The 56,185-nt window shown below is 60.7% G+C and carries 50 protein-coding genes (1 of these 50 cut by a window edge); 26 read left to right on the forward strand and 24 right to left on the reverse strand.

What is annotated here, in order from left to right; all coding sequences use genetic code 11:
- The 3 genes from U1A53_RS19650 to U1A53_RS19660 form a co-directional block, all read left to right on the forward strand.
- Positions 1 to 131: the final stretch of a hypothetical protein gene (locus U1A53_RS19650; RefSeq protein WP_322283557.1), read on the forward strand. Its footprint begins 460 nt before the window's first position; 131 of the gene's 591 nt are visible here — the last part of the coding sequence; its start codon lies off the left edge, out of view; it ends in the stop codon at positions 129 to 131.
- A 164-nt stretch (positions 132 to 295) separates the two neighbouring features.
- On the forward strand, positions 296 to 532 hold the full coding sequence (locus U1A53_RS19655; protein ID WP_322283558.1) for a hypothetical protein: 237 nt from the start codon (positions 296 to 298) through the stop codon (positions 530 to 532).
- 219 nt (positions 533 to 751) lie between these two features.
- Entirely contained in the window at positions 752 to 2,317 is a 1,566-nt protein-coding gene (locus tag U1A53_RS19660) for a hypothetical protein (RefSeq protein ID WP_322283559.1), read from the forward strand.
- A 284-nt stretch (positions 2,318 to 2,601) separates the two neighbouring features.
- Here the strand turns inward: U1A53_RS19660 and U1A53_RS19665 are convergent, their stop codons facing one another.
- Positions 2,602 to 3,753, reverse strand: coding sequence for an LLM class flavin-dependent oxidoreductase (locus tag U1A53_RS19665; RefSeq protein WP_322283560.1), 1,152 nt, complete (start codon positions 3,751 to 3,753; stop codon positions 2,602 to 2,604).
- 26 nt (positions 3,754 to 3,779) lie between these two features.
- On the opposite strand from U1A53_RS19665, the gene U1A53_RS19670 reads away from it, so the two are divergent.
- A complete protein-coding gene (locus U1A53_RS19670) occupies positions 3,780 to 4,958 on the forward strand; it encodes an ROK family protein (RefSeq protein ID WP_322283561.1) in 1,179 nt (392 codons plus the stop codon).
- A gap of 71 nt (positions 4,959 to 5,029) precedes the next feature.
- Here U1A53_RS19670 and U1A53_RS19675 read toward each other — a convergent pair whose 3' ends face one another.
- Both U1A53_RS19675 and cls read right to left on the reverse strand, forming a co-directional pair.
- Positions 5,030 to 5,407: a rhodanese-like domain-containing protein gene (locus U1A53_RS19675; RefSeq protein WP_322283562.1), complete on the reverse strand. Its 378-nt coding sequence runs from the start codon at positions 5,405 to 5,407 to the stop codon at positions 5,030 to 5,032.
- A gap of 285 nt (positions 5,408 to 5,692) precedes the next feature.
- On the reverse strand, positions 5,693 to 7,138 hold the full coding sequence (cls, locus tag U1A53_RS19680; RefSeq protein ID WP_322283563.1) for a cardiolipin synthase: 1,446 nt from the start codon (positions 7,136 to 7,138) through the stop codon (positions 5,693 to 5,695).
- Between the two features lie 27 nt (positions 7,139 to 7,165).
- On the opposite strand from cls, the gene U1A53_RS19685 reads away from it, so the two are divergent.
- Positions 7,166 to 7,417, forward strand: a complete 252-nt coding sequence (locus U1A53_RS19685) for a hypothetical protein (RefSeq protein ID WP_322283564.1) — start codon at positions 7,166 to 7,168, stop codon at positions 7,415 to 7,417.
- Between the two features lie 41 nt (positions 7,418 to 7,458).
- On the opposite strand, the gene U1A53_RS19690 is transcribed toward U1A53_RS19685, so the two are convergent.
- From U1A53_RS19690 to U1A53_RS19700, 3 genes are all read right to left on the reverse strand, one after another.
- Positions 7,459 to 7,821, reverse strand: a complete 363-nt coding sequence (locus U1A53_RS19690; protein WP_322283565.1) for a hypothetical protein — start codon at positions 7,819 to 7,821, stop codon at positions 7,459 to 7,461.
- Positions 7,822 to 8,026: 205 nt separating this feature from the next.
- Positions 8,027 to 8,440 carry a GNAT family N-acetyltransferase gene (locus U1A53_RS19695; RefSeq protein WP_322283566.1) on the reverse strand — a complete coding sequence of 138 codons (414 nt, stop codon included), beginning with the start codon at positions 8,438 to 8,440 and terminating at the stop codon, positions 8,027 to 8,029.
- A gap of 232 nt (positions 8,441 to 8,672) precedes the next feature.
- Positions 8,673 to 9,134 carry a hypothetical protein gene (locus U1A53_RS19700; protein WP_322283567.1) on the reverse strand — a complete coding sequence of 154 codons (462 nt, stop codon included), beginning with the start codon at positions 9,132 to 9,134 and terminating at the stop codon, positions 8,673 to 8,675.
- A 459-nt stretch (positions 9,135 to 9,593) separates the two neighbouring features.
- Between U1A53_RS19700 and U1A53_RS19705 the strand changes: the two genes are divergently transcribed.
- Entirely contained in the window at positions 9,594 to 10,988 is a 1,395-nt protein-coding gene (locus U1A53_RS19705; RefSeq protein ID WP_322283568.1) for an IS110 family transposase, read from the forward strand.
- A 12-nt stretch (positions 10,989 to 11,000) separates the two neighbouring features.
- On the opposite strand, the gene U1A53_RS19710 is transcribed toward U1A53_RS19705, so the two are convergent.
- Complete coding sequence (locus tag U1A53_RS19710) at positions 11,001 to 11,558, reverse strand: pyridoxamine 5'-phosphate oxidase family protein (RefSeq protein ID WP_322283569.1); 558 nt, start codon at positions 11,556 to 11,558, stop codon at positions 11,001 to 11,003.
- A 468-nt stretch (positions 11,559 to 12,026) separates the two neighbouring features.
- On the opposite strand from U1A53_RS19710, the gene U1A53_RS19715 reads away from it, so the two are divergent.
- Positions 12,027 to 12,254, forward strand: coding sequence for a hypothetical protein (locus tag U1A53_RS19715; RefSeq protein WP_322283570.1), 228 nt, complete (start codon positions 12,027 to 12,029; stop codon positions 12,252 to 12,254).
- 929 nt (positions 12,255 to 13,183) lie between these two features.
- Here the strand turns inward: U1A53_RS19715 and U1A53_RS19720 are convergent.
- The 3 genes from U1A53_RS19720 to U1A53_RS19730 all read right to left on the reverse strand — a co-directional run bounded on the left by U1A53_RS19720 (position 13,184) and on the right by U1A53_RS19730 (position 15,595).
- Positions 13,184 to 13,714, reverse strand: a complete 531-nt coding sequence (locus U1A53_RS19720; protein WP_322283571.1) for a hypothetical protein — start codon at positions 13,712 to 13,714, stop codon at positions 13,184 to 13,186.
- Positions 13,715 to 13,954: 240 nt separating this feature from the next.
- Positions 13,955 to 15,055 carry a DNA-processing protein DprA gene (gene dprA, locus U1A53_RS19725; RefSeq protein ID WP_322283572.1) on the reverse strand — a complete coding sequence of 367 codons (1,101 nt, stop codon included), beginning with the start codon at positions 15,053 to 15,055 and terminating at the stop codon, positions 13,955 to 13,957.
- A gap of 18 nt (positions 15,056 to 15,073) precedes the next feature.
- Positions 15,074 to 15,595, reverse strand: a complete 522-nt coding sequence (locus U1A53_RS19730; protein ID WP_322283573.1) for a hypothetical protein — start codon at positions 15,593 to 15,595, stop codon at positions 15,074 to 15,076.
- A gap of 97 nt (positions 15,596 to 15,692) precedes the next feature.
- Between U1A53_RS19730 and purQ the strand changes: the two genes are divergently transcribed.
- On the forward strand, positions 15,693 to 16,403 hold the full coding sequence (purQ, locus tag U1A53_RS19735; protein WP_322283574.1) for a phosphoribosylformylglycinamidine synthase I: 711 nt from the start codon (positions 15,693 to 15,695) through the stop codon (positions 16,401 to 16,403).
- Positions 16,404 to 16,407: 4 nt separating this feature from the next.
- Here purQ and U1A53_RS19740 read toward each other — a convergent pair whose 3' ends face one another.
- The gene (locus U1A53_RS19740; RefSeq protein WP_322283575.1) at positions 16,408 to 16,629 is read right to left on the reverse strand and encodes a hypothetical protein; all 222 of its coding nucleotides are present in this window, start codon (positions 16,627 to 16,629) and stop codon (positions 16,408 to 16,410) included.
- A gap of 479 nt (positions 16,630 to 17,108) precedes the next feature.
- Between U1A53_RS19740 and U1A53_RS19745 the strand changes: the two genes are divergently transcribed.
- A complete protein-coding gene (locus U1A53_RS19745; RefSeq protein ID WP_322283576.1) occupies positions 17,109 to 20,402 on the forward strand; it encodes a fused MFS/spermidine synthase in 3,294 nt (1,097 codons plus the stop codon).
- A gap of 418 nt (positions 20,403 to 20,820) precedes the next feature.
- On the opposite strand, the gene U1A53_RS19750 is transcribed toward U1A53_RS19745, so the two are convergent.
- Entirely contained in the window at positions 20,821 to 20,952 is a 132-nt protein-coding gene (locus tag U1A53_RS19750) for a hypothetical protein (protein WP_322283577.1), read from the reverse strand.
- A gap of 184 nt (positions 20,953 to 21,136) precedes the next feature.
- Here U1A53_RS19750 and U1A53_RS19755 point away from each other — a divergent pair, with 184 nt between their 5' ends.
- From U1A53_RS19755 to U1A53_RS19770, 4 genes are all read left to right on the forward strand, one after another.
- Positions 21,137 to 21,997, forward strand: a complete 861-nt coding sequence (locus tag U1A53_RS19755; RefSeq protein ID WP_322283578.1) for a hypothetical protein — start codon at positions 21,137 to 21,139, stop codon at positions 21,995 to 21,997.
- Between the two features lie 37 nt (positions 21,998 to 22,034).
- On the forward strand, positions 22,035 to 27,563 hold the full coding sequence (locus U1A53_RS19760; RefSeq protein ID WP_322283579.1) for a putative Ig domain-containing protein: 5,529 nt from the start codon (positions 22,035 to 22,037) through the stop codon (positions 27,561 to 27,563).
- 9 nt (positions 27,564 to 27,572) lie between these two features.
- Positions 27,573 to 28,346: a hypothetical protein gene (locus U1A53_RS19765; RefSeq protein ID WP_322283580.1), complete on the forward strand. Its 774-nt coding sequence runs from the start codon at positions 27,573 to 27,575 to the stop codon at positions 28,344 to 28,346.
- A 487-nt stretch (positions 28,347 to 28,833) separates the two neighbouring features.
- Positions 28,834 to 30,153 (forward strand): ABC transporter permease, encoded by a 1,320-nt coding sequence (locus tag U1A53_RS19770; protein ID WP_322283581.1) that lies wholly within the window; start codon positions 28,834 to 28,836, stop codon positions 30,151 to 30,153.
- On the opposite strand, the gene U1A53_RS19775 is transcribed toward U1A53_RS19770, so the two are convergent.
- On the reverse strand, positions 30,154 to 31,545 hold the full coding sequence (locus U1A53_RS19775) for a deoxyribodipyrimidine photo-lyase (protein WP_322283582.1): 1,392 nt from the start codon (positions 31,543 to 31,545) through the stop codon (positions 30,154 to 30,156).
- A 156-nt stretch (positions 31,546 to 31,701) separates the two neighbouring features.
- Here U1A53_RS19775 and U1A53_RS19780 point away from each other — a divergent pair, with 156 nt between their 5' ends.
- From U1A53_RS19780 to ccsA, 5 genes are all read left to right on the forward strand, one after another.
- Complete coding sequence (locus U1A53_RS19780; RefSeq protein WP_322283583.1) at positions 31,702 to 32,847, forward strand: c-type cytochrome domain-containing protein; 1,146 nt, start codon at positions 31,702 to 31,704, stop codon at positions 32,845 to 32,847.
- Between the two features lie 52 nt (positions 32,848 to 32,899).
- Positions 32,900 to 34,807 carry a c-type cytochrome domain-containing protein gene (locus tag U1A53_RS19785; RefSeq protein WP_322283584.1) on the forward strand — a complete coding sequence of 636 codons (1,908 nt, stop codon included), beginning with the start codon at positions 32,900 to 32,902 and terminating at the stop codon, positions 34,805 to 34,807.
- 137 nt (positions 34,808 to 34,944) lie between these two features.
- A complete protein-coding gene (locus tag U1A53_RS19790; protein WP_322283585.1) occupies positions 34,945 to 35,622 on the forward strand; it encodes a hypothetical protein in 678 nt (225 codons plus the stop codon).
- Positions 35,623 to 35,662: 40 nt separating this feature from the next.
- Complete coding sequence (locus U1A53_RS19795; protein ID WP_322283586.1) at positions 35,663 to 36,970, forward strand: cytochrome c biogenesis protein ResB; 1,308 nt, start codon at positions 35,663 to 35,665, stop codon at positions 36,968 to 36,970.
- 22 nt (positions 36,971 to 36,992) lie between these two features.
- Positions 36,993 to 39,062 carry a cytochrome c biogenesis protein CcsA gene (gene ccsA, locus U1A53_RS19800; RefSeq protein WP_322283587.1) on the forward strand — a complete coding sequence of 690 codons (2,070 nt, stop codon included), beginning with the start codon at positions 36,993 to 36,995 and terminating at the stop codon, positions 39,060 to 39,062.
- Here the strand turns inward: ccsA and U1A53_RS19805 are convergent, their stop codons facing one another.
- The 5 genes from U1A53_RS19805 to U1A53_RS19825 form a co-directional block, all read right to left on the reverse strand.
- A complete protein-coding gene (locus tag U1A53_RS19805; RefSeq protein ID WP_322283588.1) occupies positions 39,063 to 39,698 on the reverse strand; it encodes an N-acetylmuramoyl-L-alanine amidase in 636 nt (211 codons plus the stop codon).
- Positions 39,699 to 39,876: 178 nt separating this feature from the next.
- Positions 39,877 to 40,725, reverse strand: coding sequence for a type II secretion system protein (locus tag U1A53_RS19810; protein WP_322283589.1), 849 nt, complete (start codon positions 40,723 to 40,725; stop codon positions 39,877 to 39,879).
- A 105-nt stretch (positions 40,726 to 40,830) separates the two neighbouring features.
- Positions 40,831 to 41,649, reverse strand: a complete 819-nt coding sequence (lpxI, locus tag U1A53_RS19815) for a UDP-2,3-diacylglucosamine diphosphatase LpxI (RefSeq protein WP_322283590.1) — start codon at positions 41,647 to 41,649, stop codon at positions 40,831 to 40,833.
- Positions 41,649 to 42,449, reverse strand: coding sequence for a TatD family hydrolase (locus tag U1A53_RS19820; protein ID WP_322283591.1), 801 nt, complete (start codon positions 42,447 to 42,449; stop codon positions 41,649 to 41,651). Before U1A53_RS19820 ends, lpxI begins: the two co-directional genes overlap by 1 nt.
- Positions 42,450 to 42,567: 118 nt before the next feature.
- Positions 42,568 to 42,846 (reverse strand): hypothetical protein, encoded by a 279-nt coding sequence (locus tag U1A53_RS19825; protein WP_322283592.1) that lies wholly within the window; start codon positions 42,844 to 42,846, stop codon positions 42,568 to 42,570.
- A gap of 82 nt (positions 42,847 to 42,928) precedes the next feature.
- Between U1A53_RS19825 and moeB the strand changes: the two genes are divergently transcribed.
- Together moeB and U1A53_RS19835 are read left to right on the forward strand one after the other, a co-directional pair.
- Positions 42,929 to 44,074, forward strand: a complete 1,146-nt coding sequence (gene moeB / locus U1A53_RS19830; RefSeq protein ID WP_322283593.1) for a molybdopterin-synthase adenylyltransferase MoeB — start codon at positions 42,929 to 42,931, stop codon at positions 44,072 to 44,074.
- A complete protein-coding gene (locus tag U1A53_RS19835) occupies positions 44,074 to 44,262 on the forward strand; it encodes a hypothetical protein (RefSeq protein ID WP_322283594.1) in 189 nt (62 codons plus the stop codon). The genes moeB and U1A53_RS19835 overlap by 1 nt, the downstream gene beginning before the upstream one ends.
- Here U1A53_RS19835 and U1A53_RS19840 read toward each other — a convergent pair.
- The 3 genes from U1A53_RS19840 to U1A53_RS19850 all read right to left on the reverse strand — a co-directional run bounded on the left by U1A53_RS19840 (position 44,245) and on the right by U1A53_RS19850 (position 46,786).
- The gene (locus tag U1A53_RS19840; RefSeq protein ID WP_322283595.1) at positions 44,245 to 45,138 is read right to left on the reverse strand and encodes an alpha/beta hydrolase; all 894 of its coding nucleotides are present in this window, start codon (positions 45,136 to 45,138) and stop codon (positions 44,245 to 44,247) included. The two genes, U1A53_RS19835 and U1A53_RS19840, sit on opposite strands and share 18 nt — an antisense overlap.
- Positions 45,139 to 45,159: 21 nt before the next feature.
- Positions 45,160 to 46,014: a TIGR00730 family Rossman fold protein gene (locus U1A53_RS19845; RefSeq protein WP_322283596.1), complete on the reverse strand. Its 855-nt coding sequence runs from the start codon at positions 46,012 to 46,014 to the stop codon at positions 45,160 to 45,162.
- Positions 46,015 to 46,156: 142 nt separating this feature from the next.
- Positions 46,157 to 46,786, reverse strand: coding sequence for a hypothetical protein (locus U1A53_RS19850; RefSeq protein ID WP_322283597.1), 630 nt, complete (start codon positions 46,784 to 46,786; stop codon positions 46,157 to 46,159).
- A 449-nt stretch (positions 46,787 to 47,235) separates the two neighbouring features.
- Between U1A53_RS19850 and U1A53_RS19855 the strand changes: the two genes are divergently transcribed.
- From U1A53_RS19855 to U1A53_RS19865, 3 genes are read left to right on the forward strand one after another with little or no spacing between them, the layout of a single operon-like run.
- A complete protein-coding gene (locus tag U1A53_RS19855; protein WP_322283598.1) occupies positions 47,236 to 47,484 on the forward strand; it encodes a glutaredoxin family protein in 249 nt (82 codons plus the stop codon).
- A 53-nt stretch (positions 47,485 to 47,537) separates the two neighbouring features.
- Positions 47,538 to 48,149 carry a DUF6580 family putative transport protein gene (locus U1A53_RS19860; RefSeq protein WP_322283599.1) on the forward strand — a complete coding sequence of 204 codons (612 nt, stop codon included), beginning with the start codon at positions 47,538 to 47,540 and terminating at the stop codon, positions 48,147 to 48,149.
- Positions 48,146 to 49,156 (forward strand): spermidine/putrescine ABC transporter substrate-binding protein, encoded by a 1,011-nt coding sequence (locus U1A53_RS19865; protein ID WP_322283600.1) that lies wholly within the window; start codon positions 48,146 to 48,148, stop codon positions 49,154 to 49,156. The genes U1A53_RS19860 and U1A53_RS19865 overlap by 4 nt, the downstream gene beginning before the upstream one ends.
- A 3-nt stretch (positions 49,157 to 49,159) precedes the next feature.
- On the opposite strand, the gene U1A53_RS19870 is transcribed toward U1A53_RS19865, so the two are convergent.
- Positions 49,160 to 50,413, reverse strand: coding sequence for a competence/damage-inducible protein A (locus tag U1A53_RS19870; RefSeq protein WP_322283601.1), 1,254 nt, complete (start codon positions 50,411 to 50,413; stop codon positions 49,160 to 49,162).
- A 33-nt stretch (positions 50,414 to 50,446) separates the two neighbouring features.
- Entirely contained in the window at positions 50,447 to 51,076 is a 630-nt protein-coding gene (locus tag U1A53_RS19875) for an AAA family ATPase (protein ID WP_322283602.1), read from the reverse strand.
- A gap of 101 nt (positions 51,077 to 51,177) precedes the next feature.
- On the opposite strand from U1A53_RS19875, the gene U1A53_RS19880 reads away from it, so the two are divergent.
- The 3 genes from U1A53_RS19880 (at position 51,178) to U1A53_RS19890 (ending at position 55,752) form a co-directional block, all read left to right on the forward strand.
- The gene (locus tag U1A53_RS19880; protein ID WP_322283603.1) at positions 51,178 to 51,597 is read left to right on the forward strand and encodes a c-type cytochrome domain-containing protein; all 420 of its coding nucleotides are present in this window, start codon (positions 51,178 to 51,180) and stop codon (positions 51,595 to 51,597) included.
- Between the two features lie 70 nt (positions 51,598 to 51,667).
- The gene (locus tag U1A53_RS19885) at positions 51,668 to 53,041 is read left to right on the forward strand and encodes an aspartate aminotransferase family protein (RefSeq protein WP_322283604.1); all 1,374 of its coding nucleotides are present in this window, start codon (positions 51,668 to 51,670) and stop codon (positions 53,039 to 53,041) included.
- Positions 53,042 to 53,064: 23 nt separating this feature from the next.
- Entirely contained in the window at positions 53,065 to 55,752 is a 2,688-nt protein-coding gene (locus U1A53_RS19890; RefSeq protein WP_322283605.1) for a PSD1 and planctomycete cytochrome C domain-containing protein, read from the forward strand.
- Positions 55,753 to 55,866: 114 nt separating this feature from the next.
- Here the strand turns inward: U1A53_RS19890 and U1A53_RS19895 are convergent, their stop codons facing one another.
- On the reverse strand, positions 55,867 to 56,184 hold the full coding sequence (locus U1A53_RS19895) for a hypothetical protein (protein WP_322283606.1): 318 nt from the start codon (positions 56,182 to 56,184) through the stop codon (positions 55,867 to 55,869).
- Between the last annotated feature and the right edge of the window lies 1 nt (position 56,185).

The raw sequence follows: 56,185 nt of genomic DNA on the forward strand, positions 1-56,185 counted from the left end.
AGCAAGAGAAGATGCTTAGATCTCAATGGGCTTTGATGAAGACTCGACCGGACTACGAAAATATTAATCACGAATTGGATAGGCTCGCTTCCAAGGCTGGAATGAATCTTCCAGATCTCCTCTATCCCTAGACAGTATGAACGGGGGGCACATCGAAAAGGCCCAAAAAAACGGATGCAGGCAGGGGGCTCGAATGGCATCTGTCGTGTCATCGACGCGTCCCGCTCGCCGTCGCCTGATCCGGGTCGTTAGGCGACTCACACGCGGCATCTTTAATGTTCGGTTTCTTATTCATATGATTACACGAGAGCAATGGGGTTCACTTCACAAGCACGTCACTAAAAGACTGGAGACGGATGCCAAGTTCAGCATCAGCGACCAAACCCTCGAAAGTATGTTCGGCATCACGCATCCGTTCTGGGAGGACATGTGCGTCTTCGCCAATGAGATCGAGCGGAACTATACCGGAGACAAGCATTGGATTACGTCAGACGGGGAGCCGACAGAAATTGTTTACGCCCGCAAAACATGACGTGCTTTTCACCGTGCGTTGCGACACCGGCCGAATCGAAACCTCTACGTCGTCGATTTCCACGAACATGAAAGGGTCAGGGTTGATAGTTGACAGAATAGTCAGTTTGTCACGAATCGACTCCTGACCCTTTCATGCGTCGGGGAGGCTATGTGTAACTCCCGCCGAAACCGGCGAAGATTTGATTGCAATGAGGAACGAAACTTGAAAAAATGAGTCATGGCAGATAAGATCGACCAGATTGCAAAGAGACTGAATACGCTCATTAAGGAGCGTAAGACCGATTTTGCTACCCGTCTTGGAACCCATGATTCCGTTGACGGGCCGAACGCCGAACGCACGCTCAGCAACACTTCGCTTCTCCTTGAATCGCTCGCGACTTTCTACGGCGACCCCAAGTCCGAGTTTTTTCCGTCGGTCATCACCAAGGCCATCCACGACCGCTTGGTCCAAGTAGAGAGCACATTCGCGGGCGTTCCAGCTGAAGACCAGCCTGTCCCGGCAGACTCGGCATCAGGCCTGCTCAAACAGCTTGAGGAACTGTTCGCCTATTGCCTGCAGTATGGCCTGATCACCTATGGATTCACAGGCAAGATTGCGCAGGAACAGATCGAGTTGATTCGACGCACCCGCCAACAGGCCGAAGTGGCTGCCCGTAAAATGTTGGAGTTGGTCAATCGGCACGAATCGGAACTCACCAGCAAACTGGACACGTTTGGAAAGTCGCTGGCTCAGTCAGAAGCTGACTTCAACGCCAAAGTGACTGAGAGACTCAATGCTTTGCAACCAACGATCGATGGACTCGCGGCCCTCCTCGCAGCGGGGCAGACTGATTCAACAGAGATCGGGACGGTCTTGAAGTTGGCGACGGAGAACGCCACCGCAGCTGGAAAGGTGCGTGCTGATCTTGATGCCGCCGCCGCAACTGCCACCGCTGAGTTCACTGCCCGCAAGGCCACGGCGGATGCGGAGGTCGCGACTATCCAAAACCTTGGTCTTCAGGTGCAAAAGTTTGAGTCCGATGCCAAAACCATGCACCAAGCCATCACCGACGCGAGGGCGAAGATGACGGACCAATTGGCCCAGATCACGACGTTTTATGGAGAGATCGAGGCGCACCGTAATCAGATGACCGAAGCAGGAAAGGCGGCCCAATTACATCTGACCGAACTGGGCAAGAGCACGGAGCAGTCCGTTACGGATCTTCGCGAGCGCACCGATAAAGTCGTCAATACGAACGAGTCGCTCATCGACCAGATCAAGGATCACCTGCGAAAGGCAATCGGCGCGTCGTTGTTCACCGCCTTCGATACGCGGCGGCGGCACATCTCTTATGCCAGTTGGGTATGGGCACTTCTGTTGCTCTCGTCGGTCGGCGGGACAATCTGGTTTGCCTTTTGGTTCGTCGAACACATCGCCGTTCTCTCCGAAAAGGACAGGACAAGCATTCAATGGGCCTTGGTCTACGCCCGCCTCGTCATTGTCGCACCCTTGGCATTCCTCATCGCCTTCACCGCGAAACGGTATTCGAGTGAACGGCGAGCAGAAGAAGAGTGGGCGTTCAAGTCTGCCATCAGTATCAGCCTCGATCCGTTTCGCGACCTGATCGCGCGGATGAAAAAAGAGAATCACGAAACAGCCTTCGTGGAGAGCCTGGTCTCCGAGATATTTGACAATCCGACCAAGCGACTCTACGCCGCGCCGCTCGACAAGGAGGAGAAGGACGAGGTGGATATTCTTGGTATCGTGAAGGACGCGCTGGATAAGATCCCCAAGGCGAAATAACACGCGTCCGCGCCTGTTGAGCAGGAAAGGGCCGGGAGGCGATTCGTGACCACACCGACTGCTTCGCAGTCAGGCGGGCAGGCAGCGTTGCCGCAGATCGAGCTGGCGCAGGCGGAGCTGCTGTGCGCGGAGTGGGTGTGGTGATGGAGTGGAGGGGACTAGGGAAGAGGAGACGCGGAGACTTGGAGGCTGGATCGAAGCGAGGACGAGTTCGAGTAGGAGGACGAGTAGGAGTAGGACGGTGAGCGGGCTATGCCGCCTGAAGTTTGAAGAAGGCGGCGCTGTCATCTTCGCTCAGCCGTCGTGAGCGGAGTCACTGGATCGGGCACGCGGCGGCCCTGAAGTTCGTTCAGGCGGCAGGTGGGGAGATTGGGGAGCACATGCTTGGCGAAGAGGTCGCACTCGTCGAGGTGCGGATAGCCGCTGAGGATGAAGGCGCGCATGCCCATGTCCATGTAGCGGTTGAGTTTGGCGAGGACTTGAGCGGGATCGCCGACGATGGCGCTGGCGCAGCCGCTTCTCGCGAGGCCGATGCCGCTCCAGAGGTGGTCTTCGATGTAGAGATCGGTGCTTTGCGCACGGAGTTCGTCCTGGCGCTTCACCCCGGCGCTTTGACTGTCCTGCGAGCGTGCTTTGATCTCCGCACCTTTGGCGGCATCGAGCTTGGAGATGAGGCGGTCGGCGGCGGCGCGTGCCTCGGCTTCGGTTTCGCGGACGATGACATGCGCGCGGAAGCCGAAGTCGATCTGGCGACCATAGGCGGCGGCTTTTTCAGACATGACGCGCATGGTTTCGGCGATGCGGTCTTCGGTTTCGGGCCACATGAGGAAGACATCGCAATGCTTTGCGCACAATTCCTGCGCAGCGGGCGAGATGCCGCCGAAGTACATGAGAGGGCCGCCATTTTGCTGGTAAGGCTTGGCGGGTTCGGTGTTGGGGAGGGAGATGTTGTAGAACTCGCCCTTCCACTCGAAGGGGCCATCGGTGCGCCACAGGCCCTGGAGGATCTGGATGATCTCGCTGGCGCGGGCGTAGCGGACTTCGTTGCTTTCCTTCATGCCGGGCATGTCGGAGGAGATGATGTTGATGCACAGGCGGCCTTGGGCGATGTGATCGACGGTGGCGATGGCGCGTGCGAGCATGGGGGGCCAGACTTCGCCCATGCGGAGGGCGACGAGCTGATTGATCTGCGAGGTCTGCGGTGCCATGGCAGCGGCAAAGGCGAGCGCGTCCTGCCCGGCGATCCAGCCGGAGGGCAGCAGGATGTTTTGATAGCCAAGGGCATCCGCCTTCTTCACGATGTCGCCACAGTGCTCGTAATTCGAGCGGAGGGAGCCGTCCGGTACGCCGAGAAACTCGTAGTCGTCAGAGCAGAGCGCGGAGAACCAGGCGACTTCGCACTTGCGCGCGGGGGTGCGGATGGGTAGAGCACTCATGGGATGGATTTTTTACTGAGAGTGCATTGATCCTGCTGGACAGAACAACGAGCAACAGGCTTTTTATTCGAATGCGTAAAAACCCGGTCTTCCAACATGAAATGCTCGGAGCGGCTGTTTTGCATGTGCGCAGCGGACGTGCCACCTCCCGCACGACATTGGCCAGGGAACTGGGGATTTCGCCCTCCACCGTCGGGTTGTATGTGGACCAGTTGATTGCCGGGGGCTTTTTGAACGAGTCAGGATTGAACCAGGGGCCGATGGGACGCCCGCGGCGTATTTTGACCACCGTGGCGGCGGCGGGCTGGTTTGCCGGAGTGGAGTTCAATGCCCAGCGGATCCAGGCCGTGGGAGTGGACTTCTCAGGGCAGGTGGTGGCCGCCGTTGCGCAATCGCTGCCAGCGGAGGTGACCGCCGATCTGGTGATCCAGACGATTCTCACGCTAGTGAGGAAGCTGGCAGCATCGATGCAAGGGGCGCTGCTCTCGGTCGGATTAGGAGTCCCCGGATTGGTGGATGCCCAGGCCGGCGTGGGATTGTACTACGCCTTCATCCCTGACTGGAATCAGGTGCCGGTGGGCGAAAAAATCAGCGGCATGCTCAAGGTTCCCGTCATCCTGCAAAACAACCTGCGCGCCATTGCGCTGGCGGAGCGCTGGTTTGGCCTGGGGCATGAGCTGAACCACTACGTGATCTTGGGACCGCGCAGCGGTTTCGGCATCGCGATGGTGCAGGACGGCAAACTGATCGAAGGCGCGCATCATGCCGCTGGTGAGGTGGGCCGCTGGCCGTGGCCGCTGGACAGCGGGACGGGGAAACGCCAGGAGTTGCATCATGCGCTCAGCGCGCCGGCGACCTGGCGGCGGCTGGCGGGGGTGGGGCCGCAGGCGAAGCTGCCGGAGGATCTGCGCGCGGCACTGGCAGCACTGGCAGATGAGGAGGGTGCTGTGTGGGATGAGGTGTGCGCGGACTTTGCCAGGGTCATCGGCTGTCTGCATATGATCGCCGACACCGGAGTCTTCATCCTGCACGGTCCCCTGACGGCGCTGGGGGAGCGGTTCTGCGACTCGATTGTTCAGGCGGCGAATTTCATGATGCCCGCGTTGTCCACCGTTCCATTGAAAGTGACACCTTCGACCCTTGGAGACGATGCGGGCGCGCTCGGTGCGGCGAGTCTGGCGATGGAAGCCTGGGCGCCTCCTTGACGGCCGGAGCAGGCACGAAAAACCGGGCGGCGGGATGGTTCCCACACGCCCGGTCAGTAGAGTTTGCTGGATTATTTCTCCAAGGACTCTTTGGCGGCCTTCCAGCCGGAGATGCCAGCGGAGAGGTGCTTCACGTTGGTGTAGCCGAGTTCGCTGGCCTTGTTGGCGGCGGCCTTATAGGCGCTGCAGGCAGGACCACCGCAATAGGCGACGACGAGGGCACCCTTGTCAGAAGGGAGCACACTGGCGAGGCTGTCCTTCTGGGTGGCGAAGTTGACTGCGCTGGGGATGTGGCCGTTGGCATAGGAGGCAGCACCATTCACGTCGATGACGGTGACCTTCTTGTCGGCAATGGCCTGCTTGAGGTCGGCGATGCTGATGTCCGGGAACTCGGCGGCGAACACGGAGGAGGCGACGAGCGCGAAAGCGAGGGCAATGAGTTTCTTCATGATTGGGTATGGATGGGTTGAGTTAATGGGTGCGCTGGTTGACTGCGCGCGGCAGAGGCCCCGTTTTCCGGGGCAAAGGGTTCATGACGGGGAGAAAGACGGGGGTGACATGCGGCGGTTTCGTGTGACGCCAGTGTCCGTGGATTTATTCCCGGCAATCGAGATACCCGGCACGCGGCAGGACGAATCTGCGGCGAAGGGGAGGCTGTGGGGTATGCCCGGGATCATCATGGCTCAATGGAAACGCAGGTAGATACGTTTTGTTTAGCCAAAAGCTGCAACGAATCACAACGCGGGGATGAACAGCCGTGCGAAACCGTTGCGCAGGCGCTGCCGGACCGGGGCGGCTTCCAGCAGCTCACAGGTGATCTCGCGGCTGCTGGCGAGCTTGGCGTCCATCACCGCGGCGAGGCGGTGGCCCAGCTCGGCGTCGTGGCAGCCGATGTTGAATTCAAAATTCAGGCGCAGGCTGCGTGGATCCCAGTTGGTGGAGCCGAGGAAGGACCAGACACCGTCGATGAGGAAGAACTTCGAGTGGTCAAAGGGTGGAGGGGATTCAAAAATGCGGCAGCCGACGGCCAGGAGATCGGGATACAAGGTCTGCGCCGCCCAGGCGACGAAGGGGATGTTGTTCTGCGCCGGGGTGAGGATGGTCACCTTCACCCCGCGGATCGCGCACAGGCGCAACGAGGCCGCGAGCACGGCGGTGGGCAGGAAGTAGGGGGTGATGATCTTCACTTCTTCGCGCGCGGCATTGAGCGCGGCGAAAAAGGCGGCAGGCATGACCTCCATGTCTTCATCCGGACCATCGACGATGCCGATGACACTGGTCTGGCCGGTGCCTGTCAGATCGGGGAACCACAGCGGGCCTTCGAGCGCTTCGCCGGTGCAGAAGGTCCAGTCCTCGGCAAACACACGCTGGATCTGTGCCACGCATGGTCCTGTAACTTCGAAATGCAGATCATGCACCGGATGTGCGGGCTTGCGGGAGATCATGTTCCCCTCGCGGATGTTCATGCCGCCCGTGAAGGCGGTGCGACCGTCCACCACCATGATCTTGCGGTGGTTGCGCAGGTTCATCGTGATCAGGCGCAGGATCATGCGGTTCGGCATGAAGCGCCGCGCGTTCACCCCGGCCTTTTTCAGCGCCTCGATCACCGGCGGCCACGAGTAGCGCGTGCCCGCGTCATCCACCATCACCCGCACCTGCACGCCGCGCTTCACCGCGTCGGACAGCTCCGTCACAAATTCCGCGCCGATGCCGATGGCCTCGAAGATGTAGCTGGCCAGTGAAATGCTGTGCTGCGCGCCGCGGATCGCCGCCAGCATGCGCCGCATGGCCTCGTCGCCGTTGCACAGCGGGACCACGCGGTTGCCCTTGGTGAAGCAGAAGCGCGAGATGCGGTCCAGCGTGCGTGCGAGCTGCTGGTGCTCCTGCGCCGCGCAACTGCTGTCCGCCACGAAGGGCAGGGGATGCTCCGGCACTGGATCACGCCACGGCTCGTGGGTGCTGCGGCGGTAGTGCCTGCCGCGCCGCCGCAGGCTGTTGATGCCCAGAAACAGATACAGCAGCGGCCCGATCAGCGGCGAGAGCACAATGAGCGCCGTCCAGAACGCCGCCGAGCGGTAATCCCGATGCTGCAGCAGCAGGTGAACCAGCGCCAGCACCGCGCCGATGATGGAGACCACGGCCAGCGTCGCGGTCCAGTAGGTGAATTCGAATCCGAGCATGGGTCAGAATGGGCGGCTCATCCCGAAGTGCAAACGCGCCCTGCATCTGGTTGCGCAAGGCGTGGCGCGCAGGCCTGTTCGCAGCACCGTCAGGCTGCCCGCAGGGTGGAGCGAAGCGGCAGCCACCTGGCACGCATCATCGACGGCATGATCAAGAGCGGCAAAGCCTACGACGAAAATGAAGCCTTCAAAGTCACGCCCTCCAGCCAGGCCAGACGTCTGCTCAACCTGCACAAACAAGCCGCCAAACTCGGCCTCCAACTCGTTCCCGCTGTGTAACTCGATGTCTTGTTACTCAGGAGGAGGCGGCCGCATGTTCGTCATGTCTTCAAGCTCCCTCCGAAGGCAATCCTGCCTTGGGCGTCTGGCTCGTAGAGAATGTGGACGTTCCCGGCTGGCCGCCCGCAAACTCGCGCGACGCCCTCCGTCAGTGCGCGCACCTCGGTCTCCAGCGCCGGGCCTGTCGGTCGCTGCGCCTTGCGCACCGTGACGAACACAGAACGCCACCCTTCTGGGGTCGCAGTACCGTTTTCGGCATAGTGTTCCTGTGGCAGTGACCGCACGCGAACCCAAGTGCTGGCGGGTGGGCCGCCGAAGACCTGCGCTGCCATGTCCGCAATCTTTGCCGCAAGACCGCCGTCCAGTGACTCCGAAGTGATGATTTCGATGTCGACGATTGGCATGGTGTGCGTGCGGTGTGGCCTACCGTCCCGGATCAGGCGACGGCGAGCGAACGGAGCGAGATAGACAGCCGAAGGCAACCCGCAGGGCAGCGCCGGCGGGTGCTGGCAAAGGCGTCGATGACACGACAGATGCCAGACGAGCCGTTGCCTGCATCCGTTTTGTTCTTTGGTTGGTCTGTTGTCATTCTCATGTGGAACTCGGTGCTCAAAGATCCACCCCCATCGGCAAAGCGAGAGAAATCTCCTCGAATCCTCTAGAAGACCAAAATGCTCTGGCTGCCGAGTTGGTGAGCTCTACCAAAATGGTGGCGCGTAGAATCCCTGTCCCTCGCAAAGCAGCCAGACAGTGCTGAACCAGCACAGTCCCAATGCCTCTTCGTTGATGGGCGGCGGCAACGGCAAGATGGTAAAGATACCCTCTCCGGCCATCATCACCACAGAGCACCGCGCCGATGATCGCCTCTCCCTTGTCCACCGCAACGAAGCTGTGATGCCGCCTGCTGAGGAAACCCCGCAAAGTCTCGAAATCATCACCCTCGGCAACCTCGACACCAGATGCCTGCTGCCAAAGCTCTGTCGCTTGGAGATAATCTCCGATAGTCATTTGGCGAATGAGCATGAGATAGGTGGCGAGTGACTCCGTGTCTTGGGCGAACGCTTCGGATCAGGCGACGGCGAGCGAACCGAGCGGAGCGAGATAGCTTGCTGAAGGCAACCCGCAGGGCAGCGCTGGGGGGCGCTGGCAAAGGCACCGATGACACGACAGATGCCATGCGAGCCCCCTGCCTGCATCCGTTTTGTTCGCCCTCGTTCTCGCGGTGGTCGTGCTCATGGTGTCTTCGTGGTCTGTTTCATTGGCGCTTGGCAACCAAGTAGCCGAACCCGATGACGGATGTTATTTCGTGGCGTTTGATGACGACCTCGGGCGCGTAAAAGCCAATCTCAACAGTTCCGACATCCTTGCTTTCTTGCAACTTTCTGGCCAATGCCAAGCTGCTCTTCCACACGTTCTCCAACACTCCTCCAGGTTTGGAGTAACGGTCCGGCTTGATCGTGAAAGTCGCATTATTCGACAAGACCTGCACCGTTGTAACTGGCTTTCCATCCCGGGTCTCGCCCTTGTAGGATGGATCTTGATCGTCAGCGAGCAATGTTATACGCGTCGTGGATTTTTCGGCGACAATGACGATGACGCTGTCCTCAACGGTAACCTTCTTGACCTTCAGCAGTGTCACATTCGTATCTGTGGGTATCGCCGCCTGAATGAAACTGGCAAAAACGCAAAAGGCTAGGTGTGTGCAAAAGTTTTTCATAGGTGTTCAGTCTGCATGCTGAGTGCTTTGATGTCTGTAAAGCTTCGGTAAACGCTGCCGCTGAGGAGTGGGCGGCGCTGGAGTTGGGCGAACGACCAAGCTCAGCGACCCGGCCCACGGAACGTCACGATTGCAACAATAACGCGATGGCCGGGTTCGCTGCAGTGCATGGTTAGCGAAGGAACAGGGGCGGAGCCTTTGCCGGGCGGGGAGTAACTTGGGATTGCAACGGAGTGTGTGCGTGTTGAGCGTTGGATGTGGATGCAAGGAGCATAGGCCGACACGGCAATGGTGGCGCGGTGCTGAACCGCGGACCCCGTTGGTTAGCGTGGTCGCAGCCCCCGCAAGCCGGTCATTGGTGGCGATGCCCTTCACGGGGTGCCGACCCCGTTCAGGAGACTGTCCATGTTTGTTCGGCGGCTGCCCTTGCATTCATCCATCCAACCACAAGCCAAAGCCATGACCAAGCGCAAAAGACGACTCAACGCAAAGATCAAGGCCGCCAGCGCTGCTGCGGCCAAGCAGGGACTCAACACCATCACCCATCCCGATGCGGCAGGCATCGACATCGGCGCGGAGGAACTGGTGGCCGCCGTGCCTGCGGGCCGCTGCGCGGGCGACACGGTGCGCACCTTCAGCAGTTTCACCGCTGGTGTTGAAGCGCTGCGTGACTGGCTCATCACCTGCGGCATCAAGACCGCCGCGCTGGAAAGCACCGGCAACTACTGGGTCACCACTTACAGTATGCTCAGCGATGCAGGCATTGAGGTGTGCCTGGTCAATGCACGCCATGTCAAAGGCGTGCCGGGCAAGAAGACCGATGTGTGCGATGCGCAGTGGCTCCAGCAGCTTCACGCCGCCGGGTTGTTGCGGAAGTCCTTCCGTCCCGACAAAGACATCGTGCCGCTGCGCTACCTCATGCGCCACCGCAGCGAGATCATCGCCGAGGCCGGGCGGCAGACGCAGCTCATGCAGAAAGTATTGACCGAGATGAACCTGCACATCCACCATGTGTTCAGCGATGTCGATGGTGTCAGCGCCCAGGCCATCATCACGGCCATCCTCGCCGGGGAGCGCAATGCGGAGCGGCTCGCCGCCCTGCGTGACAAGCGCTGCCGCAGTCCGAAGGAGAAGATCATCAAGGCACTGCGCGGCGACTACCGTTGCGAATACCTCTTTGTCTTGGGCCAGTGCCAGCAGCGCTGGACGCAGTGCCTCGCCGCCATCGCCGCGTGTGATGAGCAGATCGCCGCGCTGGTCAAAGCCGTGTCAGGCGACACCACAGCGCCACCACCCAGCGCCCCGGCCGAGCAGCACCGCCTCCACAAGAACACCCCGGCCACGCTGCCCATCTACGATGAGGCGTTCCGGTTCTACGGCGTGGACCTCAGCGCCGTGCCCGGCGTCAGCGCCGGAGTGCTCGGCGTGCTGATGAGCGAGGTCGGCACCGGCAGCCAGATGAAGAAAGCGTTCCGTAGCGCCGAAGCGTTCAGCTCCTGGATGGGGCTGTGTCCCGACAACCGCATCAGTGGAGGCAAAGTGCTCAAGGCCAAAACCCGCAAGGTGCCCAGCCGCGTCGCCCGTGCCCTGCGCCTCGCCGCGCAATGCGTGGCACGCAGCGACAACAAGATCGGCGAGTTTTGCCGCCGTCTCAAAGCACGCCTCGGCAAGGCCGAAGGCATCGTCGCCACCGCGCACAAGCTCGCACGCATCATCTACGGCATGATCAAGAGCGGCAGCGCCTACGACGAAAACGAGGCATTCAAAGTCACGCCCTCCAGCCAGGCCAAACGTCTGCTCAATCTACAAAAACAAGCCCACAGCCTCGGCCTCCAACTCGTTCCCGCCTTATAACTCGAAGTCTAGTTACTCAGGAGCGTTGCGGTTGAATGCGGGAAGTCCATCAATGCTAGTCTGGTTCTTGGTCGCGCGGTATGCGTTGAGGTTATCCAGGCCTTGATTGGTAGCCCATTGGTCGAGCGTGTCGCGATGGTAGCGAAAGTCGTAAACTGGCACAGCCCAGCCGCAAGAATCCACGACACGAGTGACTGCGACGTGAATGAAGGCACGGGTGCCAGGGTTGGCTGGAAACAATGATTCCATCTCGGTGAATCTGTCATCACCGGGTGTGAGAACCGTGCCGTGCCCGTGCAGTCGGAGAATCTTGGGAGAGCCGGCAAAAGCACAAAACATGACAACGATGCGACCATTCTCGCGGACGTGGGCGGCGGTTTCAACACCGCTGCCGGTGTAGTCCTGATAGACCACTTCCAATGGTCCGAGCACGCGGAATGAATCGCCACCCTTGGGCGACAGGTTGAGGTGGCCGTCACGAGAAAGGGGCGCTGTCGCAACAAAGAACATGCGCTGCTCGGCTAGCCAAGCTGCGAGTTCGGAGCTGATGTTTTCGTATTGTTTACTCATGTCGCGCAGCAACGCCTAACAGTGTGGATGGTTAACAGATCGTGAGGTTTGTCAGCAGCTTTATAGCCGACGGTTTTATTGGAATATCACGGGTTTTTGGCTTCATGGGTGTCGTTTTAGCCGCACATGCCGTACTCAGGCAACAAATCTGTGGGATTGCGCCAACATAGGAGGGTAAATTCCATGGGTGAATATTCCAAGCCCTGAGCCAAGTCGTGAGGAGCGTTTACGCGGCACGATCCGGCTAAAACAATATTGATTCAGTCGCCTTCTCCGGCTCCTTCACCCTTCCGCTGCGCTCACGGGCTGCTCCTGCGTCGCAGTCTGTCTCGCGGCTATCCTCGCCGCTCGGCTCCAGGCAGACGGAGCTGTCTTATGTGCAGTGGTATAAGCAGTATGTGCGCTTCCAGGCCAAGGTGGGTAGTGATCTGGAAAACTCTGTGTGCAACGTGACGCAGGAGGTCATCTATGAGCTGGAGCCGCGCTGGGCATGGCGGGCTCATGCGGCTGGTGCGCCGCCGCTGGCTGGCGGCCCTGGCCAGGGCCGCGGCGATGAAAGGGCTGGTGGAGCCGGTGGCACGGCATGTCCGGGCGCTGTGCCGCGCTTGGCGGCGGCAGGCCCTGGGTGCGTGGCTGGTCGGCTGGCTGCCGGCGCCATGGCCCCTGACCGTCTCGGAACCGGCGCTGCCGGGCTGATGTCAAACGCCGTTCGGTATGACGAACGAGACAACGCGGCAGGCGGTGGGACACTCCGCCCATGAACGCGAGTTCTCCAAGTCTCCTCTTCTCCAAGTTTGACTCCATCGCTCCTCGCGCTGTCGGGGCAGGTGCCCCAGCCTGGCCGGCTGTCTCAAACGCCTCCGAATCCCTCGGCGTTTGTCCCAGTCTGGGTGGCAAGCGGGCAGGTCGCCTTGCAGGCGGTGCCGGGGGCTTGGTGAACGCGGCGGGGCGGTTTCACGCGCGAGTTTGCGTACCTGACGGACTGTCCGTCAAAGCTGACGGCTCATCCGTGCAAGCTGACGGACGGTGCGTCATGCCTGACGGACGATTCCTGCGTACGACAACTTCATCCGTGAAACCGGTTTTCCCTCTAGGCAGGGCCCAGGAGGCCGGATGGCAGGGGCGATTTTCACCGGAACCACCCGCAGCGGCGGGAAGAAGGGCGCTTTAATGGCCCTGTGGCCCAGCGGGGCGGCGTGGTCGTCCGGTCACACGTTGGAATCGACGGGGACAGGATGTGCCCGCTCCTTGGGGGAGGGCGCGTCAAGCGCCGGGAGGTAGGAACAAGGAGAGGCGCTTGCCAAGCGCCGCTCCTTGGTAGGGCGCGTGGTCCCTCACGCGCCGGGATGACGGTGAGCGATCCGCCGACGCAAAGCGAGGTGCAGCAGATCGCGAACAAGGTGGATGAATTGATCGTGATGCTGCGGCGGTAGGGAAGTACGACAGACACTCTTGTCTGTCTCGGGGTGGGGTGGATTGGCGAAAGCGATGGTTGATGGCGGTGACGATGGACCGACGGGCAGGAGTGCCCGTCGTACCACGGAGCTGATCGTGATGCTACGGCGGTAGGAACAAGGAGAGGTGCTTGCCAAGCGCCGGGGGGCGGCGGCTGGGGACCCGCCGCCTTACCAGACGAAAACGGAGTCGTCCTCAGCCGCCGGGGGCTCGTTGTCCCAGCGGTACATGATGGGGAAGACCGTGCGGTTGTCGCTAAACCAGTCGCTGATGAAGGGCTCGCCAAAGACCTTGAAGCCAAACTGCAGGTAGATGGGCAGGAGATGCGGCACGGTCTTGGCGATGAGGTAGTCGGCCCGGCTCCGGACGGCGTAATCATTCACGCCCAGGCAGAGGCGCAGCAGATAGGTGCCGGCGCTGCCATCTTTGGCGCAGACGCGGGAGGATTCCAGGCCCAGACCGTGGGTAGGCAGCGCGAGGCCTTGGGCCTTGGGCTCCAGAAACAGCTCGAAGGGCTGTACCTCATCGCTGCGCAGGATGCGGGCCATCGCCTGGATTTCCTCGTGCTCGTCAAACAGGGCGAAGTGATGGGCTTTCTCATCAAAATCATCCAACACCCGGTTCAACGTGCCTTTGTAGCAGTCCCGGCGGAATTGCTCGATCAGTTTCCTGTCGTCTGTGAAGCTCAATTCTCGAAGCATGCGCGATGTGAAATGTTGAGGCTGCCGATGGGGATGCGAAGGCTGGGGCAGGTCGTTTCAGGGCGCCCCACCGTTCCTGACCGCTGTGAACGATCAGCCACCCCACGTTCTATGCGCAGTGAATCACCCCGGTTCCGGATCCGTCAACTTGTATTGGGCATGGCGTGACTTTTGCAAGCCGGACTCGGATGCGTGTAGTGGTGCCTCATGTTTCACCTTCCTAGGCCAAGGAACTGACGTTCAAACCAGCCGCACATACCGCCGTCCCGGCAGGGCGCGGATGAGGCGTTTCATTTCGAGGCGCATCAGCGTCGCTGACACGGTGGCGGGGGTCAGGCCGGAGGCGGTGGTGATGTCGTTGATGTGGGCCTCGTCGGTGCGGATGGCCTGGTAGAGGATCTCTTCCTCCAGCGTGAGGGTGACGGCGGGGCGGGATTCTTCCGTCTTCGGCGCGTGCGGCGCGGTGGGGAAGAGCGTCATCAGATCATCGAGCACGTCGGCGCCATCCATGATGAGCTTGGCGCCCTGCTGGATGAGGCGGTTGCAGCCGGCGGAGGTCGGTTTGTCGATGGGGCCGGGCACGGCATACACGGTGCGGCCTTGCTCAGTGGCTTGCTGTGCGGTGATGAGCGAGCCGCTGCGCAGCGGAGCCTCGACGACGATCAAGCCGCAACTCCAGCCGGCGACGATGCGATTGCGGTAGGGAAAGGTTTGTTTGTCGGCGATGCGATCGACAGGATACTCGCTCACGACCGCGCCGTTTTGTGCGATGCGTTCGGCTAGGGCCATGTTCTCCGGTGGATACAGTTTACCGATGCCAGAACCGAGGATGGCGATGGTGCGGCCTTTGGCGGCAAGGGCGGCTTCATGCGCGGCGGTGTCGATGCCGCGTGCAAGGCCGCTGATGACGACGTAACCGGCATACGCGATCTGAAAGCTGAGTTTCTTGGTGGCATTGAGGCCGTAATGCGTGGCATGGCGGCTGCCGACGACGCCGAGGGCGTTGTGATCGCGCTTGGTGAGATTGCCCCAAACATAGAGGACGACGGGCGGGTCGTGGATCTCGCGCAGCAGCGGTGGATAGAGTTCGTCCTCCTGCGTGAGGAGCGTGAGCTCGCGGTCGTGGATCTTTTGCAGTTCGCCACTGAGGTCGATCTGCGCTTCCCATCCGGCGATGCTCTCTGCTTGAGCGAGGCCGAAGCCTTCGACTTGGAGAATCTCAGATGACTTGGCAGTGAGGATGCGCTCGGGGCTGCCGAAGTGCTGCAGGAGCTTGCGGACGCGCACAGGTCCGACCTGTGGGAGCAGGTTGAGCGCGAGGTAAGCCTCCGTGCGGGTCATTCGCGCTTGCGCTTGGTATTAGGCGGCGTTGGCGGAGGAGGTCGCGCCATTGTTGTTCTTGGCGGCATTGGCGGCGGATTCAGGCAGCGCCACATTGCTTTGCGTTGAGCCGGAACCGATCAGTTTGCGATAAACTTTCTGCGGGAAGGACTGGCCCTTTTCCTCATGCTCAAGCTGGCCGAGGGCGGTGGATTTGGCCATCTCCCAGGCGGGAGCGAAGCCGGGGGCGCTGATGACCATCTGCTTCTCGGCACGGGCGAGGATTTCGAGCTCACGCTGCATCTTGTTGTCGGCACGCTCGTTGAGGCGGGCGATCTGCATGCGCAGGTTCTCGTTTTCCTGCTTCAGGGCGGCACGCTCCTTGGTGAGGTCCTGGCTTTGCTTCGAGTCGAGGTCCAGTTTGTCGCTGAGCATGCCTTTGTAGCGCTTGAGCTCGCGCTTGGTCTTCCAGTGGGCCCAAAGCGACTGCACGAGGAAAATGCCGCACAGCACGAAGCCGTAGAGGAAGGTGTTTGTGGGGGAGAAGAGGTCTTTGAACATGATGCTGGAAAACTAGTGCATGCCCCGGCGTGTGCAACCGGGCAAAGCGGTTGCATGCGGCGACGGCTTCGCCTAGATGCGGAACGAATCACCGCCCATGCCCCACGCTCTTCTCCTGAAATTCCCCGGAACCAATTGTGACGCCGAAACCGCCCGTGCGCTGGAGGCGGCGGGCTTTACCGCAGAGGTGCTGCCTGTGGCGCTGCTGGAACCGGCGTCGCTCGACAAAGCGCAGATGATCGTGTTCTCCGGCGGCTTCAGCTACGGAGATTACGTGATGTCCGGCCGCATCGCGCAGCTCATCACGAAATCGAAGCTGGGCGACAGGCTGAAGGCGTTTGTGGACAAAGGCGGCTACGCCCTGGGCATCTGCAACGGCTTCCAAATCCTCACGCAGCTCGATCTGCTGCCGAAGGGCAGCCTGATTCACAACACGAGCGGCCGGTTCATCTGCCGCTGGGTCGGTTTGAAGAAAACCGCCGCCAAGGCGAGTCCGTATCTGAGCAAGCTGCCCGAGAACTTTGAACTGCCCATCGCCCACGCGGAAGGCCGACTCGTGACCGAGGGCGAGGACGCAGCCAAATACGTGAAGTCCGGCCACGCGGCGCTGCTTTACGCCACGAACGTGAATGGCTCGACGAACGGCATTGCGGGCTTGCAAGATGACACAGGCCGTGTGTTTGGCCTCATGCCGCATCCCGAGCGCTTCATCTTCAAGAGCCAGCATTATGATCCTGACTGGAGCGGCGATGCCCAGTTCGGCTGGGGGCATTACCTGTTCCAATCGGCCCGTGAGGCGATGAACTGAGAGTTCAAAGCGTGGGCGGTACCGGCGGGATCATCTGCGCGCGTGCCAGCGCCCCACGTCCCACTGAGGGCGGAGCGGCGAGCATGGCCTCGCGGCGCGTGCGGTAGGAATGATAAAGTCGGCTGTAAGTCCTGGTCATGCGCTGGCGCAGCGCCTCGTTCTCCGGTGTGCGGGGCAGACGATGCGCATTGCGGCGGAGCATGAGCAGACCCTGATAGGTGTTCAAGCGGCGGGGGGGAGGAGGCGCTGTTCGTGGCCCCATGGTTGATGACAACCTGCAAGTCGGTTCCCCGTGGACCCAAGACGGGGCTGACCATCGCCTCCGTGCCGAAGTCATCATACGAGAGCTGCAAAACCTCGGCGGTGAAGGCTTTTTGCCAAGATTCACGAGTGCAGCCACTCAAAAGGGCCAGGAGCACGCAGGCGAGGAGGAGTGAAGGTGTCTTCATGATATAACTCGCGTCATCAAGTTTTGGAATTCCCCGGTGTTTGGAGCCGTGGAGTGGTGGAGTTCTGCATTCCAGTATTCCACATCTCCATGACTCCATTGCTTCGCAGTAAAGTTTCACAAATCATGGTGACGCCGGGTATAAAGCCCTGCCAGTGGCAAAAGGCAGGGGAAGCGAGGGTTCGGGGGAAAAGGTGTATAATTCAGTTGTCTTAATATGGTAATTATATATAATCCTTGTTTATTAACCGATATTTATGAACTGCGCTCCTCCCTCCAGCCCCTCCCGTGCCCAACTGACTCAGTTCGCTTTGGCACTCATCCTGTTCCTTTCCGGCTTCTGCTCGCTGATCTACCAGACGGTCTGGCTGCGGGAGTTTCGGCTGGTGTTTGGCGGGGCAGCTCCGGCGGCGGCGGCGGTGGTGGCCGTGTTCATGGCCGGCTTGGGTTTTGGCGGCAAGCTGTTTGGAAGCTGGGTGGAGCGTGTGGGCCGCCCGTTCCGGTTTTATGCGCGTTTGGAGGTCGGCATTGCCATCGCGGCGGTGGCTTCGCCAGCAATGCTCGCTCTGGCGCGGGCGTTCTATTTGAAAACCGGCGGCACCGCAGGCATGGGCCTGGGGGCTGCCACCTGCCTGCAACTGCTGATGACCGCGCTCGTGCTCGGACTGCCCTGTTTCCTCATGGGCGGCACACTTCCGGCGGCGATGAAGTTTGCGCAGCGCGATGATGATCCGCGTCGCTCGATCACCGCCTTCTTCTATGGCATCAACATCGCCGGAGCGGTGACGGGCGCGGTTCTGAGCACCTTCTGGCTGCTGCCGACACTCGGCAACAAAGGCGCGCTGACCGTGGCGGTGCTGGCAAATCTGGGCATCGCCCTGGCGGCGGGAGCGATCTCGATGTTCCAGGAAAAAGAGCCACGCAAGCCAGCGGTTGAAAGCGAACCGACCGCCGAGGACAGTGTGGCTGCGAAGGCACCGGCTGCGTTTGTTCTGGCGGCGGCTTTCATGAGCGGGTTCACGTTCTTTGTGGCGGAACTCGTGTGGTATCGCGTCTCGACGCCGCTGCTCGGCGGCTCGGTTTACGGTTTTGGCCTCGTGTTGTGCGTGGTGCTTGCAGGGATGGGCATCGGTGGACTGTTGTACTCGCTGATTTTGAAAAAAGCGGAGCCCAGCATCGCCGGTTTCACGATTGTCTCTGCCCTGCAAGCTCTGGCGGTGTTGCTGCCGTATGCGCTCGGCGACCGCATCGCGCATCTGGCCCTGATCTTGAATGACAGTCTGCGCGGTGTCGGCCTCACGCAGATGGCGATGGGTTGGGCGGTGGTCATGGGATCGCTGGCGTTTTTCCCGGCGTTGCTCAGTGGCATTCAGTTCCCGCTGCTCGTGTCGCTGCTCGGACGCGGCAATGTGGGCGTGGGTCAGCAGTTGGGCCGTGCGTATCTTTGGAACACATTTGGTTCGATCTCCGGTTCGTTGCTCGGCGGCTTCCTGCTGGTGCCGCTGATCGGTTTGAAGGGCTGCTGGGTGCTCGCAGCGGTTTTGATCGCCAGCATGTCCGCTGCCTCGCTGTGGCTTCAAATGCGCCGCAGGGAAGGGGAGGACAGCGGTGCTTCCTTGGCCTCACGCTTTTCCTGGAACAGCCGTTTCGCGCTCGCCTCACTGATGGTGTGCGGCTTCTTTGCCTTTGGAACCACCGGCCCCACGGCGGTGTGGATGCACACACCGATCGGTTACGGTCGCGTGTCGCAGGACTACCGCACCGCGCTGGGCTTGGAAACGTGGCAACGCAATGCGCAGCGTTCGCTCGTGCAGGAATACGATGGCCGTGAGACCAGCGTCGCCGTCGTCGGTGGCATGCAGTATGCGTTTTTGACCAACGGCAAGAGCGACGGCTCAGCTGTGGGCGATGCGGGCACGCAGGTCATGCTCGGCATCACCGGGGCCATCTTGCATCCGCACCCGCAGAACGCTTGCGTCGTCGGTCTTGGCACGGGCACCACCGCTGGCTGGCTGGCCGATGTGCCGGGCATGCAGCGTGTCGATGTGCTCGAACTCGAGGAGGAAATCCGCAAGGTGGCCGAATATTTCGATCCCGTGAGCCGCAATGCGATGAAGCATCCGCGCGTCAACAACATCACCGGCGATGCGCGTGAGTTCCTGCTCACCAAGGGCGAAGATTACGACCTCATCGTCTCCGAGCCCTCGAATCCTTGCCGCGCCGGTGTGGCCAATCTCTACACTCGCGAGTTCTACACCAACGCCAGCCAGCGCCTCACCAAGAACGGCATTTTCTGCCAGTGGCTGCAAGGTTACGAGGTCGAGCCGGCCACCATCAGCACCGTCATCACCACGCTGCGTCAGGTCTTCCCGAAAGTGGAGGTATGGGCCACGCAGAGTGTCGATATGCTGCTCATCTGCTCGAATGACGAGACGCCCTGGTCGCTCGATTCGCTGCGCAAGCGTGTCAAAATCGAGCCGATGGCCGAGGCGCTGCGTCGCTTCTGGAAAACGGACACGGCCGAAGGTTTCCTCACCGGCTGCGTGGCGAACAGTGACTACTGCACCGCCATCGCCGCCGCGACGAAAACGGTGAACACCGACGACATGAACCGCCTCGAGTTCAGCTTCGCCCGCAGCGTGGCGAAGAAGTCGAACTGCTCGCTCGATCTCGCCCGCGCCGCCACACGGGCCGGTTGTTATCTGCCGAAGGTTGATGCCGCCATCGACACGAATCTTTACCTCGCCGAGCGCCTGCACATGCCGGGCCGCCTGTGGGAATCCGCCTCCGATGAAATCCTGCCTGCCGATGCTCCTGCTGCCGTGCGCGAGCGCGTGGAGCACCTGCGTGCCTTCTGGCGGCAGCGCTATGCCGATCATCTCGCCGCGCCTGCACCCGCCGCGCCCGTGCTGGCGGATCGTGTGCTGCTCGCCCAGGCGAAGGCACGCATGGGAGCGCCGGACGCCTTTGCCGCGATCGCTGCCATCGAGCCGATTTCAGCCGTGGACGCGCATTTCCTGCGTGCGATTGCCTGCCATGTGCAGCAAAAGCCCGCCGAGGTGCTCGTCCACATCGAGCACGGCCTCGACAGCCTCATGCAGGTGCCCTGGTGCCGCCTCCCGCTGGTGAACGAGGCTCTCAATCTCCTCGGCGATGTCTCCAAATCGAAGACAGCGGTGCAGGACCCGCGCTTCACCACCATCTTTGAAAAACTCGGCCGCGAATACCCCGTGCAGGTCGCGCGCAATGTTCGTCTCGGCATGCGCTGCGACATGGCCATGCATTTGAAAGTGCCGCAGCAGCTCGCCGCCCTCGAAAGCCTCGGCAAACCCTTCCCTTGGAACGGTCGCGCGCTGGCCATGCGCGTCAGCGCCTACATGCAGGCCGGTGATCCGCGCCTCGATGCCGCTCTCGAAGACATGAACCGTTTCCTCGACCAGGGCGGCAAGATCGGTGGCGAATCACCTCCGTTTGTCGTGCAGGTGAAGAAACCCGCCGAAAAGACCGCTCCGGTGCAGGAGATGGTCGTCGGAGCGCAGGCGGGCGAGTGATTGAGGCGGGGGGCGCAACGCTGCCGCAGTGTCGTCGAAACGGCAGCCGGAGTGCCAAGGCTGTTGTTTCACACCGCCCGGTGACGGTTGTCGGCCTTGAGCTGAAGTGGGTCTGGAATAATTCTGAGGCAGTTTGCGGCCACGAAAGTGCTCACCATTAAATAACTAAGTATAAATAACGATTTATACGTAAGGGGGATGCCGGATTTTATCTTGTGGTTCGCGACGTGAATTGCTAAAAACAATTTAATTCGCATGAACGTCATTGCTCCAATGCTTCATCGGTTCCTTGCCAGCAGCACTTTGCGTAGCGCTGCGCGGTTCGCGGTTTGCTCTGAGGCACAAACGGCGGGTGATTCAAGGCGCAAGCGGGTGCCGGGAGGGGGGTATGGTAGCCGCCTTTCACCGTACGGCTGGCTCATTCAGCCGCATGCCAGGTTCCTCCAGCCGCATGGCTGGAGCCTTTGACCGCACCGTGGGAGCGTTCAGCCACACCGGTAAAATCATTCAGCCGCACGGCTGGAAAAACCAGCCGCAGCAGGGTTTTCATTTAACCGCACGGCTGGAGCGTCCAGCCGTGCCGGGAAAGCGTCCAGCCATGCGGCTGCCGGGTTCAGCCGTGCGGATCAAGCGTCCAGCCGCACGGTTTCAGCCGCCAGCCTTGGGCCTGTGCCCTCTTCACACATCCCTGGCCGGGCAAATCATGCGTTCTTACTCACCCGCCACACCCAGCCATGAAGCCGCTGTTTTGGGACTCCGTCGATCCAGCCACCGGGCAGCCTTATGCATGGGATTCGCCCAATCTGACGTGGTCAGGAATCCTCGAAGCCGGTGATCCTGGCTACACCCCGACTCCCTCAAGCAATCCCGTCCAACCCACCCTGAAACCCAAACGTAACCGTATGGCCAAATCCGACTACATCGCCCAGAACGACGACCTGTTCGCCGCTCAACTGCAAACCTTCAAAACCGGCATTGGTGCCTACGCCACCGCGCTCGGTGTTACTCCTGCGCAGATCACCGCCCAGGCGGCGGATGCGGATTCCTTCGGCTACGTCGTCGCCTGCCAGGGCATCATGCAGGGCGGCGCGCAGCAATGGACGGCCTGGAAAAACCTCATGCGCGCCGGTGGCACGCCACCCGCGGCGGGCGCGCCGGTGGACCCGGTGTTTCCCACGGCGGTGGCCGCTGTGGCCTTGGGCGTCGAGGTGCGCTTCCGTGCGCTGGTGAAGAGCATCAAGGCGCACCCGAACTACAACGACGCCATCGGCCAGACCCTTGGCATTGAAGGCGCGGTGCAGACCGGTCCTGACCTCAGCATTATTCAGCCGATCATCGACACTCTCCTCAGCGGCAACGCCGTGCAGATCGGCTGGGGTTGGGGCGGCAACAGCGCCTTCCTCGACATGCTGGAGCTTCAGGTGGACCGTGGCAACGGCTGGACCCTGCTGGCCTACGACACCACGCCGAACTACACCGACACCACCCCGCTGCCCGCCACGCCCACGAAATGGAAATACCGCGCCATCTACCGCGTCGGCGACCATCAGGTGGGCCAGTGGAGCAACACCGTGGAGATCATGGTGGGTGGTTGATTGAGAGCGAATGTTCAACTACTAAACTCCGACCCTCATGCAGCGGCCTCTTTCTCCATCCCTCCGCCGCTTGCGCCGCAGCAAGTGGGTCATCTGGGTGCAGTTGTACTGCCTGCTGGGCTGGACGCTGTCGGCTCCGACGCTTAACGCGGTCTATGTTCAGGATGTGAACGCGGCGGGCTATGCGCTGACCAATCCCGGCAGCTACTCGCCTTCCTGGGATGGCGGCGCGGGCGGTGATCCCGAGCCGCCGGAAGGCGCGGACATGAGCGACAATGACACCGACAACCTGCCGGCGTGGTTCGAGGACTGGTATGGCGGCACGCACAACGCCACGGTGAACATGCGGGGGAACCCGGACAGCGATGATGACGGTGCCATCGATGGGAATGAACTGCATGTGATGGGCACCGATCCGCTGAGCGCGACGAGCAATGGCTCGGGTGCGCCGGATGGCCTGTGGTGGCAGCTCACCCACACGGACACCGATGGGGATGGCCTCATGGACTGGACTGAATTGAACGGGAGCGGTTTCGGCGGGCAGCATGGCACGGACATGAATGCTTCAGACACGGATGGCGATGGCTGGAGCGATGGTTACGAGGTGGAAACTTCGGGCACCTCGCCCACGGATGCCGACAGCGATGACGACGGTTTGACGGATTGGGATGATGCCATTGTCACGAGTGATCCGTGGGGTGACCATGATGCGGACGGTTTGACGAATCAGCAGGAATCCGAGCAGACCTATCAGGACAGCAATGGGAACTGGCAGCGTACCCAGATCCGAGTGCCAGACACCGACGGCGACGGCCTGGCCGATGGCTATGAGCCGATGACCTCGCGCAATACGGAAGTGAAATCGGCCTCCAATCCGCTGCTTTACTCCACTGACTGGAGCGGTCTGGCGGATGGGCAGATCTCCAGCTATCTGTTCCCCTCCGATTTGCCGCAGGTGCTTGTCATCACCGGTCCCTCCGGGCTGCCTGAGGCGGTGGCGGATACTGATTATGCCTCTCCGGCTTTCACGGCGGAACATTCCAACGGGAGCCTGACCTGGACGGTTGCGTCGGGCAGTCTGCCTGCCAGCATGGGGTTCAACGGCGCGGTGCTGGCGGGGCATGCGCCTGCGGGCGTTTATTCCTTCACGGTGAGGGTGACAGATGGCGGAGGACAGACCGCCGAAGGGGACTACACACTGGTGGTTCAGGCGGCCCCGCTCACCATCACCAGTCCGGCCACGCTGCCGGAGGTGCAGGAAGGCTCTTCCTTTTCCTGGTCGTTTGCGGCTTCCGGCGGGGCGGGCGGTTATGCGTGGAGCCTGCCCTCTGGTGGCCTGCCGGCCAGCATGAGCCTGTCCTCGGACGGGCAGCTTGCCGGGACGCCCGACAGCAACAGTCTGGGCACTTTTTCATTCACCGTGCGGGTGACCGACGCAACTGGCGCGACGACGGACCAGACGGCTTCCCTGACGGTGACCTCACAACCACCACCGCCCACGCTGGAGATCACCAGCTCAAGCACCTTGTCTGACGCGCAGGAGGGGAACAGCTACGCATGGCAGTTCAACGCCACGGGAGGCGGGAGCAACCATGTGTGGAGTGCTCCCTATGGCGGGCTGCCAGCCGGGCTGAGTCTGTCCGCTGATGGGCAGCTCACCGGCACGGCCTCCGGATCGGGATACTATTCCTTCACGGTTCAAGTGACCGATGTTTACAGTGCCAGCGCGACCCAGACGGCCTCTCTCTATGTGGCCGCAACGCCGCCGCCGCAGATCGAGATCAGCGGGCCGACGAGCATGGATGCCTCGATCTGGACGCCGTTTTCCCAGTCCTTTGCGGCGTCGGGCGGGGCGGGCAGCTACGCCTGGAGCCTGTCGGCGGCAGGCAGCCCTCCCACCGGATTCAGCCTGTCATCTGACGGTACATTGACAGCAACTTTCGATGGTACCGTGGGCAGTTGCTCATTCACCGTCACTGTGACAGACGGCTATTCGTCCGCCAGTCAAGCGGTGACGGTGAACACGTTGGACCGCGATGGCGACGGCGACGGTCTGAGCGCGGCGTTCGAGCACGAACTGGCGGTCGAAACCGGTCTTGCGATCCATGACGCCAGCAACCAGAGCAACGGCTCCTACCACGACTGGCTGGTGTATTACCATGCCCGGTTGCTGACGGCCGACGCTGCCACGGACACGGACGGTGACGCCCTGGGCGCGCAGATGGAAGCCTTCCTGGGCACTGATCCCACGCAGAAGGACAGCGACGGTGACCACCGCCCGGACTGGTGGGTCTATTATCAGACCTACGCCCAGTATCATGATCCAGACGACGCCGATGGCGACGGTTTGCACGCCTACCTGGAAAGCCTGCTGGGCACCACGGACACCCAGGAGGACAGCGATAGCGACACCCTCACCGACGCTTATGAGTGGCTGTACATCAGCTATTCCGATCCAGCCGATGGTGACAGCGACAACGACGGTCTTGACGACGGAGCGGAGCTGACCGCCGGCACCCAGGCGCGTGATCAGGATACGGACGACGATTATCTGACCGACCATGAGGAGGTGAACAACCTCTTCGGACTGCCGCTGCCAACCAGCCCGCTCGACCCCGATTCGGATGACGACGACGTTCCTGATTACGGAGAGGTGTCCCTCACGGACAGCGATGGCGGCGGCATCCCGGACCGGATGGAGGAGCACTGGGAGATGAACCCCAACAACGCGACCGATGAAGCTGACGACTACGATAGTGACGGCCACACCAATTACGAAGCCTACCTCATCGGCTGGGACATCCACGCGCAGTTCGTGCCGCAGTTCGACACCGATTATGACGGCATGACCAACCTTTACGAACTTGCGCGTGGGTTTGACCCGGAGGATCAGCATGACGGGGCGGACGATCCAGACGGGGACTTCCTGACCAACGCGGAGGAGTACGCGCATCACACCAGCCCGCAGCATTATCTGACGCCGGGGTTTGAAGTAGAAACAGTCACGGACCGCGACGACAGCACCGGCCTGCCGGTCTTTGAAAACGGTAGTCTTGTTACCCGGAATGTCGTGTCCGACTACGAAGTGGCTTTCGAGCAGGAACTTTGGCTCTACCCGCTGTGCAGTGATGGTGTGATGCGGAGCCTCGTCCGCGATAACGGGCCGCTCGACGGGAGTCGCGCCTATGATGACGACTGGGATCAGGACTCCGTGAGCAACTATGACGAGCTGTATCCCGTGTATGGCGCGCCCACGGACCCGCGTGAATGGCAGCAGCCGCTGGAGATCAGCACGACCAGCCTGGCCAGCGGCCAGCCAGGCGTGCCTTACACTGCGGTGCTGTCCCAGGCGGGCGGGCAGCCCGGGTTCACCTACAGTCTCGCCAGCGGCGCGCTGCCGGCAGGATTGGCGCTGGAGGCTGCGGTGACAGGGACGTGGGCCATCAGCGGCACGCCCACGGCAGCGGGGAGCAGCAGCTTCACCCTCATGGTCACGGATGCCTATGAACACACGGACACGCAGGAGCTGACGCTGATGGTGGAGCCGGACGAACCACCACCATCGCTGCAACTGGCAACGACGGCGCTGCCGCCTGGGGCTATCGGCACGCCCTATTCGGCCACGCTGCTGGCCAGCGGTGGCTCGGGCATGTACACCTTTAGCGCCAGCGGGGCACTGCCAGACGGTTTGATTTTGGCTGAAACTGGCACGCTGAGCGGCACGCCCGCAGTGGCAGGGGAGTTCGATGTGACTTTCCAGATCAGTGACGGCACGAGCACGCTGGCGGGGCAATCGTTGCACCTGAGCATCGCCGACGTGATGATCACCACCGAGACGCTGCCGCCCGGCACGGTGAGCGCTGAGTACACTGCGAGCATCAACGCGGTGAACGGCACCGCGCCCTACCTGTTCAGTGTGGTGGCGGGCGCAGGCGACACCGGCCTGCCATTTGGCTACATACTCGCCAGCAACGGTGTGATCACCGGCACGCCGACCCTCGGCTCGACGACGGAGGGTACTTACACGTTCACCGTGCAGGTGAGCGACAGCACGGCGGGAACCGCGCGCGTGGCGTTGAAGCAGTTGGGCCTGGTGCTTGCTGCCATCGGCGGTGGTGGCGGTGGCGGTGGCGGTGGCGGTGGTGGTGGTGGTGGCGGTGGTGGTGGCGGTGGCGGTGGCGGTGGCGGTGGAGATCCGACACCGACATTGGTAATATCCGGGGTGACGCCCAACACCGGTAGTCGGGAGCAGGCGTTCAACGGCAGCATCGGTGCCCAGGGCGGCACGCCGCCGTATTCCTTTGCAGTTACCGGCGGCTCACTGCCGCCAGGATTATCGGACGCAGCGGATGGCTTGATCACCGGGACCCCCACTCAGGAAGGCGAATACACCTTCACGGCCGAAGTCACCGATGATCATGGCGACACCGCCGCGAAGAGTTTGAAGATCACCATCGAGGCGCCGGTGGTAATCGTGGACGACGATCGAGATGGCGACGGTCTGACGAATGATCAAGAGACGGGTGGCATTAATGGCGGCGATGGGACGGATCCCGACGATGCCGATACCGATGACGGCGGAGTCACTGATGGGCAGGAAGTGAATTTTGATGGCACAGACCCTCTTGATGGAGAAGATGATCAGACAACCTCTTCTCGGATAAAACGAGATGAGGATGTAGCCGACGGAAATTGGCAGGCTATTCAGGGGCAGTTGGCAAAAGCGTTGCCAGGGCAGTTGATAAATCTCCGCTTCGAACCACCAAGTGGCACCACTGCTACCAATTTCGAGTGGATATTGTCTGACAAGGTGTTCAAGGAATTCGGACCCTGTAATGAACTCGGTGAGCTACAACCGGTGGAAGACGGCGACCGTCACCAACAGGAGGTTCATTTTTACTGGGCGGATTCCGGTAGCAAGCAGGTCAGAATCAAATACAAGCTTGATGGGGAGAATGCAGAAACGCAGGTCATGATTGTTGTGGAGAAACCCACTGCCACGCTAGAGGCAACAGGAGGGAATAGTTTCGTTGGACCACATCCCGACAACGACGCATACACATTATTACAGGTCAATCCGGGGGTGACCTTCACCGGCTCTGTGAGCATTCCGTCCAGTTACGGAGCCCAGGGGACATGGACGTTTGAGCAACTTATCACCCCCAACGGATCGGGTACGATAAATGGCACCACCGTCAGACAGCAACCCGCTGGAGCGAATGAAGCCTACCATGATGGTGGCCCGTATCCTTATGCTGGCACCTTTGCGACGGGGACCACGCGAACGACGATTGACCAGCCTTTCATGCCGTTGGAGTTTGATTATATCGAAGTCACTGCCGACATGTCGTTCGAAATGTATCTCATGTTCCTGCCACCGGGAGGCGCGTCGCGGGAAGTGCCTTTGCGCAGGCTGCACTGGTCATGGAGGGACAAAGCTACAAAAAACTCATTCAATGAATGGAAAATTGAGCGTCTCGAAGGAGTCAGTAAAAGCCTCTCCGTGGAAGAAACCACGCACCCTGAGTGGACTGACATGAGTGACAACCACGTGGACCTCGAATAACATCGACATATGAAAACGATTACAGCACGGCGTGAGAACACACCCTTTCTTCGATGCATCATCTTCGCATGTTTCGGGTTGATTTCCTTATTTGGTCAAAGCGTGCCACTGGATAATCCTGCAAGAGTGAATGTTTTCCGTGACGTGGAAACCAAACTGGAGGTAATTCCAACCTCCAAAACGATCCGTGTTATCATTACAAACCGCGCAAACGAAACCCGATATGTGATGTTCCCCCCCGATCTGATGCCGTATCGCATCAAGCTGACCACCGCCGATGGACATGCGCTGGCCATGACCCCTCAAGGACAAAAAAAGCTGACCAGACCTGCGGGAGGGGGAAGCATGCGTGGGATCTCGCTGGAAACAGGTGTTCCTTGGAGCCATAGCATTGACCTTGAGCCGCTTTTTCAATTCCCAGAGCAGGGGGAAGTGAGATGCGAGGTGAGCCGTCATATCTTTTTTACTCACCCTGACATCCGGCCCGCTGACAAAGAATGGCTGCCTTTTCCACCGGTGATGCTGCCGTCTGGAAAGCCTGCGCCCGAGCCCAAATCCCAAGCCGGTGCCTCATCGCCGCCAGCGACACAACCTGCGGCGACTTCGGGAGATGATGCCGGGACTGCGGAGCCTTCGCCGACCAAGCCCAAGGCAACCGCACCCACCGTTACAATCATGCCTACGAGCATGGAGGCGACTGCATCAACACCGTGGTCAGTGGTGGCCATGATCGTAGCTGCGGCAATCGGCCTGCTGTGGCTGGTACTCAAAAAGCGGAAGTAGAAAAGATATGGACCCGGAGCTGAAAATGAACCCCACGCGCCAACCAATAGCACGGGACGTGCCAGCCTATTTGGGAAAATGAAGTGCAACCAGGTTCCTCCTTCGTCGGGCTTCGCAGCTCGGCTATGAACGGCTCATGAGGTCACCGGGCCTGATGCCGGAACACCGCCCCGCGCTTGCACACGTGGGGGCGAGGTTCGCGGCATCCTTCCCGCGTCACGTTGGAGAAAGCGAAAGTTTGCCTACTTCATACTGAAAATCCCAACACCTTGCCCACCTCGGAGCGCTTTCCCGGTACACCGGCACCAGTGGTCTCCAACGCCGTGCTGGGAGACTTGGGTGCCACGACTGCGGTAGAGATGCGACTGATTGCACGATGTGCAAAGATGCCTGGCAGATAATCCGGGGCGCAGGCGGGCGAGTGATGGGAAGGGAGATGAGATCGTGGCAATTTCATGCGGTTGCGCCCGTATGACTGTGCCCCCTAATGTCGTTCCTTGCCCAGCATCCTGTTCTTCGTCTCGTCGCCTCGCCGCAGCATCTGTGGCGCACGTTGTCGCTGGGCATCAAGACGATCTGGCTGCACAAGCTGCGCTCGTTTTTGACCATGCTCGGTGTGGTGTTCGGCGTGGCCTCGGTGGTGGCGATGCTCGCCATTGGTGAAGGGGCCAGTCATGAGGCGCAGGAGCAGATCCGCCGACTGGGCAGCCAGAACATCATCCTGCACAGTGTGAAGCCGCCCGACAGCCAGGGCTCCAGCGGTGAGTCACGCAGCTTCATCAGCGAGTACGGCCTCACCACGCGCGACATCCAGCAGATCCGCCAGACGGTGCCCGGCATCTCCATTGTCGTGCCCAGCCGGCACATTTCCGAGAACATCTGGAACCTCGACCGCAGCATCGACGGCCAGGTCAAGGGTGTGCTGCCCATTTACCCTGAGATGCGCAACCGCCGCATCCTGCAGGGCCGTTTTTTTACCGACCTCGAAATGGACGGTCGTGTGCCTGTGTGTGTCATCAACCAGACGGTGGCGGCGCGGCTCTTCCCGCTTTCCACGCCCACCGGCAAGTCCGTTCGTGTGAAAGGCTACTACTACAAAGTCATCGGCATCATCCAGGATGAAGGGCAGATGGTCGGCACGGATGCCAGCAGTTCTGCGGCTGACTCACAGGCACAGATGATGATCCCCTTCGCCACGCTCATGGACCAGTATGGCGAGACCTTCTTCCGTTACCGCACCGGCAGCTTCGAGGCTGAGAAGGTGGAATTCCACGAGGCGGTGATCCGTGTCGAGGATGTGAAGATGGTGGAAAGCCGCGCCGAGGCCATCCGCCATCTCATGAGCACCAATCACAAGAAGGAGGACTGGCGCATCATCGTCCCCGTCGAGCTGCTGAAGCAGGCTGAGCGCACCAAGCAGATCTTCAGCATCGTCCTCGGCAGCATCGCCGCCATCTCGCTGCTCGTCGGTGGCATCGGCATCATGAACATCATGCTCGCCAGCGTCACCGAGCGCACGCGTGAGATCGGCATCCGCCGCGCCCTCGGCGCGCGTCAGGCCGACATCGTGGTGCAGTTCCTCATTGAAACCGTCCTGCTCGCCGGTGTAGGCGGCATTCTCGGCGTCGTCCTCGGTTTGGGCATCCCCATCGCCGTGCAAAAATTCGCGGGAGTGACCACCGTCATCAAAATGTGGTCGCCCATCCTCGCCTTCTCCATCTCCGTGCTCACCGGCATCGCCTTCGGCATCTATCCTGCGCGGCGTGCCGCGAAGATGAATCCGGTCGAGGCGTTAAGGCATGAGTGATCAGCTCCGCTCCTGCTTGTGCTTCGCAAAGATCGCCAAACAGCGATCTCGCTCCGTGTGATGATCAACCATCGGCAGCGGATAGCCTTTGGCGAGAGGCAAGCCTGGCTTGGGCGGCTCGTGGAGGAGCGGCGCGGGCACGTCTTTGAGTTCAGGCACCCATTGCTTGATGTAAGTGCCTGCGGGATCGAAGCGGGCGCTTTGCAACCAGGGGTTTTGGATGCGGAAGTAGGGCGCGGCATCGGCACCGGTGCCGGCGGACCATTGCCAGCCGCCGTTGTTGCTGGCGTTTTCGCCATCGACGAGCTGCTGCATGAAGAAGGCCTCGCCCATGCGCCAGTCGCAGTGCAGATCCTTGGTGAGGAACATGGCGGTGATCATGCGCAGGCGGTTGTGCATGAGGCCGGTCTGCAAAAGCTGCCGCATGCCGGCATCGACGATGGGAAAGCCGGTGGTGCCGGTGGCCCAGCGCTGGAAGGCCTCATCCGTGCCCGGCCAGGGAAGGCCGCGCCAGTCGGGAGCGAACTCCTCGTCGAAGACGTTCGGGTAAAACCACAGGATGGCGAAGTAGAACTCCCGCCACGCGAGTTCCTTGATGTAGGTGCTGGCTGTTTCAACCTTCGCGCATCGCTCATACAATTCGCGGATGCCGATGAGGCCATGGCGCAGATCCTGGCTGAGCAGCGAGGTCGTCTGACCTGCCGGGGTGTTGCGATTCGCGGCATAGCCTTTCAAAATGCCGTCATCAATGAAGCGCTTCATGCGTTCCCGTGCGGCGCGTTCGCCCGACGGCACGATTTGCGCCGTGGGCGCAGGCAACTGCCAATGCGCGAGCGTGGGCAGCGGCAGGCTCATGATTTTTTCAGCAGCCTTCGGTCCCAGACTGGTCACACGGGGCAGGGGAACGGCTTTGTCGAGGTTGAGCCAGTTCTTTGAGTAGGGCGTATAGACGCGATAGGGCTGTGCATTGAGCGTGAGCACGCTTGCAGGCGCATGCATGACGCTGTCGTCAAAGCCGTGGCACTGGATGCCAAGCCGCGTGCAGACGGCGTCGATTTTCTTTTCCATCGCACGGCCAAAGGGATCGTAGTCGCGGTTGAAATAGATCGCTTCGGCCTGGGTCTCACGAAGGAGGCGCTCCAGTTCGGCATCGGCACGCCCGCAGCGGATGAGCAGGCGGCTGCCGAGAGCTTCGAGGTTTTTGGCGAGCGATTCGAGATTCCCGCAGAGGAAGTGCTGCCGGTTCGGACCGGTCCAGCCGTGGTTTTGTTTCCAATCGCTCAGAACATAGACCGGGATGACCTGGGGTGCGGCTTGGGTGGCATGGTGGAGTGCGGTGTTGTCAGTGAGGCGGAGATCGCGGCGGAACCAGTGGAGGACAGTGCGTGGCATGAAAAGGGGCAGGGGAGGCGACAAGATACGGTCAGCATAGGACAAAAGGCGGTAGCAAAGTTGGTGGCATTGAACATCAGGTTCGTGATGAATATTTGGCTGTGCTGCCGTTACTAGAAGCGCCATATCCTACCAACCCCCCCTTCATCTTACCCCATGCCTTCGCATTCGCCCGACCTCGACGAACCGAAATCACTCACCGCCGCCTGGATCGCCGCGCTCATCCTGATCGTGGGCTTCGTGATCGGCCTGCTCATTTTCCCGCCGCTATTTGAGGCGCCGAAGGTGGAGCCAGCAAGCTCGGTGCTCTTCATCGGCCGTTTTCATCCGATTCTGCTGCATTTCCCTGTCGGGGTGCTTGGCCTGCTGTGCCTGTTTGAGCTGCTTTGCTCCACACGTCGTGGCGAGCAGAAATTCGGCGAGGCGTCCTTGATCATGCTGCTGGTCGGCGCGGCAGGCGCAGTGATGGCGGCGTTCGCGGGCATCATGCTGTCGCGGGAGGGGGGCTATGTGGGAGGAAACTTCACGCTACATCAGACGATGGGCCTGCTGGGCACTTCAGGTGTGCTGCTGGCGCTCGTGGTGCGCATCACGGCGATGGGGCGCAACAGCACCGAGCTGCTGAACGCCTATCGTGCGCTCTACTACATCAGTTTCGGCATCATGGGCCTGGGGTCGCACTTTGGCGGCAACATGAGCCACGGAAACAAATTCCTCACCGAGCATGCGCCGGAAAGCGTCAAGAACAGCATGGTGGGCATGGAGAAGTGGATGCTGAGCTTCGTGGAGAAACCCAAGGAGGAGCCGGAACCGAAACCCGAGCCCAAAGTCGAACCGAAGGTGGAACCCAAGATCGCCTTGAACCCGACGCCTCCGACGGTTCCCACAGCCAATCCACCCCCAACCCCCGTTACTGCGGAAGCCGGCGGTGACAAGCTCGTCTTCGACCACGTCATCCTCCCCATCTTCGCGGCCAAGTGCAACAAGTGCCATGGCGAGGAGAAGCAGAAGGGCGAGCTGCGCCTCGACACCTTCGAGTGGACGATGAAGGGCGGTGAGGAAAGCGGCGATAAAAACATCGTCCCTGGCAAGCCCGAGGACAGCGCCACCTTCCAGTCCATTTCCTCTGCCGAGGACGACGACGCCCACATGCCCCCCAAGGGCAAAGAACAGCTCACGCCCGAGGAAACCGAGATCATCAAATGGTGGATTCAGCAAGGAGCCAGTGGCACTCAGAAGGTCAGCGAAGCCAAAATCCCCGCCGAACTTCAGGCCACGGTTGATGGAATTCTGAAAGGCTAGTCCAACTTCCACCTTTTCCTGCCTTGTTCTGATCCTGCTGAAAAAACGTCTCATGAAACCAACCCTCCTCCTCCTCGCCCTGGCACTCGCCTTCACCGCGCATGCCGCCGATGACAAAAAAGCCGTCGATCCCGCCGTCGCTGCAGCCACGCAGAAAGTGAACGCCACCGGCGCTTCACTGATGCCCCTTTCCGCAGATGCGAAGGCCTACCGCTTCACCGCGCTCAACGTTGCGAAGGAATTTGGTGACGCTGGGCTCGAACCCCTCGCGCCCATTGCCGACAAGATCGCCTCGCTCGACATCGCCCGCAGCAAAGTGACCGATGGCGGTCTCAAGGCCCTCGCCGCGATGAAGAATCTGAAGGAACTGCATCTCGAAGGCACGGGCATCGGTGATGCGGGACTCGATCACCTCAAAGGCCTCGCCGAGCTGGAATACATCAACCTCTACAACACCAAGGTCACCGATGCCGGGGTCGCGAAACTCGCGGGTCTTGGCAAACTAAAAGCCATCTACCTCTGGCAAAGCGGTGTGACCAAGGTCGGTGTGGTCGCTTTGAAGGCCAAGTTGCCCAATGCACACATCAACACTGGCTGGACCGCCGAAGACGACGCCAAACCTGTCGCTGTTGCAGCCACAGCACCCGCTGCTGCCGCGCCAGCCGCAGCGAAGCCCGCCGCGGCTCCAGCTCCTGCGGCTGCCAAACCGGCTGCCCCTGCCGCTGCTCCCGCTGCGGGTGGCAAACTGAATGCCGCCATCGCCGATAAAGCCATCGTGTATCGCGATGTCATCGCCCCGATCATGCAGGCGAAGTGCGTGGGCTGCCACGGTGAGGAAAAGAAGAAGGGCAAACTTCAGCTCCATACGTTTGCCGCCATCATGAAAGGCGGCGGCGACGGTGCGAACACCGTCATCGCGAAAAACACCAAGGAAAGCCTCATGCTCGTCCGTGCGAGTCTCCCCACCGACGACGATGAGCACATGCCGCCGAGCGATGAGCCGCAACTCACGAAGGAAGAAGTCGCCCTCCTGAAATGGTGGATCGAAACCGGCGCCTCCGAAACCGCCAGCGTCGCCGCCTCGAAGCCCACGGCCGATGTGGAAGGGGCTCTCGCCGTCCTGCTCGCGAAAGGCCTGCCCAAAGCCGCCGCACCTGCCAAAGTTGCCAAACCCAAGCCCGCCGCCCTCACCGACGCCCAGAAAAAACAGATCGCCGAGATCACTGCCAAGATGCAGGCCCTCAACGCCTCGCTCATGCCCCTCGCACAAGACACCGAGCAACTCCGCCTTGGGGTGATCAATGCCGCTGACAAATTTGGCGACAAGGAACTCGCGCTGCTTGACCCCATCGCTGCGCAGATCGTCTGGGTCGATCTCGCTCGCAGCCAGATCACTGATGCCGCCGCCGACACGCTGGCAAAGATGACCAACTTGGAACGTCTTCACATGGAGAACACCAAGGTCAGCGACGCCGCCCTCGCCAAGCTCGCCGCTCTACAAAACCTCGAGTATCTCAATCTCTACGGCACCAAGACCACGGATGGCGGCATCGCCAAACTCGCTGCGGCCAAAGGCCTTAAAAAACTTTTCGTCTGGCAGACCGGCGTCACCCAAAATGGTGCCAAAGCCCTCGAAGCCCAGCTTCCCGGCCTCAAGGTGAATGTCGGCCTGACCGAAGCTGAAATTGCCAAACTCACGGCGCCTCCTCCCGCCCCACCCGCTCCGCCGCCCGCCCCCGCGAAGAAGGAAGAGCCCAAAAAAGTCGAAGCGAAAAAGGCTGACGCCAAGCCTGCTGTTCCGGCTCCGGCAAAGCCTGCAACAACTCCCCCTGCAACCAAGCCGGCTGCTGCTCCTGCTGCCACTCCTCCGGCCACCAAACCGGCACCTGCTCCTGCCGTGAAACCTGCCGCAGCGACGCCTCCCGCTCCCGCGAAACCGGCCGAACCCGCGAAGAAATGACACGGGACGCCGACGATTCGTTGGCATTCCAAATTTCGGGTGGGCCGGCGAATCATCGGCACTGCCAATCCACGGCGCATGAGTGCGCGTATCTTCGTGGCGTTCGTTGCCGTTGCTGCTAAACATCCCGCCCTCTCATGCGTTCCCCCACGATGAAATTCTCCATCCCATGCTGTGCCGTCCTCGCGTGCAGTCTTCTCAGTACGTCCTGCGAACGTCTTGGCGAGCGCGAGGCCATCACCGAGTCGCGGGAGATCTCCAGCCACGCCGCGAAGCCGAATATCGACATTCCAAGCGCCACACGCTTCTTTGACGATGCCAAGGAAGAGAAGCCGCAGCGCCCGAGTTTTCGCGAACTGCTCACCTGGACCGTGCCCGAAGGCTGGAGCGAGTCTGCCAAGCCTGATCCAATGGGCATGCGCCTGCTCGATCTGCGCTTTGGGCCCAATCAAGAAGGCGAGTGCTACATTTCATTGATGCCCGGCCCGGCCGGTGGCCTGGAGGCCAATGTGAACCGCTGGCGCACGCAGATGGGCCAGCCTGCCTACACGGCCGATGAAATCGGCAAGCTGCCAAAGAAGCCTTTCTTCAATCGCGATGCCACCTTCGTTGCTTTCGACGGCGACTTCAAAGCTTTCGGCGCCGAGCAAGCGCAATCCGGCTACAGCATGCTCGGTCTCATTCACAGCGCGGAACAAGCCACCATCTTCGTCAAACTCACCGGCCCCAAGGCCCTCGTCGATCAAAACGCCGCGGCGTTTGACGCCTTCTGCCAGTCGATCAAACCGAATACGGCTTTGATGAAGCAAGAGTGATCAAAACTGAGCACTGAGCACTTTCCAACTTCGCCCCATCGTGTCTTCTCCTCCTCAATCCCTCCTCGCGCGAATCTTCGCCTTTCTCACCAGCTTCGGTCTCGCCACGTTCACGCTGACCGGGCTGCTGATCATCACCTTTCTTGGCACGCTGGAGCAGGCGGAGTACGGCTTGGTAGCCAGTCAGGCGCGTTACTTTGAGTCGTTCTTTATTGATCGCATCGACATCGGCTCCTGCTGGCGGGCGCTGGCCTTCAATGGCTACTGGGACATCGGCAACATCACGCTGCCGCTTCACATCGTGCCGGGCGGTTACACGCTGATGGCGATCCTGTTCGTGAACCTGTTCTGCGGCGGTATCGTGCGCATCCGCAAGTCGCCGAAGACCATCGGCGTCATCATCTCGCACTTCGCCATCCTGTTCATGATCGCCGCCGGCGCGGTGAGCTACCACTTTGCCAAGGAAGGCAGCCTGGAACTCGCGGAAGGGAAGACCAGCGATGAGTTTCGCAGCTTCCACGAGCGTGTGATCGAGATCGAGAAGGTGCAAACGGACGACAAAGCGAAGCGCAGTGTGCTCGTGATCGGCGATGACAAGTATCTCGATCTCGACCCCGGCAAAGGCCGCACCTTCACGCATGAAAGCCTGCCGTTTGATCTCATGATCACGAACTGGAAGCAGCATGCGCAGCCGAAACGTGACACCGGCGGCCGAACCGACGCGGTGGACGGCTATTACATCCAGGAAGTCACCACGCTCGACGATGCTGGAGCCGCCTTGCCGGATGAGCAGCTTGCGAGCGCCTGCATCGCCATCGTGAAGGACAAAAAATCCGGTGAGGAGCAGAAGGGCATCCTGTGGGAGTTCGCCGCCGCGCCTTGGACTGTCACGGTGGGTGCTGACAAATTCCTCATCTCACTCGACCACCGCTCCTACAAGCTGCCGTTTGCGGTTCGCCTGGATCAAACCGAGCAGGAAAAGCATCCTGGCACCGAGCGGGCGCGTCGGTTCACCAGCAAGGTCACGAAGATCACCGGCGATCACGAAGAAAAGCGTGTCATCACCATGAACGAGCCGGTGCGCAGCGAGGGCTACGCCGTGTTCCAGCAGACTTTTGATGATGGCACACGCAGCGGCAGCGGCGTGAAGCGCTCCGGCTTCCAGATTGTGGAAAACCCTTCGGATCACTGGCCGCTCATCTCTTGCATCATCGTTGCCGAGGGCTTGCTGCTGCACTTTCTCATGATGCTGGCTCGTTTCATCAAAGTGGAGCCGTGGAAGTTTTCCCTCGGCCTCATTCTCGCCTTCAACGCCGCCTTCGCCCTCGCGATGTGGAAGCTGCTCTAAACTTTCAAACTCGCTGAATGCCATGAAAACTCTCCGCCTCGCCCTTTTCTCGCTGTTCGCGATCAGCGGCTTCGTTGCCGCCGCCGAACTGCCGCCGCTCGATCTTTTCCGCGACAAGGAAGTCGTCGAGACCTTCGCTTCGATTCCTGTGCAGGAGTCCGGGCGTATCAAGCCGCTCGAAAACCTCGCCAGCTACCGCCTGCTGCGCTTCCGCGCCCGTCGCAGCATCTGGCTGACTGACAACGGTGAGATGGACGGCGGCAAACCGCTTGTTGATCCCGCCACGCAGAAGCCGATTACGAAGGAAGGTGACAAACCCGTGAAGCTGAGCGCCACGGAATGGCTGCTCATGAGCTGGTTCCGTCCCGACATCGCCAAAACAGTACCGCTGTTCAAGGTGGACAACTCCTCCGCGATCGAAGAACTCGGGCTGAAAGCCAAGGCGAAACGCGATCAATACACCTTCGCCGAGATCGAGCCGGCGCGTCTGCTGCTCATGGAAAAGATGGGCGAGTATCGCGAAATCCCGGCCAAGAAGCAGACGCCGGAGCAGCGCATGATCGTCCAGCTCGCCGCGAACTTTCTCGACTACGAGATGATCACCGGTCACTTCGATTTCATCCGCTCGCCCGTCGGTGACAAGGCCGACGCATTGCCCGCAGGCATCGATAAACCCGTCCGTCTCTCGAAGAGCCTCAACGCATTGGCGCAAGACATCCGTAAAGGCGATGTGCCGCCGATGCAGAAACCGTGGTTCCGTGAATTCGGCAAAGGTGCGCTCGGTGCGATGATGAGCGGCAATGCCGAGCAGCAACTCCGCCTGTTTCCACCCGCGCCCCAAGCCACTGACGTCTGGCACGGCCCTGGCGAGATCATCTTCGGCACGATCAATGGCGAAAAGGAAGTGGACGCGGAGCAACTTGCCTGGCTGGCGCTGTATGAGGAGGTCTATCTGGCCCTGCCTGATGCCGCGAAGTTCAAAGCCGCGAGCAAGACGCTGCTGACCAAAATCCAAGACGCGGCCAAACTGCGCGGGGAAGGGCAGTTCGTCGCGTTGGAGCGCCATTCGATGAAGGCGGACTACTTTTTCTATGCGCAGTGGATTTTCCTCGTCGGTTTCATCGCCTTGGCGCTGACGTGGGTTTCACCGGGTTCACGCTTCGATAAAATCGCGAAGGTGCTCACCTGGGTCTTGCTCGCGACGGCCACGGGCTATGCCGTGACCGGGGTGGTGATCCGCTGCATCATCATGCAGCGTCCGCCGATCACGACGTTGTATGAGACGATTCTGTTCATTGGCGCGGCCACGGCGCTGTTTGGACTCGTCGCCGAATGGATCACGAAACGTTCCCTTGGTCTGCTGGTAGCGGCGGTGGGGGGCACCGCGTGCATGTTCCTCGCCATCCAGTTTGAGGCTTCCGAAGCCACGGACACTCTCCAGCAGCTCCAGGCCGTGCTCATCACGAACTTCTGGCTCTCGACGCATGTGCCGATGATCAACCTCGGTTACTCCGCGTGCATGGTGGCGGCGTTGCTCTCACAGTTCTATTTCATCCATCGTTTTTGCGGCTACCGGAGCCCGAAGGTGCTTTTTCTCCAGCGTGTCATGGGGGATGCGAGTGCGCGTGACTCGTATGGGCGCTTCCTCACCCGCGTGGCCTATGGTTTCATCGCCACCGGGCTGTTCCTATCACTCGTTGGCACGGTGCTCGGCGGGATTTGGGCGAATTACAGTTGGGGCCGCTTCTGGGGTTGGGACCCGAAGGAAAACGGCGCCTTGATGATCGTGCTGATGTGCCTGGTCATCCTGCACGCGCGCATGGGCGGCTACATTCGTGAGATTGGCATCCACTGCTGCAATCTCATCCTCGGCTGCATCGTGATCTTCTCGTGGTTCGGCGTGAACCAGCTCGGTGTCGGCCTGCATGCCTATGGCTTCACTGATGGCATCTGGCCGAAGATTTACGGCTACTGGCTCAGCCAGGGCGTGCTGCTAGGGTACGGGCTGTTTTTGGCGTGGTGCGGGCGACGTGCGAAAAATCGAGGCGAGAGTGATCTCGCTGCCGCCACAGAAGCGGTCGGAACAGACTGATCAATCCGATTTTTTATACGCGATGATGCCCTGCGCGATGCCTTCGGCGATGCGGGCGCGGAACTCGCCGGTGAGCATGCGCGCACGCTCGCTGGAATTGCTGACGAAGCCGCATTCGACGAGCACCGCAGGGTTTTTCGTCGTGGCGCGGATGACGTGGAAACCGGCACTTTTCACGCCGCGATTCGTCATGCTGGTGCGTTGCACCAAGTAGGCCTGGATGTAGGCGGCCAGCATGTAGCTGGAGGAAAAGTGGTAGTAGGTCTCCGCGCCTGCGCCGCTGCCACCACGGTTGTAGTTGTAGTGAATGCTCACAAAAATGGCATTGCGCGGGCGGTTCCCGGTCGCTGAACGATCCTGCAGCGGGATGAACACATCCCGGCTGCGGGTCATGATGACCTTGAGCCCTTCTTTTTTCAGGAGCTGTTCCACGCGCCGTGCCGTGTCGAGGGCAAGATGCTTTTCATACACATAGCCGATGGCCGCACCCCGATCATGAGCACCGTGGCCAGGATCCAGTATGACGGTGTCGAAGGCGTTTGCAGAGGATGTCAGAGCCAGTGCCGCCGTCGTGATCCACAAAACACCTGTCAGGAGGCGGTTCCAAAAGTGGGGAAGGCGGGTAGATGGCGGCATGTGATTCAGAAGGTGATGATGGGGTGCGCATAACCACCCCGCAAACGCGTGATTCATACAGCAAGCGAAGAAGCAATGAAAGGAGCAAGTGCTTTGCCTGCAAACTCTGGTTGCAGGACACAAAAAAGCCGCCGGATGGTTCGCATCCGGCGGCGCAGGTGATGATCAAATTAACTCATCAAGGATTGCCCAGTGGCGAAGGCGGCAGTCCGCCAGGCTGGCCGAGTGGTGCTGGAGGCGCTCCGGGCAGAGGCTGCCCAAGACCACCAGGAAGGCCGGGTTGTCCGAATGGTGCAGGTGGCAGACCATTTGGGCCTTGAGTACCCTGGCCGACACCTGCACCAAGGATCACATTCAGCACGCGCTGAGGGATCCCTTGGGATGCCTGGGTGAATGTGTCCATGCCGCCCGCCATGACCTTGGGGCCGACGGTGCCTCTTTTGCCATTCAATGCCTCAACGGCGACACTGCCATCATTGCGGCCGATGATGATTTTACCACCAGGCCAGGTGCGGCCCGGCTTGATCTGACCTGCCACATCCGCATTCCACTGTGGAGGCCATCCTGAGGAAACGGGGTTTTCAAACACCATGGGCATGTTGCCCTGCGTGGTGTCAGTCTGCCCGGCCGTCAGCGCCCAGTGGTTTTCACCGGGCGTGAGAGCCATGCCGTAGCCTGGGGCTGTGCCAAGGTTGTTGTCCGGGTTGAAGCCGGCCGGGCAGCCAAAGATCCGTTCGTCCTGTACGATTTGCTCCTGGATCAGGAAGCGGAAGGCATCGTTCGACGTGGCCGCGACACCGCCTGTCATGGAGTTGGTCACCGAGTCAGGGTACTGGCTGTTGTTGTCCTTGGAGAACTGCTTGAGCGAGAGGATGATCTGCTTGCAGTTGTTGACCCCTTTCATTTGGTTGCCTTGTGTCTGAACCATGGTGAAGGCGGGCACGGCCAGGCTCGCGAGAATCGCGATGATCGTGATCACCACCAACAACTCGATCAGAGTGAAGGCGTGGTTTCGTTTCGTTTTCATAGTATGAGTGCGTTTATAGGTTGGTTATGATGTTATGTGGACGGGGACAATTATCCCAATCCGAAGGAATTAGACCCAACCGGGGGCGGAAATGCGAGAAAAAAATCACGCCAGGGCGATCACGCTGACTTTCAGCTCCCCACAAAGCCGCAAAACCTCCACGCGGTCCAAAATCAGCGTCATTCCGGCCTCCACGGCGATCAAATCGACCCCCGCGCCAGCCGCCGTGCGAATCGTCTCCGGTCCCACGACCGGCACGTCGAAGCGCATGTCTTGGTTCGGCTTCGAAACCTTGACCATCGTCGCGCCGCCGCGTCCGAGGGCTCCGCCGCGCTTCACAGCCTCGTTCGTGCCTTCAAAGGCCTCCACGGCCAGCACCGTGCCGTTTTTCACCACCACCGTCTGTCCGATGTCGAGCCGGCTGCTCTCCTTGGCGATCTTGAACCCGTATTCCGCGTCCTCTTGGCGGCGTTTCTTGATCTGCGGCCCGGCCACATGCCCTGCGCCGGGCATGAGGTCTTCGAGGAATGTCGTCGCGGGCAGCAGCGTGATACCGTCCTTCGCCAGCTCGTTCGCGATCCCGCCGAAGAGTGTCTCGGCGTTCCGCTGCTTCAGCTTTGCCAGCATGATGAGCATACGAAGGTCTGGCCTTAGATCGAAGAGGTTCTTCGGTGCGATCTGGCCCACCATCACCGTCTGTGTCACCCCCTGCTTTTTGAAGAACGAAATCATCTTCCCTAGCTGCCCAACGCGGAACCACTCGATCGCATCCACCATGCCCGCGAGCTCCGGCTTCGTCTCATTCGTGAACGCCGCCGCGACGAGCTTCTTCACACCCGCTTTCCGTGCCGCCGCGACGAAGGTCTCCGGATAAATGCCGTTCCCGGCGATGAGGGCGATATTTTCGAAGTTTTGGGTGGTCATCACAATTTAAACTTCTCACACTGCCCCATGAAGACGCGAGGGTTGTCCCAGGCGACGCGTTGGATCATCTCCGTGCTCCAGCCGCGCTGGCGCATGGCTTGCATCGTTTTCGGCACGGCGAGGGGATCGCTGATGCCCCAGTCGCAGGCGCTGTTCATCCAGATGCGCTCCGCGTGGCGGTGCTCCAGCATGTCGATGGCGCGGTTCGGCGTGCATTTGCTCTCGGGATAGAGCGTGATTCCGGCCCAGAAGCCGTGATCGAGCACATGGTCGATGGTGTGCTCCTCGACATGGTCGATGATGACGCGCTCGGGCTTGATCTTGGGGAAGTTTTTCAGCGCATCGACGATCAGGTGCGTGCCCTTGAGCTTGTCTTCCAAATGCGGTGTGTGGATGAGCACGAGCTGGTCGTGGTCCTGCGCCACCTGCACATGCTGCTCGAAGATTTTCAGCTCGTTGCGGCTGTTCTTGTTCAGACCGATCTCGCCGATGCCCAGCACTCCCGGTTTGTTGATGAACTGTGGGATCAGTGCGATGACATCTTCAGCGAGCTTCAAATCCTCCGCTTCCTTCGGATTGATGCACAGCCAGCAGTAGTGCTGGATGCCGAATTTGGCGGCACGTTTCGGCTCGTACTCGGTGATCTGGCGGAAGTAATCATAGAAGCCATCGGCGCTGGCGCGGTCAAAGCCGGCCCAGAAGGCGGGTTCGCAAATGGCCTGGCAACCTGCGAGGGCCATGCGTTCGTAGTCATCCGTGGTGCGGCTGACCATGTGGCCGTGGGGTTCGATGTAGTTCATCGGGGAAGTTTACGATGGTGACGGTTGTTTACGATGGGTGACGGTGGTTGTTGGAACATCAGAGGCTTGGGCAAACCATCGTCAACTACTGTCAACGACTGCAAACCACCGTAAACGGCTATCCTTTAAACGCCCCGATGGCCCCTTGCATCGTGGCTTTGGCAATCGGTTCGGTGCTCGGATCGCTGAAACTGAGGAGCACTTCCTTCGCACGCTGCGGTTTATCTTGAGAGAGCAACGCGATGGCGTTTTTCAGCGCCTGGACGCGGAAATCGCCTTCTTGCCCGGCGCGTTGCACACGGTCGAGGAAGGCGGCGAGGTCGATAAGCTTTGAACGCGAGTCCATGAAGCCGAGATCGACCAGATTGACTTGGGTTGGGGGTGTCCAATCAGGCATGGGGTAAGTTTAGACGGCGCATTCTCGCCCGCAACCGCTGGAATCGTTGCACCCGCGCCGCTCCATGCCATCGTGCCCTCCCATGTCCGATCTCACCCCCGACGAACTGCGCCGCTATGCACGGCACCTTGCGATTCCCGAATTCGGGATTGAGGGGCAGCGCAAGCTGAAGGCCGCGCGGGTGCTCTGCATCGGGGCAGGGGGGCTGGGATCGCCGATCACGATGTATCTCGCGGCGGCGGGTGTCGGCGGACTGGGGCTGGTTGATCCTGATGTGGTCGAGATCACCAATTTGCAGCGCCAGATTCTCTTCGGGCAGAAAGACATCGGTCGCAAAAAGCTCGACGCTGCCCGCGAGCGCCTGCTCGACATCAATCCGCACCTCGACGTGCAGGTTTACCCGGAGCTGTTCACTGCGTCCAACGCCATGCGCATCGCGGCGGACTACGACGTGATCATTGATGGCACGGACAATTTCCCCACGCGCTACCTCAGCAACGACGTGGCCGTCTGGCTGCGCAAACCGAACGTGTATGGCAGCATCCTGCGCTTCGACGGCCAGGTGGGCGTCTTTGCGCCTCATCTCGGCGCACCGTGCTACCGCTGCATGTGCCCGCAACCGCCGCCGCCCGGTTTGGTGCCGTCTTGTGCTGAAGGTGGTGTTCTTGGTGTGCTGCCCGGCCTCATCGGCACGATGCAGGCCTTGGAGGCCATCAAAATCATCACCGGCATCGGCCAGCCATTGCTCGGGAAGCTGCTGCACGTCGATACGCTTAGCATGCGCTTCCGCACGCTCACCCTGCGCCGCGATCCCGACTGCCCTGTCTGCGGTGACAAACCCACCATCACCCAACCCATCGACTACGAAGGCTTCTGCGGCCTTTCCAAAGAGCCCACGACTGCCTCCGATGTTCCCGCCATGACCGTTCACGAACTCAAAGAACTCCGCGATGCCGGAGACAACCATTTCCTCCTCGACGTGCGCGAACCGCACGAGCTGGCCATCAGCCGCATCGATGGTGCCACCTTGATCCCCCTTGGTGAGCTCGAAAACCGTACTGCCGAGCTTCCGCGTGGCAGGCGCATCCTCGTCCACTGCAAAAGTGGCGGACGCAGTGCCCGTGCTGTCAGCAAATTGCGCGAACTCGGCTTCGACGACGTCTGGAACATCTCCGGCGGCATCATTGCGTGGGCGCGTGAGATTGACCCGACAATGGCTGAATACTGATGCACGACGATTCCTGGCTCGAAGACTTCCTCCCGCTGATGCGCTGCCCGGACACGCATCAGCCTCTACGGCGTGCCACGGCGGATGAGTGCGCAAAAAACAATGTCACATCGGCTTTGGCAACGCAGGATGGTTCCCGCATCTTCATCATTGATGAAGGCATCCCGATTCTATTGCCCGGGCAGTGATACGGACGTCTCTTTTCGCAGCGCTGTTGTCAAAATCCTCTCGGCATGAGTGATCGGCATCGAGTAGTGGCCGTCGATGTCTGACCACTCGGTGGTGGCTTCAGGAATCAGGGAGGCGATGCGATCCGTGTAGGTCCAGGCGATGTTGCGGTCCTGTTTGCCGTGCCAGAAGTGAATGGGGAAGTTGATCTGGCTGACCTCGAAGCCCCACTCGCTGAGGTAGATGTCCGCGTCGGCGATGACGCTGCGCGGCCCTCGGTTCAAAGCACCCAGGGTGGCATCCCGCACGACATCGTAGATGCCCGGCAGCAGCAGAACGCGGCGGTCTTCCACACCGAGCAGCTTCATGAGCCAGCGCAGCGGAGCCTTGTTCGGCGATCCTTTGGCGGCCATGCCGCCAAGGCTTAGCACGGTGCCGAGGATCGTCGGGAAGCAACGCCGCAACTGAATCATGAGCCGGTAGAGCCAGAACATGTCGCGATCACCAAGGAATTTCAGCGGTGGCGCTCCGCAGATGATGGAGGCGGAGAGCAGGCGCTTGGGCAGTTTCAAGGCGGTGATGAGAACATAGGGCCCGCCGCCGCTCCAGCCGAGCACATGGTAGTTGTCCGCGCCGACATGCGCAGCGAGCTGCGTCAGTGTGTCCGGCCAGTCGAGCAGCGTGCGCCCGGTTTGGAAATCAGAGAGGCCGATGCCCGGCCGGTCGGGGCAGATGAGGCGGATACGGTTCTTTTTCGCCGGTTCATCAAACAGCGATCCCTGCACATGAGAGGAGGGCCAGCCGTGAAAATAGAACATCACCTCACCACGCGGATCACCGTATTCAGAGTAGCCCAGCTTGAGGCCATTCGAGAGGGTGAAGGTGTGTTCAGGCATGCGGGCGCGGAGTGTGGCGTTTCAAGCTGTTCCTTCAAGCGTCTTTTCCCCCAGCAGCGGGCTGCTTTGCGGCACACGGTCGCGGCGCAGGCCGAACTGCTTCACGGCTTTTTCCTGAAGGTGAGCCACCGCCTCGTCCACGGAGTCGGTCCATTTGATCAAGTCGAGGTCCTCCGGGCTGATCGTGGCTCCTTTGAGCATGTGCTCCATGAACTGGCGCATCTCCGGCCAGAAATCACTGCCCATGATGACGATGGGGAAGCTTTTCAGCTTCTTCGTCTGGATGAGCGTGAGAGCCTCGAACATCTCGTCCATCGTGCCGAAGCCGCCGGGCATGATGATGAAGCCGTAGCTGTATTTGATGAGCAGCGTTTTTCGCACGAAGAAATGTTCCATCGTCACCCAGCGGTCGAGATAAGGATTGTGGCTTTGTTCAAAGGGCAGCCGGATGTTGCAGCCGATGCTGCGCCCACCAGCATCTTTTGCGCCACGATTCGCCGCTTCCATGATGCCCGGGCCGCCACCGGTCATGACGGTGAAGCCCATCTTTGCAATCGCGGCTCCCATGTCCCGCGCCAGCTTGTAGTAGCGGTGGTTTTCATCGAAACGGGCGGAACCGAACACGGTGATGCAGGGGCCGGCGAAATGCAGTGCTCGGAAGCCGCGCATGAAGTCCTTTGCCACGCTCCAGAGCAGTTGCAGATCGCGCAGGCGTCGGTTGGGGCCACTGAGCAACGCGCGATCTTCGAGTTTGCTGCAGAATTGCTCATCCGCGCGAATTTCCGCCGGCGAGACATGGGTGACGGGAGTGACGGGGGCGCTGGTCATCGCAGTTCCGGATTCGGGTTCCCGGTCAAGGAGAGTGGGAGCAGGCATGGTGGGTTGGATAACTTGGAATGCGGCAGATTAGCTTTTGTTCACTGCGGGAGCCGATTTCTGCAAGCGGGCATCTGCATGAAAAAGCCCGCAGGCTCGGGAGCGAACCTGTGGGCGTGGTGATTCAAAAATCCTGCGTGAATCAGGAAGCTTGGGCGGGTTCTTCCTCGGATTGCGAGTCGGAGTCGTCGCCGCGGGTGTTGGGCTTCGCACCGCTGAGTTGCAGCGGACGGCCCATGAAATCCTTGCCGCTGAGTTCCTGGACGGCACGGCGTGCTTCTTCGACGCTGCCCATGGTCACAAAGGCGAAGCCCTTGGAGCGCTGGGTGCGGCTGTTGACCACGACCTCGGCGTTGCGCACGTTGCCGACACCGTTGAACAGCTCGAAGAGGTCGCTTTCGGTCGCATCATACGACAGGTTGCCGACGTAGAGGCGGTCGGTGGTGATGTCCGCCGGATTCACCGGAGCGGGAGCTTCACGGCGCGGACGCGGTTCACGCTGCGGGCGAGGAGCGTCGTTGGTGGAGCGTGGGGCGGAACTGCCGCTGCGGTCTGCCTGGGGGCGGCTCTTGGGCTTGGATTTGCCGAGCAGGCCAAAGCTGATGATGCTCAGGAATTTCTGAAAACCGGAAGGAGCGGCGTTGCGGCCTTCACGGCCACCTTCACGGGTGGGACGAGGGCCTTCCGGGCGTGGGCCACGGGGGCGGTTGCGGTTGCGATTGCGGCGATTGTTGCCGTTGCCGTTGCCGTTGCGATTGGGATAGTCGGACATGGGTTGCGTTAGCGTAGGGGTGGGTTGCGTGTTTGGGCAGGGCCGGGGTGCTGGAGTGGGCGGCGGGCGGGAACGGGCGGCTTGCCTCTTCCACGGGTCCGCGGCACGCGGCGGACCGCACTGGCGGTCTGCCACAGCACCACCACGGGCTGCTGCTGTTTTCAAAGCCGGGCCACAGTGGCCCTGCCGGCTCAAAAGGCACACCAGCGGGCGCTTGCAGCACGCAGGGGGTCACTTTCGGGCGTTCCGTCCGCTGGAACGGCTCCTTCAGCGCAGTCTGGGGTCGAAGATGGCGCATCGGGATTTCGCGTTGTAAGGGACGGGCTTCGGAGCGCTGGATGAATCGCTCTGAAAACAGCGGACGAATTCTAAACAGCGCAGGGGGGTGGTCAACCGCGAATCCCGGACGCGCTGCTTGCCCTCAGCAGCCTTCGCGGCATCATGCGTGCATGATCAAACCCGTCCTCTATGTCAAAACCGGCTGCCCGTGGTGCGAGGAGGTTCTCGAATACCTCGACGCCCGCCGCATCGCCTATGAAAAAATCACCGTCAGCGGCAATCGCGACGCCATGCAGGCCATGATCGACCTCAGCGGCCAGAGCAAAGCGCCCACCATGGACTGGGACGGTGAAGTCCTCGCCGATTTCGGCGTCGATGAACTAGTCCCCTTCCTGCGCAAAAAAGGCGTCGCTGTTTGACGCTATAATCGTTCACTGTTTCCTCGTTTCTATTTCATCTTCCCCTTTCCCGCATGACCACATCTGACCCACATCGCATCACCAAAGCCTTCCTGCTGCCGCTTCTTCTGGTGCTTGCCGCCTCAGCCTTTCGTTTCGCGAAGCTGAAAGGGCTCGTGACCATCGACTTCCTGGAAAACTTCAGTCCTTGGATGGCTCTGGCTTTCACCGGCACGCTGGTTTTCCCCAAGCGCGTTTCCTTCCTGCTCATCCCGCTTCTGCTGGTGGTCATCGGCATCAGTGCCACGGGGATCAAAGACGTGATGCATTGGGAGGCGGTGGCGGTGTACGGCTGCTTTGGTCTCGCCGCGTGGCTGGCGGCTCGCTCTCGCGGTCAGATGGGTCTGGTTTCCAGTCTGCTGAGCGTTGTGGGCTGCTCGCTGGCCTTCTTCATAATCACCAACACCGTTTCCTGGATGGCCGATCCCGTTTACGCGAAATCCCTCGCTGGCTGGCTCCAGGCGCTGACCACCGGCACGCCCGGCCTGCCGCCCACGACCTGGTTCCTGCGCCAGTCGCTCATCAGTGACCTCGTCTTCTCCTGCCTGCTGCTGGCCGCCTACAACACCGAGGCGTCCTTGCGCCGCCGGCAGGCCATTCCGTTCCTTCGCGCCGCCGCTGTATGAAGAAGTTTTTGCTCCTTGCACTGCTGGCGGCGGGCGCCCGTGCTGAAACGCTGCATCTTTACACCTGGGCCGATTACATCAGCCCCGACGTGGTGAAGCAGTTCGAAAAACAGCACGTCTGCAAGGTGGTCATCGACACCTTCGACTCGAACGAAGGCATGTATGCAAAGCTCAAGGCGGGGGCTTCAGGCTACGACATCATCGTTCCCACCGCCTACATGATTCAGGTCATGCATGCTCAGGGCATGCTGCAGGATCTCGACCACACCCTGCTGCCGAACCTCAAACACATCGATCCCTCCCTGCTTGCCAGGCTGCCGGACAAAGCCATGCAGCACAGCGTGCCCTACACGCTCGGCTATGCGGTCGTTGCTGTGCGCAAGGACAAGCTCAAGGACGCAGAAGCCTCATGGGCGCTCTTCGATCGCGCAGCACTAGCCGGACGAGTCACGTTGCTCGATGACATGCGCGAAAGCATCGGCGCGGCGCTCAAATTTCTCGGCCATAGCATCAACACGCGCGATGAGGCCCAGCTCGCCGCCGCACGTGACGTGCTCATCCGCTGGAAGAAAAACATCGCCCGCTTCGACAACGAAGGTTACAAGGCCGGCATCGACTCCGCCGAATTTCTCCTCGTTCATGGCTACAGCGGCGATCTGTTCCAGGTGCAGAGCGAGAACCCCAAAGTGGACATCCTCATCCCACGCGAAGGCGTCACCATCAGTTGCGATGAAATGGTCATTCCGAAAGGCGCCAAACAGTCCGCTCTCGCCCATGCTCTGATCAATCACCTCCTCGATCCCGCCGTGGCCGCCGAAAACATGGAGTGGATGGGCTATCTCTGCCCCAACCTCGAAGCGCTGAAAAAAGTCAGCCCTGAGTTCCTGCAAAACCCCGCCATCCGCATTCCCGAGGACGTGAAGGCGAAAAGCGAGGTCATTGAAGATCTCGGACCCGATCTCGCGAAATACACCAAGGTGTGGGATGTCGTCAAAGCCGCGCGCTAGCTGTCACGCACGTAGTGCGACCCCCATCAATCGCCGCCGCAGCATCTCCAGCGCTGCTTGCGAAGTCAGTAATTTGAAACGATCCCGCGCACCGGGAGAAAAGCGCTTCTGTGCCCAGGTCTCGGCATTCCTGGATGCTAGCGCGATCCACACCGTGCCCACCGGCTTTTCCGGTGTGCCGCCCGTCGGTCCGGCGATGCCGGTCACGGAGATGGCATGATCCGCTCCGCTTTTTTTCAACGCGCCTTCCGCCATGGCACACGCCACTTCTTCGCTCACCGCTCCGTGCGTTTCGATCAACTCCGCCGGCACGCCGAGGTGTTGTTGCTTCGCCTCATTCGCATACGTCACCCAGCCGTGGCCAAACACGCGCGAAGAGCCGCTCACATCGGTGACACGGCTCGCAATCGTGCCGCCGGTGCAGGATTCTGCGGTGGCAAGCCATTCACCGCGCTCCGTGAGCAGTTGCACGATCACTTCTTCAATAATCCGCCGGTCCTCAGAGACAATGCAATCACCCAAGGCGGCCCGCACGATGACTGCTGCCTCATCCACCGCCGATTGCGACCCGGCCAGACGTACATCCACATCGCCATTGCGAATGCAGTAGCCGAGATCGAGCCCCGTGATCGCCTCCAACTGCTTTTCGACTGCCTCGACGATGTCCGATTCGCCCACTCCGGTGATTTTGAGATACAGCACACGCCGCGAGCCGCCATCCGGCAGCCATTCGCGCAGGCGTGTCTCGACTTCATTCTCCACCATCGGCTTCAGCTCACGCGGCGGCCCCGGCAGTAGGAAGATGTGTGTGTTCCAGCCCAGTGGCGCACCCAGTTCCGCCGGGAAATACAATCCTGGGGCCGTGCCAAACAGATTCGGCATCACGACGGCACCACGCGGCACCATCGCCTGTCGTTTCGTCGCCTCACTCACTGGTTTGCTGCGTTTAGCAAAGTACTCGTTCAGATGCTGCATCACGCCGTCATTCAGTTCCATCTCCAGACTCAGCAACTCGGCGGTCGATTCACGTGTGAGGTCATCATTGGTGGGTCCTAGGCCGCCGGAGACGAGCACCACATCCGAACGCTGCGCCGCCTCCGCGATCGCCACGCGAATCACCGCGCCGTCCGGTACGATCGTCTGCCGCGTCACCTGAATCCCCAGCGCCGCCAGCCGCTGGCCAATCCAGGCTGCGTTGGTGTTGATGGTGTCTCCGAGGAGGAGTTCCGTGCCGGTGTTGACGAGTTCGACTTTCATGCGCGTTTCTTTACGCGCATGGAGGCATTTCGATCAACGCTTCTTTCGCTTCGGCTTGCAACTCATCTCCGAAACGATCCCGTCCAGCACAGCCAGACCAAAGGAGATCTTTTTGAAGAACGACACGTTGTGTGGCACCAGCATGAATTTTGGATGCCGCGACCACAGCCTGCGGAGTTTGCTATCGAGTTCCACAGCCTTTTCCATCGACTCGTTGCGGATGGGATTGCCACCTTCGATGTCCATGCCGCCGACCGCGGCACTCTCAAAAAATATAACCGCGTCATAGCGTGCCAGCTCGTACTCCAGCGTGCTGCCCATCTCAGCGAAAAAATGGTGCGGCTCGCCCGGCCAGTAGGCCGCGCCGTCCACCGTGCCACGGTCACAGAGCAGCACGCGATCAGGGTACAGCGCGGCCTGCACGTCCTCCAGATTGCGCTGCACCTCGTAGATGGCACGCTGCGCCGCATGGATGGCCTGTGGCTCGGAGGAGCGCGGAAACCCACCGCTGAAGACCATCGTGGCCGCCTCCGGCACCAGCACGACTTTCTCGCCGATCTCGCGGCGGAACAAATCGGCCGCCGTGGTCTTGCCGCCACCGGGGCCCCCGGTCAAAACGATGCGGCAGTGGCCATTCCGATGAGTGGGGTGTTTGCGTTTCATCAGGGAGATACTCGCCACACGCCTTACCCCGCGTCAAGCGGTGGCCCAACTTTGCACAAACTCGGCATAGCCTGTTTTCATCACGTCGTTATGCTTGGCCCATGATCATTCGCTTCCTTCCTGCGCTCTTCGTCGTCACCGCCTGCTCGCTGGTTCCTGCCAGCAAGGGCGGGCGCGAGCAATACTTCCTCACTCAGGTCAAACCTGTGCTCCAGCAGCACTGCGTCGCCTGCCACAACGGAACCCTGCCGCCGCCCTCGCTCAATCTCTCAAGCAAAACCGCCGCCTTCACACGCAGCGCCAGCGGACGCGACTACATCCTGCCCGGCGACCCCGATTGCAGTTTGCTTATCAGCGCCGTGCAACGCGGCGGCACTCATCCCAAAATGATGCCCCGCACCGAAGTCAGCCTCACCGAGGATCAGATCGGCATGCTGCGTGAATGGATCGAAGACGGCGCGTATTGGCCCGAAGGAGAAAGTGGAACACTTCGTGCGCAAAAGAGCCGCGAGAATCCGTGAGCGCACAAAAATACCGCGACTCGCCGCAAAGCGCGTAGCAGCGTGATTCCAGCGCGTGCATCATCGTTGCATGGGCAAAGAATTCAGCATCACACCACAGACGGTTCCGCACGTCGAAACGAAACATCGCCGCATCTGCACGCCGCTGCCGCATCCTGACTCCGTCGCCACGTTGGAGAAGCTGCGGCACTTTGAACCGCAGTCCATGCGCGGCATGCCGCCCATCGTTTGGGACAAGGCGCAGGACATCTACATCTTCGACAAATACGGCAACCAGTGGCTCGACTGGAGCAGCGGCGTGCTCGTGACCAATGCCGGCCACGCCGCGCCGGAGATTTGCAAAGCGATGATCGACCAGATCAACAGCGGCCTCATTCACAACTACGTCTTCCCCAGCGAGGAACGCGCCGAAGCCGTCGAACTGCTCGCCTCGGTTGCGCCGGAAGGTTTGAAGAAGGTCTTCCTGCTCAGCACCGGCAGCGAGGCCACGGAGTGCGCGATCAAATTGAGCCGCGCGCATGGCATCAAGGTCGGTGGCAAAGCGAAGATCGGTATTGTCGGCTTCACGCGTGGCTTCCATGGCCGCACGCTCGCCAGCCAGCAGGCGGGCGGCATGGCGGGGCAGAAGGCGTGGATTGTCAATGAAGATCCGGCCATCATCAACGCGCCGTTCCCCGATGGTTATTGGACGACGGACACGAGCTTCGACACTTTCCTCAAAACCATCGCCGATCGCGGCCTCACCGCCGACAACATCGCCGGGGTCATCATCGAGAGCTATCAGGGCGTCGGCCCTGACTTCGCGCCGGTCGAGTACGTGCAGAAACTCCGCGCCTGGTGCGATGCACATAATGTCGTGCTCACCTTTGACGAAGTGCAGGCCGGTTTTGGCCGCACCGGCAAGTTCTGGGCCTTCGAGCACTATGGTGTCTCGCCCGACATCATCTGCTGCGGCAAAGGCATCAGCAGCGGCATGCCGATCTCGGCGGTGCTTGGCCGCGAGCACATCATGGACCAGTTCCCGCCCGGCAGCATGACCAGCACGCACACCGGCAATCCCATCTGCTGCGCCGCTGTCGTCGCCAACATCCGCAAACTGCTCGACGAAGACCTCACCGGCAATGCCGCCCGTCTCGGCCCCATCCTGTATGCTCGCTGCAAAGCCATCCAGGCCCGCCATCCGAAAGTCTTCGGCAACGTCACCGGCACCGGTCTCGTCGCTGGAATGCAGACCATCAAACCTGGCACCAAAGACCCGGATCACGATCTGGCGCATCGCATCATCGAGCTGTGCTACCAGCGAGGCCTGCTGCTCTTTGCCCCCGTCGGTGCCTGGGGCCAGACCGTCAAAATCTGCCCGCCGCTGACTGTCACGAAAGAGGCCCTCGAAGAAGCGTGCGATGTGCTAGACACGGCGGTGGATGATGCCATTCGAGAAAGATAAGCCCCATACGCCGTATGTGTTTCATGCGTCACACACGTCGTCATCTCTCACTGTTGCTTGTCGCGGCCTTTCCAGCCGCAGCCGCACCGCTGACCTTTGAAAAGGACGTGCGCCCGATCCTGAAGGCGCACTGTTTTCAGTGCCACGGCGAGGAAGGGGTGACGAAGAGTGGTCTCGATGTGCGGTTGGCGCGATTCATCCTCAAAGGCGGCAAAAGTGGACCCGCTGTCGTTCCCGGCAATGCGGAGACGAGTCATCTCATCGAACTCGTGAAGGCAGGCGAGATGCCGAAGGACAAAGCGAAGCTCAAGGATCGTGACATTGCCACGCTCGAAGCCTGGGTCGCGCAAGGAGCCAAGACCGCACGCCCCGAGCCGGAAAAGCTCGGGCCTGAGCATGCTTTCACGGATGAGGAACGGGCGTGGTGGTCGTTGCAGCCGCTTCAGGCGGTCAAACCGCCGCAAAGAGCAAAGAGCGAAGGGCAAAGGGGTTCTGACTCTCTGCCCTCTGCCCTTGGCTCTTCGCTTAGTTCCATCGACGCCTTCATTGCCGCCAAGTTCACGGAAAAAGGACTCTCGTTCTCGCCTGAAGCCGATCCCGTCACGTTCATCCGTCGTGCGAGCTTTGATTTGATCGGCCTGCCGCCCGCTCCTGCTGAAGTCGATGCCTTTGTCGCCGCTTACATCAAGAATCCAGCCTCCAGCATCGAGAATCTGATCGATCGCCTTCTTGCCAGTCCGCACTACGGCGAACGCTGGGGTCGCCACTGGCTGGATGCCGCCGGTTATGCGGACAGTGAAGGATTTGGCGAGAAGGATCTGGAGCGCAAATGGGCATGGAAGTATCGCGACTACGTCATCAACGCGCTCAACAAGGACAAGCCCTTCGATCAGTTCGTGCGCGAGCAGCTTGCGGGCGATGAGATGATGCCGAAGCCCTTCGATAAACTCTCGGCGGACTCGATTGAAATGCTCACCGCCACTGGCTTCCTGCGCATGTCGCCGAATGGCACGGCGGAGAAGAATGATCCTGAGACGCAGAACGCGAACATCGCCGACACGATCAAGATGGTCGGCACCTCTCTCTATGGCCTGACCATCGGCTGCGCCCAGTGCCACGATCATCGTTATGATCCAATCTCACAGGCGGATTACTACCGGCTGCGGGCCGTGTTTGAGCCTGGCTTTGACACGAAAGCGTGGCGCAATCCCGCCAACCGGCTCGTTTCGCTGCTCACGGATGCGCAGGCCGTCGAGGCCGCCAAGATCGAGGCCGAGGCCAAAAAAATCGATGTCGCACGGCTGGCGAAGACGGAGGAGTTCATCACCGAGGTTTTGGAAAAGGAACTGGCGAAGGCCCCTGAGCAAGATCGTGACGCCCTGCGCACCGCTTATCGCACCGAGGTGAAAAAACGCACGGCCGATCAGACGAAGCTGCTCAAAGCCTGGCCGCGTGTGAACCAGCTCAGCGCCGGTTCTCTGTATCTCTACGACACGACCAACAAGACCAAGCACGCCGCCACGCTCAAGAAGATGACCGAGGAAGCGACGGCGGTGCGTGACACGAAGCCGAAGGAGGAATTTCTCCATGCTTTCGCCGAAGTGCCGAAGAAGCCGGAACTGGTGCCTGCCACGTTCATCTTCAACCGCGGCCAGCATGATCAGCCGAAGGAAAAAGTCGGCCCCAGTGATCTGACAGTGCTCGCCTCTCACCGGAAGATCGAACTGCCGGAAAAAGATCCGGCGCTGCCCACCACCGGCCGCCGCCTCGCTCTCGCCAATGCGTTGACCGATGGCAAGCACCCGCTGCTGGCCCGCGTGATGGTGAACCGCGTGTGGATGCATCATTTCGGCAAGGGTATCGTCGCCAGCCCCGGCGATTTCGGCCAGCTCGGCAGCATGCCCACGCATCCCGAGCTGCTCGACTGGCTGGCGACGGAGTTCATGCGCAACGGCTGGAGCTTGAAGCAGCTTCATCGCCAGATCATGACCTCGCGCACCTACCGGCAGGCTTCGACGCGTGACGCCACGCGTGACCGCATTGATCCCGACAACGCCTTGCTCAGTCGCATGAACGTGCGTCGCCTGGAGGCGGAAATCCTCCGCGACACGCTGCTCGCCGTGGGTGGCAAATTGAATCCGAAAGTCGGCGGCGCTCCCGTTCCTGTCATGTTCAACGAGGAAGGGCAGGTGGTCATCGGCATCGACACCACCGACACCGCCGGTCGTCCTTCGGGCAAAGTCATCCCGCTCAATGGCGATGAATTCCGCCGCAGCATCTACGTGCAGGCTCGCCGCTCGCGCCAGTTGGAGATGTTCGCCACCTTTGATGCGCCGATCATGGAGCCAAGCTGCGATGTACGCTCCGTCACCACCGTCAGCCCGCAGAGCCTGCTGCTCATGAACAGCTCAATCATGCGTGTGCATGCCCAGCAGTTCTCTCAGCGCGTGCAGACCGAGGGCGGCAAAGAACTGCCCGATCAAATCCGCCTCGCCTGGAAACTCGTGCATGGGAAAGCCCCCTCCGAATCCGACGTGCAGCAGGGTGTCGAGTTCGTGCAGGCGCAGACCGAGTTCTACAAGGCCAATCCCACCCCGCTTGAGGTCCAGCTCGGCGCGCCTTTGAAAACACCCGGCGATCCCGCCTTTCTCGGCCTCACCGCCCTCTGCCATGCGCTGTTGAGCTCGAATGCGCTGCTGTATGTGGATTGAGGGACAACGCTTCGGATCAGGCGACGGCGAGCGGGAGGCGTCGATGACACGACAGAAGCCATACGAGCCGTTGCCTGCATCCGTTTTGTTTGGCGATTCCGGTGGGGTTTGGGTTCATGACGATGTGTCTGTCGGGTGCTGCTTCCGGCGGGGAATGCCAAGGCAGGTTAAGATGATGAACACGATGCCGGAATAAGCGAGCACCAGGACTCCAAGAATGAGTGCAGAAAGCACAGGGGGTGGAAGGCCACGAATGTTCAACGAATGCGCGAGAAAAAAGGCCCACGAATAGGTCACGGCAACCTGACGTGCGATTGGAGTATCGGCTCCTTCCGCGGGAAAGTTGATCGAGAGTGCCCAAGTGACTGCAACGAATAGCGCCAGCAGCAAGATGCCACCTGCGATGCTGAGCAATATCCGCTGCACTTTCATA

The organism is Prosthecobacter sp., from assembly GCF_034366625.1.
GTDB lineage: Bacteria > Verrucomicrobiota > Verrucomicrobiia > Verrucomicrobiales > Verrucomicrobiaceae > Prosthecobacter.

What these genes read in the sequence shown, in the direction of transcription:
- U1A53_RS19705 (WP_322283568.1), top strand. Translation starts at nt 9,594, where the DNA reads ATGACCAAGCGCAAAAGACGACTCAACGCAAAGATCAAGGCCGCCAGC.
- U1A53_RS19780 (WP_322283583.1), top strand. Translation starts at nt 31,702, where the DNA reads ATGCCTTCGCATTCGCCCGACCTCGACGAACCGAAATCACTCACCGCC.
- U1A53_RS19700 (WP_322283567.1), bottom strand. Translation starts at nt 9,134, where the DNA reads ATGAAAAACTTTTGCACACACCTAGCCTTTTGCGTTTTTGCCAGTTTC.
- purQ (WP_322283574.1), top strand. Translation starts at nt 15,693, where the DNA reads ATGCCCCACGCTCTTCTCCTGAAATTCCCCGGAACCAATTGTGACGCC.
- U1A53_RS19660 (WP_322283559.1), top strand. Translation starts at nt 752, where the DNA reads ATGGCAGATAAGATCGACCAGATTGCAAAGAGACTGAATACGCTCATT.
- U1A53_RS19790 (WP_322283585.1), top strand. Translation starts at nt 34,945, where the DNA reads ATGCGTTCCCCCACGATGAAATTCTCCATCCCATGCTGTGCCGTCCTC.
- U1A53_RS19805 (WP_322283588.1), bottom strand. Translation starts at nt 39,698, where the DNA reads ATGCCGCCATCTACCCGCCTTCCCCACTTTTGGAACCGCCTCCTGACA.
- U1A53_RS19895 (WP_322283606.1), bottom strand. Translation starts at nt 56,184, where the DNA reads ATGAAAGTGCAGCGGATATTGCTCAGCATCGCAGGTGGCATCTTGCTG.
- U1A53_RS19745 (WP_322283576.1), top strand. Translation starts at nt 17,109, where the DNA reads ATGAACTGCGCTCCTCCCTCCAGCCCCTCCCGTGCCCAACTGACTCAG.
- U1A53_RS19765 (WP_322283580.1), top strand. Translation starts at nt 27,573, where the DNA reads ATGAAAACGATTACAGCACGGCGTGAGAACACACCCTTTCTTCGATGC.
- U1A53_RS19880 (WP_322283603.1), top strand. Translation starts at nt 51,178, where the DNA reads ATGATCATTCGCTTCCTTCCTGCGCTCTTCGTCGTCACCGCCTGCTCG.
- U1A53_RS19825 (WP_322283592.1), bottom strand. Translation starts at nt 42,846, where the DNA reads ATGCCTGATTGGACACCCCCAACCCAAGTCAATCTGGTCGATCTCGGC.
- U1A53_RS19875 (WP_322283602.1), bottom strand. Translation starts at nt 51,076, where the DNA reads ATGAAACGCAAACACCCCACTCATCGGAATGGCCACTGCCGCATCGTT.
- U1A53_RS19835 (WP_322283594.1), top strand. Translation starts at nt 44,074, where the DNA reads ATGCACGACGATTCCTGGCTCGAAGACTTCCTCCCGCTGATGCGCTGC.
- U1A53_RS19855 (WP_322283598.1), top strand. Translation starts at nt 47,236, where the DNA reads ATGATCAAACCCGTCCTCTATGTCAAAACCGGCTGCCCGTGGTGCGAG.
- U1A53_RS19870 (WP_322283601.1), bottom strand. Translation starts at nt 50,413, where the DNA reads ATGAAAGTCGAACTCGTCAACACCGGCACGGAACTCCTCCTCGGAGAC.
- U1A53_RS19810 (WP_322283589.1), bottom strand. Translation starts at nt 40,725, where the DNA reads ATGAAAACGAAACGAAACCACGCCTTCACTCTGATCGAGTTGTTGGTG.
- U1A53_RS19755 (WP_322283578.1), top strand. Translation starts at nt 21,137, where the DNA reads ATGAAGCCGCTGTTTTGGGACTCCGTCGATCCAGCCACCGGGCAGCCT.
- moeB (WP_322283593.1), top strand. Translation starts at nt 42,929, where the DNA reads ATGTCCGATCTCACCCCCGACGAACTGCGCCGCTATGCACGGCACCTT.
- U1A53_RS19865 (WP_322283600.1), top strand. Translation starts at nt 48,146, where the DNA reads ATGAAGAAGTTTTTGCTCCTTGCACTGCTGGCGGCGGGCGCCCGTGCT.
- U1A53_RS19770 (WP_322283581.1), top strand. Translation starts at nt 28,834, where the DNA reads ATGTCGTTCCTTGCCCAGCATCCTGTTCTTCGTCTCGTCGCCTCGCCG.
- U1A53_RS19750 (WP_322283577.1), bottom strand. Translation starts at nt 20,952, where the DNA reads ATGAAAACCCTGCTGCGGCTGGTTTTTCCAGCCGTGCGGCTGAATGAT.
- cls (WP_322283563.1), bottom strand. Translation starts at nt 7,138, where the DNA reads ATGCTCGGATTCGAATTCACCTACTGGACCGCGACGCTGGCCGTGGTC.
- U1A53_RS19715 (WP_322283570.1), top strand. Translation starts at nt 12,027, where the DNA reads ATGAGCTGGAGCCGCGCTGGGCATGGCGGGCTCATGCGGCTGGTGCGC.
- U1A53_RS19840 (WP_322283595.1), bottom strand. Translation starts at nt 45,138, where the DNA reads ATGCCTGAACACACCTTCACCCTCTCGAATGGCCTCAAGCTGGGCTAC.
- ccsA (WP_322283587.1), top strand. Translation starts at nt 36,993, where the DNA reads ATGAAAACTCTCCGCCTCGCCCTTTTCTCGCTGTTCGCGATCAGCGGC.
- U1A53_RS19655 (WP_322283558.1), top strand. Translation starts at nt 296, where the DNA reads ATGATTACACGAGAGCAATGGGGTTCACTTCACAAGCACGTCACTAAA.
- dprA (WP_322283572.1), bottom strand. Translation starts at nt 15,055, where the DNA reads ATGACCCGCACGGAGGCTTACCTCGCGCTCAACCTGCTCCCACAGGTC.
- U1A53_RS19860 (WP_322283599.1), top strand. Translation starts at nt 47,538, where the DNA reads ATGACCACATCTGACCCACATCGCATCACCAAAGCCTTCCTGCTGCCG.
- lpxI (WP_322283590.1), bottom strand. Translation starts at nt 41,649, where the DNA reads ATGACCACCCAAAACTTCGAAAATATCGCCCTCATCGCCGGGAACGGC.
- U1A53_RS19730 (WP_322283573.1), bottom strand. Translation starts at nt 15,595, where the DNA reads ATGTTCAAAGACCTCTTCTCCCCCACAAACACCTTCCTCTACGGCTTC.
- U1A53_RS19665 (WP_322283560.1), bottom strand. Translation starts at nt 3,753, where the DNA reads ATGAGTGCTCTACCCATCCGCACCCCCGCGCGCAAGTGCGAAGTCGCC.
- U1A53_RS19850 (WP_322283597.1), bottom strand. Translation starts at nt 46,786, where the DNA reads ATGTCCGACTATCCCAATCGCAACGGCAACGGCAACGGCAACAATCGC.
- U1A53_RS19775 (WP_322283582.1), bottom strand. Translation starts at nt 31,545, where the DNA reads ATGCCACGCACTGTCCTCCACTGGTTCCGCCGCGATCTCCGCCTCACT.
- U1A53_RS19760 (WP_322283579.1), top strand. Translation starts at nt 22,035, where the DNA reads ATGCAGCGGCCTCTTTCTCCATCCCTCCGCCGCTTGCGCCGCAGCAAG.
- U1A53_RS19785 (WP_322283584.1), top strand. Translation starts at nt 32,900, where the DNA reads ATGAAACCAACCCTCCTCCTCCTCGCCCTGGCACTCGCCTTCACCGCG.
- U1A53_RS19720 (WP_322283571.1), bottom strand. Translation starts at nt 13,714, where the DNA reads ATGCTTCGAGAATTGAGCTTCACAGACGACAGGAAACTGATCGAGCAA.
- U1A53_RS19695 (WP_322283566.1), bottom strand. Translation starts at nt 8,440, where the DNA reads ATGCTCATTCGCCAAATGACTATCGGAGATTATCTCCAAGCGACAGAG.
- U1A53_RS19675 (WP_322283562.1), bottom strand. Translation starts at nt 5,407, where the DNA reads ATGAAGAAACTCATTGCCCTCGCTTTCGCGCTCGTCGCCTCCTCCGTG.
- U1A53_RS19710 (WP_322283569.1), bottom strand. Translation starts at nt 11,558, where the DNA reads ATGAGTAAACAATACGAAAACATCAGCTCCGAACTCGCAGCTTGGCTA.
- U1A53_RS19890 (WP_322283605.1), top strand. Translation starts at nt 53,065, where the DNA reads ATGCGTCACACACGTCGTCATCTCTCACTGTTGCTTGTCGCGGCCTTT.
- U1A53_RS19845 (WP_322283596.1), bottom strand. Translation starts at nt 46,014, where the DNA reads ATGCCTGCTCCCACTCTCCTTGACCGGGAACCCGAATCCGGAACTGCG.
- U1A53_RS19820 (WP_322283591.1), bottom strand. Translation starts at nt 42,449, where the DNA reads ATGAACTACATCGAACCCCACGGCCACATGGTCAGCCGCACCACGGAT.
- U1A53_RS19690 (WP_322283565.1), bottom strand. Translation starts at nt 7,821, where the DNA reads ATGCCAATCGTCGACATCGAAATCATCACTTCGGAGTCACTGGACGGC.
- U1A53_RS19885 (WP_322283604.1), top strand. Translation starts at nt 51,668, where the DNA reads ATGGGCAAAGAATTCAGCATCACACCACAGACGGTTCCGCACGTCGAA.